Annotated in this window: 40 protein-coding genes; 30 read left to right on the top strand and 10 right to left on the bottom strand. The window is 69.8% G+C overall.

Annotated features, from left to right (window positions below):
- Positions 1–63 precede the first annotated feature (63 nt).
- Positions 64–1,110 carry a class I SAM-dependent methyltransferase gene (locus tag ABZ796_RS24240; RefSeq protein WP_357340418.1) on the bottom strand — a complete coding sequence of 349 codons (1,047 nt, stop codon included), beginning with the start codon at positions 1,108–1,110 and terminating at the stop codon, positions 64–66.
- A gap of 195 nt (positions 1,111–1,305) precedes the next feature.
- Here ABZ796_RS24240 and ABZ796_RS24235 point away from each other — a divergent pair, with 195 nt between their 5' ends.
- The 13 genes from ABZ796_RS24235 to ABZ796_RS24175 all read left to right on the top strand — a co-directional run bounded on the left by ABZ796_RS24235 (position 1,306) and on the right by ABZ796_RS24175 (position 15,676).
- Positions 1,306–1,644: a P-II family nitrogen regulator gene (locus ABZ796_RS24235; protein ID WP_141803747.1), complete on the top strand. Its 339-nt coding sequence runs from the start codon at positions 1,306–1,308 to the stop codon at positions 1,642–1,644.
- Between the two features lie 178 nt (positions 1,645–1,822).
- Positions 1,823–2,161, top strand: a complete 339-nt coding sequence (locus tag ABZ796_RS24230) for a P-II family nitrogen regulator (RefSeq protein ID WP_357340416.1) — start codon at positions 1,823–1,825, stop codon at positions 2,159–2,161.
- A 103-nt stretch (positions 2,162–2,264) separates the two neighbouring features.
- A complete protein-coding gene (locus ABZ796_RS24225; RefSeq protein WP_357340414.1) occupies positions 2,265–4,478 on the top strand; it encodes a [protein-PII] uridylyltransferase in 2,214 nt (737 codons plus the stop codon).
- Between the two features lie 109 nt (positions 4,479–4,587).
- A complete protein-coding gene (ffh, locus tag ABZ796_RS24220) occupies positions 4,588–6,150 on the top strand; it encodes a signal recognition particle protein (RefSeq protein WP_357340412.1) in 1,563 nt (520 codons plus the stop codon).
- A gap of 6 nt (positions 6,151–6,156) precedes the next feature.
- On the top strand, positions 6,157–6,519 hold the full coding sequence (locus tag ABZ796_RS24215; RefSeq protein ID WP_141803750.1) for an NYN domain-containing protein: 363 nt from the start codon (positions 6,157–6,159) through the stop codon (positions 6,517–6,519).
- Between the two features lie 130 nt (positions 6,520–6,649).
- On the top strand, positions 6,650–8,650 hold the full coding sequence (locus ABZ796_RS24210; RefSeq protein WP_357340410.1) for a glycoside hydrolase family 3 N-terminal domain-containing protein: 2,001 nt from the start codon (positions 6,650–6,652) through the stop codon (positions 8,648–8,650).
- A gap of 78 nt (positions 8,651–8,728) precedes the next feature.
- The gene (locus tag ABZ796_RS24205) at positions 8,729–10,435 is read left to right on the top strand and encodes an FHA domain-containing protein (RefSeq protein WP_357340408.1); all 1,707 of its coding nucleotides are present in this window, start codon (positions 8,729–8,731) and stop codon (positions 10,433–10,435) included.
- Positions 10,436–10,449: 14 nt separating this feature from the next.
- Complete coding sequence (locus ABZ796_RS24200; RefSeq protein ID WP_357340406.1) at positions 10,450–11,523, top strand: amidohydrolase family protein; 1,074 nt, start codon at positions 10,450–10,452, stop codon at positions 11,521–11,523.
- Between the two features lie 174 nt (positions 11,524–11,697).
- Positions 11,698–12,165 carry a 30S ribosomal protein S16 gene (gene rpsP, locus ABZ796_RS24195; protein ID WP_357340404.1) on the top strand — a complete coding sequence of 156 codons (468 nt, stop codon included), beginning with the start codon at positions 11,698–11,700 and terminating at the stop codon, positions 12,163–12,165.
- A 5-nt stretch (positions 12,166–12,170) separates the two neighbouring features.
- Positions 12,171–12,413: an RNA-binding protein gene (locus ABZ796_RS24190; protein ID WP_357340403.1), complete on the top strand. Its 243-nt coding sequence runs from the start codon at positions 12,171–12,173 to the stop codon at positions 12,411–12,413.
- A gap of 135 nt (positions 12,414–12,548) precedes the next feature.
- The gene (gene rimM / locus ABZ796_RS24185; protein WP_357340402.1) at positions 12,549–13,109 is read left to right on the top strand and encodes a ribosome maturation factor RimM; all 561 of its coding nucleotides are present in this window, start codon (positions 12,549–12,551) and stop codon (positions 13,107–13,109) included.
- Positions 13,106–14,263: a tRNA (guanosine(37)-N1)-methyltransferase TrmD gene (gene trmD, locus ABZ796_RS24180; protein ID WP_357340400.1), complete on the top strand. Its 1,158-nt coding sequence runs from the start codon at positions 13,106–13,108 to the stop codon at positions 14,261–14,263. Before rimM ends, trmD begins: the two co-directional genes overlap by 4 nt.
- 156 nt (positions 14,264–14,419) lie before the next feature.
- The gene (locus ABZ796_RS24175) at positions 14,420–15,676 is read left to right on the top strand and encodes an ammonium transporter (RefSeq protein WP_357340398.1); all 1,257 of its coding nucleotides are present in this window, start codon (positions 14,420–14,422) and stop codon (positions 15,674–15,676) included.
- A gap of 73 nt (positions 15,677–15,749) precedes the next feature.
- Here ABZ796_RS24175 and ABZ796_RS24170 read toward each other — a convergent pair whose 3' ends face one another.
- The gene (locus ABZ796_RS24170; protein WP_357340396.1) at positions 15,750–16,961 is read right to left on the bottom strand and encodes a Fic family protein; all 1,212 of its coding nucleotides are present in this window, start codon (positions 16,959–16,961) and stop codon (positions 15,750–15,752) included.
- Positions 16,962–17,217: 256 nt separating this feature from the next.
- Here ABZ796_RS24170 and rplS point away from each other — a divergent pair, with 256 nt between their 5' ends.
- From rplS to ABZ796_RS24130, 8 genes are all read left to right on the top strand, one after another.
- Positions 17,218–17,568, top strand: coding sequence for a 50S ribosomal protein L19 (gene rplS / locus ABZ796_RS24165; RefSeq protein ID WP_091050100.1), 351 nt, complete (start codon positions 17,218–17,220; stop codon positions 17,566–17,568).
- Between the two features lie 63 nt (positions 17,569–17,631).
- The gene (gene lepB / locus ABZ796_RS24160; RefSeq protein ID WP_357340395.1) at positions 17,632–18,534 is read left to right on the top strand and encodes a signal peptidase I; all 903 of its coding nucleotides are present in this window, start codon (positions 17,632–17,634) and stop codon (positions 18,532–18,534) included.
- A complete protein-coding gene (locus ABZ796_RS24155; protein ID WP_357340394.1) occupies positions 18,531–19,223 on the top strand; it encodes a ribonuclease HII in 693 nt (230 codons plus the stop codon). Before lepB ends, ABZ796_RS24155 begins: the two co-directional genes overlap by 4 nt.
- Positions 19,224–19,306: 83 nt before the next feature.
- Positions 19,307–19,615 carry a DUF2469 domain-containing protein gene (locus ABZ796_RS24150; protein ID WP_045550889.1) on the top strand — a complete coding sequence of 103 codons (309 nt, stop codon included), beginning with the start codon at positions 19,307–19,309 and terminating at the stop codon, positions 19,613–19,615.
- 139 nt (positions 19,616–19,754) lie between these two features.
- The gene (locus ABZ796_RS24145) at positions 19,755–20,120 is read left to right on the top strand and encodes a YraN family protein (RefSeq protein WP_357340393.1); all 366 of its coding nucleotides are present in this window, start codon (positions 19,755–19,757) and stop codon (positions 20,118–20,120) included.
- Positions 20,120–21,703, top strand: a complete 1,584-nt coding sequence (locus tag ABZ796_RS24140) for a YifB family Mg chelatase-like AAA ATPase (protein ID WP_357340392.1) — start codon at positions 20,120–20,122, stop codon at positions 21,701–21,703. Before ABZ796_RS24145 ends, ABZ796_RS24140 begins: the two co-directional genes overlap by 1 nt.
- Positions 21,700–22,872 carry a DNA-processing protein DprA gene (dprA, locus tag ABZ796_RS24135; RefSeq protein ID WP_357340391.1) on the top strand — a complete coding sequence of 391 codons (1,173 nt, stop codon included), beginning with the start codon at positions 21,700–21,702 and terminating at the stop codon, positions 22,870–22,872. Before ABZ796_RS24140 ends, dprA begins: the two co-directional genes overlap by 4 nt.
- A 29-nt stretch (positions 22,873–22,901) precedes the next feature.
- A complete protein-coding gene (locus tag ABZ796_RS24130) occupies positions 22,902–23,864 on the top strand; it encodes a tyrosine recombinase XerC (protein ID WP_357340389.1) in 963 nt (320 codons plus the stop codon).
- 125 nt (positions 23,865–23,989) lie between these two features.
- Here ABZ796_RS24130 and ABZ796_RS24125 read toward each other — a convergent pair whose 3' ends face one another.
- Positions 23,990–24,613: a peptidoglycan DD-metalloendopeptidase family protein gene (locus ABZ796_RS24125; protein WP_357340387.1), complete on the bottom strand. Its 624-nt coding sequence runs from the start codon at positions 24,611–24,613 to the stop codon at positions 23,990–23,992.
- A 422-nt stretch (positions 24,614–25,035) separates the two neighbouring features.
- Here ABZ796_RS24125 and rpsB point away from each other — a divergent pair, with 422 nt between their 5' ends.
- The 7 genes from rpsB (at position 25,036) to rlmN (ending at position 31,184) form a co-directional block, all read left to right on the top strand.
- On the top strand, positions 25,036–25,971 hold the full coding sequence (rpsB, locus tag ABZ796_RS24120; protein WP_357340385.1) for a 30S ribosomal protein S2: 936 nt from the start codon (positions 25,036–25,038) through the stop codon (positions 25,969–25,971).
- A 45-nt stretch (positions 25,972–26,016) separates the two neighbouring features.
- Positions 26,017–26,826, top strand: coding sequence for a translation elongation factor Ts (tsf, locus tag ABZ796_RS24115; protein ID WP_357340383.1), 810 nt, complete (start codon positions 26,017–26,019; stop codon positions 26,824–26,826).
- Positions 26,827–26,993: 167 nt separating this feature from the next.
- A complete protein-coding gene (gene pyrH / locus ABZ796_RS24110; RefSeq protein WP_045549304.1) occupies positions 26,994–27,707 on the top strand; it encodes a UMP kinase in 714 nt (237 codons plus the stop codon).
- A 62-nt stretch (positions 27,708–27,769) separates the two neighbouring features.
- Entirely contained in the window at positions 27,770–28,324 is a 555-nt protein-coding gene (gene frr / locus ABZ796_RS24105) for a ribosome recycling factor (protein ID WP_357340422.1), read from the top strand.
- Between the two features lie 157 nt (positions 28,325–28,481).
- Positions 28,482–29,390, top strand: coding sequence for a phosphatidate cytidylyltransferase (locus ABZ796_RS24100; protein WP_357340381.1), 909 nt, complete (start codon positions 28,482–28,484; stop codon positions 29,388–29,390).
- A 155-nt stretch (positions 29,391–29,545) separates the two neighbouring features.
- Positions 29,546–29,944 carry a hypothetical protein gene (locus ABZ796_RS24095; RefSeq protein ID WP_357340379.1) on the top strand — a complete coding sequence of 133 codons (399 nt, stop codon included), beginning with the start codon at positions 29,546–29,548 and terminating at the stop codon, positions 29,942–29,944.
- A gap of 121 nt (positions 29,945–30,065) precedes the next feature.
- Positions 30,066–31,184: a 23S rRNA (adenine(2503)-C(2))-methyltransferase RlmN gene (gene rlmN / locus ABZ796_RS24090; protein ID WP_357340420.1), complete on the top strand. Its 1,119-nt coding sequence runs from the start codon at positions 30,066–30,068 to the stop codon at positions 31,182–31,184.
- Between the two features lie 23 nt (positions 31,185–31,207).
- Here the strand turns inward: rlmN and ABZ796_RS24085 are convergent, their stop codons facing one another.
- Positions 31,208–31,642 (bottom strand): hypothetical protein, encoded by a 435-nt coding sequence (locus ABZ796_RS24085; RefSeq protein ID WP_357340377.1) that lies wholly within the window; start codon positions 31,640–31,642, stop codon positions 31,208–31,210.
- A gap of 197 nt (positions 31,643–31,839) precedes the next feature.
- On the opposite strand from ABZ796_RS24085, the gene ABZ796_RS24080 reads away from it, so the two are divergent.
- Positions 31,840–33,000, top strand: a complete 1,161-nt coding sequence (locus ABZ796_RS24080) for a glycosyltransferase family 1 protein (RefSeq protein WP_357340376.1) — start codon at positions 31,840–31,842, stop codon at positions 32,998–33,000.
- On the opposite strand, the gene ABZ796_RS24075 is transcribed toward ABZ796_RS24080, so the two are convergent.
- The 5 genes from ABZ796_RS24075 to ABZ796_RS24055 form a co-directional block, all read right to left on the bottom strand.
- Positions 32,975–34,087, bottom strand: coding sequence for a Rossmann fold nucleotide-binding protein (locus ABZ796_RS24075; RefSeq protein ID WP_357340375.1), 1,113 nt, complete (start codon positions 34,085–34,087; stop codon positions 32,975–32,977). The genes ABZ796_RS24080 and ABZ796_RS24075 overlap by 26 nt on opposite strands.
- Positions 34,088–34,208: 121 nt before the next feature.
- A complete protein-coding gene (locus ABZ796_RS24070) occupies positions 34,209–35,081 on the bottom strand; it encodes an RIO1 family regulatory kinase/ATPase (protein WP_357340373.1) in 873 nt (290 codons plus the stop codon).
- A 161-nt stretch (positions 35,082–35,242) separates the two neighbouring features.
- Positions 35,243–36,550, bottom strand: a complete 1,308-nt coding sequence (locus tag ABZ796_RS24065) for a hypothetical protein (protein WP_357340371.1) — start codon at positions 36,548–36,550, stop codon at positions 35,243–35,245.
- 76 nt (positions 36,551–36,626) lie between these two features.
- A complete protein-coding gene (locus tag ABZ796_RS24060) occupies positions 36,627–38,009 on the bottom strand; it encodes an FAD-dependent oxidoreductase (protein ID WP_357340369.1) in 1,383 nt (460 codons plus the stop codon).
- Positions 38,006–38,479, bottom strand: a complete 474-nt coding sequence (locus ABZ796_RS24055) for an Lrp/AsnC family transcriptional regulator (RefSeq protein ID WP_357340367.1) — start codon at positions 38,477–38,479, stop codon at positions 38,006–38,008. The genes ABZ796_RS24060 and ABZ796_RS24055 overlap by 4 nt, the downstream gene beginning before the upstream one ends.
- A gap of 123 nt (positions 38,480–38,602) precedes the next feature.
- On the opposite strand from ABZ796_RS24055, the gene ABZ796_RS24050 reads away from it, so the two are divergent.
- On the top strand, positions 38,603–39,991 hold the full coding sequence (locus ABZ796_RS24050) for an FAD-dependent oxidoreductase (protein ID WP_357340366.1): 1,389 nt from the start codon (positions 38,603–38,605) through the stop codon (positions 39,989–39,991).
- A gap of 831 nt (positions 39,992–40,822) precedes the next feature.
- On the opposite strand, the gene ABZ796_RS24045 is transcribed toward ABZ796_RS24050, so the two are convergent.
- A partial coding sequence (locus ABZ796_RS24045) for a DUF222 domain-containing protein (RefSeq protein WP_357340364.1) occupies positions 40,823–41,544 on the bottom strand: 722 nt, incomplete at its 5' end.

Here is a 41,544-nt window from a genome sequence, read left to right as displayed (position 1 = left end):
GTCGGCTCGTTATAACGAGCCGACTCGGCGGGTTTCTCGGTCAGGACGAGCCGACTCGGCGGGTCAGCCCTGGGCAGCGCGGCGGAGGCGGCGGACGACTCGGCGGCCGAAGTTCCGGACCGGGTGGCGGGTGGCGTAGGTCAGGTCGGCCTCGAGGCCGGCGACCTTGCCGCGCAGCCGCTCGATGCGTTCGCGGCGGCGGCGGTTGACCTCGCGGGCCTCGCGCAGCTGCTTGGACAGGGTGCCGACCCGGGCCTGGGCGGAGTTGGCGGAGGCCTGGATGCCGAGGATGTGGTCGCGGGTGGCCAGCCGGGAACGGGTGGCCTCCTCGTACCTCTGGGTGTGAACGTCGCGGAGCCGGACCTCGTCGGCCGGGGCGGCCTGGACGAGCTCGGGCGCGGCCGGTGCGACCTCGCCCTCGGCGAGCGGCCGAGCGGCCAGCTGGAACTGGTAGACCAACGCGTCGGGCTGCTGGCGCACCCACTCCACGGCCACCTCGGGAAGCAGGCCGGGCTCGACCGAGACCTCGACGTTGAGCGGGTCGGCGGTGGTGCCGCGCAGATCCTCGATCGCGTAGCCCGCCTCGGTGAAGAGCCCCACCAGCCCCTCGCGCGAGTAGAACTTGATGTGGGTGCGGTCTAGGAGACCGGTGTCGGTGGTCTGCCAGCGGCCCTGGAGCAGGGCGAGGCGGACCGAGCCGTGGGTGACGTTGGGGATCGAGATCACCACCCGGCCGCCGGGGGCGAGCAGGTCACGGGCCTGCTCGAGCGCCGCCCGCGGGTCGACGAGGTGTTCGAGGACGTCGGCGAAGATCACCACGTCGAAGGAGCCGGGCTCGACGATCTCGGTCAGCGGGGTCGCGTCGAGGTCGGCGACGACCACCTTCTCCAGGACCTTCTCGGCCAGGCTCGCCGCCTCCGGGTCGATCTCGATGCCGGTGACGGTGCAGCCGCGCTCGGTGAGGATCCGGCCGATCTCACCGGTCCAGCAGCCGACATCGAGGACGCGTTTCCCATCGCTCGCCGAGGTAGTCGATCCAGCCAGGTCGAGGACCTGCACATGGCTGGTGTTGCGGTGATCGAGGTCGATCTCGACGGCGTAGTGCGACATGCGACGAGGGTAGCGACCTTTGGTGGCGCCGCGGGGGTTCGGCACGGGTGATTTGCCGGGTGTTTCGATGCTTCGGCGACGTACGGTCAAAAGGTCTGTTACACAGTGGAAACAGGCGCTTCGGGGTGTCGAAACGTCTCCAGGTGAAGGTGGCGACGAAGATGACAGGATCAAGGACCTTGGAGGCGCCTTCTCGTGAAGCTCGTGACCGCAGTGATCAAGCCCCACAAGTGGGAGGACGTGCGCGAGGCTCTCGAAGCCTTCGGCGTGACCGGCATGACCGTCTCCGAGGTCTCCGGCTATGGCCGGCAGAAGGGCCACACCGAGGTCTACCGCGGTGCCGAGTACGACATCGCCCTGGTGCCGAAGATCCGCATCGAGATCGTGGTGGAGGACGAGGATGCCGCGGACGTCGTCGGGATCGTCGTGAAGACCGCGCAGACCGGCCGGATCGGCGACGGGAAGGTCTGGCTCAGCCCGATCGAGTCCGTCGTCCGTGTTCGGACCGGCGCGCGCGACGCCGAGGCACTCTGATCTGGTGGGCATCGCCTCGATCTCGGCGCCAGCCCGCCGTGGCACGCACTGGGCGCGCCTTGCCCGGGCCACTTCGTTCCGACCCGCACGCTGACGACGGACCGGCGCCGACTATCGGCTCACGCCTACTAGGCTTCGTCACGAGTGCCGGTCCATCGAATCCCACCGGAGGAGAGAAATGAAGCTCGTCACCGCAGTGATCAAACCCCACAAGTGGGAGGACGTCCGCGTCGCCCTGGAAGCTGTCGGTGTCACCGGCATGACCGTCTCTGAGGTCTCCGGCTACGGCCGGCAGAAGGGCCACACCGAGGTCTACCGCGGTGCCGAGTACGACGTCGCCCTGGTGCCGAAGATCCGCATCGAGATCGCCGTGCCCGACGAGGACGTCGAGTCGGTGGTCAGCGCCATCGAGACCTCTGCGAAGACCGAGCGCATCGGTGACGGCAAGGTCTGGGTCTCCCCGCTGGAGACCATCGTGCGGGTCCGCACCGGCGACCGCGACGACGCCGCGATCTGACATCGTGAAGGAGGCTGGCGCATGAGCGAGCGGCAGCGAGCGGCGATGAGGATTGTCGCGCCGCCGCGTTCGTATCCTGGCCTCTCCCTACGATCGCGGCGGCGTGACCGCTGAGGGCAGGGCGGCGCGCGCAGCCGAGGCCGACGAGCAGTGCGCGAAGGCGTACGCCGCGGCCGGCGGCCCCGAGGTCGGGGTCGCCCTGGTCGCGGTCGGAGGATACGGACGCGGCGAGCTAGCGCCCTTCTCCGACTGGGACGTGGTCCTGGTGCACGACGACAGCGTCTCGCCCGGGTCGGTGGCCGAGCAGGTCTGGTACCCGCTGTGGGACACCGCGCCCAGGCTCGACCACTCGGTGCGGTCGTTCTCCGAGTTGCTCTCGTCCTCGACCGGTGACCTCCGGGTCGCCCTGGGGCTGCTCGACATCCGGCACCTGGCGGGCGACCGCGGGCTCGTGCTGCGGCTGCGTACGACGATGCTGGCGCACTGGCGCAAGCACGCCCGTGCCCTGCTGCCCGAGCTGAGGACGATGAGCATGGAGCGACACCGGCGTGCCGGTGAGCTCGCGCACGCCTCGGTGCCGGACCTGAAGGAGATGTACGGCGGGCTGCGGGACGCGGTGGTGATCAAGGCGATCGTGGCGACCTGGCTGGTCGACGTGCCCGCGGTCGATCTGGAGAAGTCGCGCCGCGCCCTGCTCGACGTCCGTGATCTCGTCCAGGAGATCGGCGGCCGGGCCACCGACCGGGTCGTGCCGGAGATGTGGGACGAGCTGGCCGAGCGGCTCGAGCTGGCCGACGCCCGCACGGCACAGGCCCACGTACGCACGATCGGCCGTCGCCTCGCCCACCTATCCCGGCTGGCGTGGCGACGGGTGGACGGGGTCCTGGAACGCTCGCGCCCCGGAGCGCCGCGCCGCCCGCGGCTCGCACCGCTCGGCAACGGTCTGGCGCTCGCTTCGGGCGAGGTGGTGCTCGTGCCGGGCGCGCGCCCGTCGCGGGATCCGCTGATGCTGCTGCGCGCCTCGGCGCTGGCCGCCGAGCACGGGGTCGCGCTGGCGCCGCCGACCGCCGCGCGACTGGCCCGGGACACCCCGGCGCTGGCCGAGCCGTGGCCGGAGGAGGCCCGGCAGCTCTTCGTACGGCTGCTGGGGGCCGGGCGCGGGCTGCTCGCGGTCTGGGAGACCCTGGAGGAGACCGGCGCGGTCTCCCGGATCCTGCCCGAGTGGGAGCGGATCCGGCTGCTGCCGCACGCCTCGATCATCCACCGCTTCACCGTCGACCGGCACACCATCGAGACCTGCATCGAGGCGGTCGCGCTGCTGCCCCGCGTGGCCCGCCCGGATGTGCTGCTGGTCGCCGCGCTGCTCCACGACATCGGCAAGGGGTCGCTGACCGAGCACAGCGTCGCGGGGGAGCCGATCGCCCGCCGGGTCGCCTCCCGGATGGGGTTCCCGGAGGAGGAGGTCGACCTGATCTCGCTGCTGGTGCGCTGGCACCTGCTGCTGTCGGTGACCGCGACCACTCGCGACCCCGACGACCCCGCCACCGTCGACCTGGTGGTGGAGACGATGGGCGACGCCGAGGCGCTCGCCCTGCTCACCGCGCTCACCGAGGCCGACGCGCGGGCGACCAGCACCCAGGCCTGGACCAGCTGGCGGGCCCGGCTCATCCTCGACCTGGCCCGCCGCGCCGCGCGGGCCCTCGACACCGGCATCGCGGCGGGGGAGCGGCGGCAGGCCGCGGTGGAGATCCCCGAGAGCGTACGTTCGGGGTCGGTCTCCTTCCGTGCGGAGCCGCTCGCCGACGGCGCCCGGGTGTGGGTGATCGCCTCGGACCGGCTCGGCCTGCTCGCCGATCTGGCCGCCACCTTCGCGGTCGCGCGACTTCCGGTCAGGGCGTGTCGTGCCTGGCAGCAGGAGGGTTTCGGGGTCAGCGTGTGGGACCTCGACGACTCCTATGTCGACGCCGCGGTGCTGCGCATCCGCTTCTCCGCCATCACCGAGGGCCGCCTCGACCCGGCGACCCGGCTGGCGCCGAGCGCGGCGGCGCGCGGGAGCGAGCCCTCGGTGGTCGTACGTCCTGAGGCATCCAGCAAGGCCACCGTCCTCGAGGTGCGTACCATCGACCGCCCCGGGGTCGTCTACACCGTCGCCGCCGCCCTGGCGCGGATGGAGATCGCCGTCCGTTCCGCCCACATCTCCACCCTTGGCCCTCAGGCCGTCGACGTCTTCTACCTCCAAGAGGCCTCGGCCGGAGCCCTCGCCGAGCAGCGCTCGGCCGAGGCGGCCCACGCGGTCCGAGCAGCGCTCGAAAGCTGACCGAGTCAACTCGGTGAGCGGCGGGGCCCCGCGCGCACCTGCCGAATAGCACCCCACACACAACAGTTCGTTAGTCTTGGCAGGACAACCACTCTGCTGAAGGACCGCTTTGTTCGCCACGCTCTCCGACCGGCTCGCCACGACGTTCAAGAACATCCGGGGCAAGGGCCGCCTCACCGATGCCGACATCGATGCCACAGCTCGTGAGATCCGTATCGCGCTGCTCGAGGCCGACGTCGCGCTGCCGGTGGTGCGCGAGTTCGTCGCCCGGGTCAAGGAGCGGGCGCGTGGCGAAGAGGTCAGCCAGGCGCTGAACCCCGCCCAGCAGATCGTCAAGATCGTCAACGACGAGCTGGTCACGATCCTGGGCGGCGAGACCCGCCGGCTGCGCTACGCCAAGACCGGGCCGACGGTCATCATGCTCGCCGGTCTGCAGGGTGCTGGTAAGACCACCCTGGCCGCGAAGCTCGCGCTGTGGCTCAAGGAGCAGGGCAAGGCGCCGCTGCTGGTGGCCGCCGACCTGCAGCGGCCCAACGCGGTCAACCAGCTCCAGGTCAACGGTGAGCGCGTCGGGGTCCCGGTCTACGCCCCGCAGCCCGGCAATGGTGTCGGCAACCCGGTCGACGTCGCCCGTGACGCGGTCGAGGAGGCCAAGCGCAAGCTCCACGACGTGGTCATCGTCGACACCGCCGGCCGCCTCGGCATCGACGAGGAGCTGATGAAGCAGGCCGCCGACATCAAGGCGGCGGTCAACCCCGACGAGGTCCTCTTCGTCGTCGACGCGATGATCGGCCAGGACGCGGTCAACACCGCGCAGGCCTTCCTCGACGGCGTCGGCTACGACGGCGTGGTGCTCACCAAGCTCGACGGTGACGCCCGCGGTGGCGCGGCGCTCTCCATCGTCCAGATCACCGGCAAGCCGGTCATGTTCGCCTCCAACGGCGAGAAGATGACCGACTTCGACCTGTTCCACCCCGACCGGATGGCCGGCCGCATCCTCGACATGGGCGACATGCTCACCCTGATCGAGCAGGCCGAGAAGACCTTCGACCAGGGCCAGGCCGAGAAGGACGCGGCCAAGATCGCGACCGGCGAGTTCACGCTCGAGGACTTCCTCAAGCAGATGCAGCAGCTGCGCAAGCTCGGCTCGATGTCGAAGCTGATGGGCATGCTGCCGGGCATGGGCCAGTTCCGCGAGCAGCTGGACAACTTCGACGAGCGCGAGATCGACCGGATCCAGGCGATCATCCAGTCGATGACCCCGGCCGAGCGTGCCAACCCGAAGATCCTCGACGGCTCCCGTCGTGCCCGCATCGCGAAGGGTTCGGGCCGCCAGGTCTCCGACGTCAACCAGCTCATCCAGCGCTTCACCGAGGCGTCGAAGATGATGAAGCAGCTCGCCTCCGGCGGCGGCATGCCCGGGATGCCCGGCGCGCCCGGTGCCGGCTTCGGCAAGCGCGCCGGCGCCAAGCAGGTCGCGCAGAAGAAGAAGGGCAAGGGCGCGCGCAAGTCCGGCAACCCGGCCAAGGCCGCCCAGCAGGCGAAGGCGGATGCCGAGAAGAAGCCCGCCGCCGCCAACCCGTTCGGCACACCGGGCGGCGAGGAGATCGACTACGAGAAGGCCGCCGCCGAGCTCAACCTGCCCTCGGACTTCTCCAAGTTCCTCAAGTAGGCCGTGGTGTCGACGGTTCTGGTCGTCGACGGCGCCAACGTCGTCGGCGCCCGCCCGGACGGCTGGTGGAAGGACCGGGCCGGCGCGGCGCGCCGGCTGCACGAGGCGCTGCTGGTCGCCGACCTCCCGCAGGACCGGATCGTCCTGGTCCTGGAGGGACAGGCCAAGGGCGGCGTACGTCCTGGCAAGGACGCCCACGTGCACACGGTCCACGCGCCCAAGGACGGCGACGCGGCGATCGTCGGTGTCGTCCGTGAGGCGCTGGAGAAGGGTGACCGGGTGACGCTGGTGACCGCCGACCGGATGCTCCAGGCTCGTTGTGGCGGTGCCACGGCCCTGGGACCCTCCTGGTTGCTTGACCAGATCTGAGTAATTCGCGGGGTTACGCACGCGTAGCCATTGACCGGCATTGTGATCGCGGTCACGCTGGGAGCGCTCTCACGAGCCCTGGCGCCTCATCGCCGAGGTGCTGGTAGATCACTCTCAGGAGGTCTGTCCCGTGCGATCACTCAGACAGCGCGGTGCGATCGGCGGAGCCTCGGCTCTCGCCGGCCTGCTCTGCGCCACGCTTCTCATCACGCCCGTGTCCAACGCGGCGTCCGCCGCTCCCGCAGCAAGCACCGCCGCCACCCGCGCGGACCACGTGCTGCCCTACAAGAACCCCCGGCTCGCCACCAAGACCCGCGTCACCGACCTGCTGGCCCGGATGACCCTGGCCGAGAAGGTCGGTCAGATGGCCCAGGCCGAGCGCGCGGACGTCGCCGCGAACCCCGGCCAGATCGCCGAGCTCGGGCTCGGCAGCGTACTGTCCGGCGGCGGCTCGACCCCCGCCGAGAACACTCCCGAGGCCTGGGCCGACACGGTCGACGCCTTCCAGGAGCAGGCGCTCTCGACCCGGTTGGGGATCCCGCTCCTCTACGGCGTGGACTCGGTCCACGGACACGGCAACCTCAACGGCGCGACCGTGTTCCCGCACAACATCGGGCTCGGCGCGACCCGTGACCCCGCGCTCGCCGAGCGGATCGGGCACATCACCGCGGAGGAGACCCGTGCCTCCGGGCCGCAGTGGACCTTCGCCCCGTGCATCTGCGTGGCTCGCGACGACCGGTGGGGGAGGACGTACGAGTCCTTCGGCGAGGACCCGAAGCTGGCCGCCAAGATGTCCCAGATGATCGAGGGGTTCCAGGGCGACCGGGGTGAGCTCGACGACCCCGACCGCGTGCTCGCCACCGCCAAGCACTTCGCCGGCGACGGCTTCACCACGTTCGGCACCGGTGAGGGCGACTACACCATCGACCAGGGCATCACCCAGGCCTCGCACGCGGAGTTCGAGAAGCTGGCGCTCTCGCCGTACGTCACTGCCATCAAGAAGCACGACGTCGGCTCGGTGATGCCGTCCTTCTCCAGCGTCGACTGGACCGAGGACGGTCTCGGCAACCCGCTCAAGATGCACGCCCACAAAGAGCTCGTCACGGGCTGGCTGAAGGAGAAGCAGGGCTTCGACGGCCTGGTGATCTCCGACTGGCGAGCGATCCACCAGATCCCGGGGACGTACGCCGAGCAGGTGGCCATCTCGGTCAACGCCGGTGTCGACATGTTCATGGAGCCGTTCTCCGGTGACACCGTCGGCTATCCGCAGTTCATCGAGACGCTGACCGCGGCGGTCGAGAACGGCGCTGTCTCGAAGGCCCGCATCAATGATGCGGTCTCCCGGATCCTGACCGCGAAGTTCGACCTCGGCCTCTTCGAGAAGCCGTTCACCGACCGGCGCAACATCGACGAGATCGGCAGCGCCGCTCACCGTCGCGTCGCGCGGGAGGCGGTGGCGAAGTCGCAGGTCCTGCTCCGGAACAAGCACACGCTGCCGATCTCCGGCCGCGACGACGTCTACGTCGCGGGCAGCAAGGCCGACAGCATCGGTGACCAGGCAGGCGGCTGGACGATCACCTGGCAGGGCAACTCGACCCACCAGATCCCCGGCGACACGATCCTCGACGGCATCGAGTCCGCGGCACGAGGCGAGGTGACCCACTCACCCGACGCCTCCGCACCGGTCCCGGCCGGGGCACACGGCGTCGTGGTCGTCGGCGAGCACCCGTACGCCGAGGGCTTCGGTGACGTCGGCGGCCCGCGCTGGGGCTATGACCCGGGCGAGGGCGGCGTGCTCCGGCCGGCCCTGACGATGCAGCTCAGCGACGCCGACACCGCGGCGATCGAGACGGTCTGCGCGGCCGCGGCGACGTGCACGGTCCTCGTGGTCTCCGGGCGTCCGATGATCATCCCGCCCCAGCTGCTCGAGCAGATCGACGCGCTGGTGGCCTCCTGGCTGCCGGGCAGCGAGGGCAAGGGTGTCGCCGACGTGCTCTTCGGCAAGCGTCCGTTCACCGGGAAGCTCCCGGTGACCTGGCCGCGCTCGGTCGACCAGGAGCCGATCAACATCGGCGATTCCGACTATGACCCGCTGTTTGCGTACGGATACGGTCTGAAGACCCACCGCTAGGAGATCGGCCCGATCCGAGTTGTGCGAATCTTCGATTCGCGACGCTTGGATCGGGTCATTTCGGTGCATGATTCGTGCATGCAGACGCTTCGCGTAGACGTATCGGGACGTGCGCTCAGCTTCCCGCCCGACAAGATCGTCCGAATAGGGCGTTCGATTGATGCCGACGTGGTGCTCTCGTCCTCCTCGGTCTCCCGCGCCCACGCGGAGCTGCGGCCGGACCCGTCCGGGTGGAAACTGGTCGACGTCGGCTCCGCCGGAGGGACGTACGTCTCCGGAAGTCGGGTCACGGAGGCGCCGTTGACCGGGGCGACCGAGATCCAGCTCGGCCCGGCGGGGCCGGGCTCGACGATCACCGTCACCCTCGACGACGCGCCGGTGGCGGCGGGTGCTCCGCGCGCCCAGGCGCCGGCGCCGCCGCCACCGCCGGCGATGGCGGCCGCCACGGTGGCTCCGCCCTCCGGGCCGGCACCGGCGGCTCCGCCACCGCCCGGAAACCTGCCTCCCGCGCCGCCGGCGCCCTCGGCGACCCAGGACGTCTCCGAGATGACGATCGCTCCCGGGATGCCGCGGCCGTCCGCCCCCGGGCAGCCGCCGACCGCGCCGACCGGACCCGACCTGCTGCTGGTCGCCGAGGGCAAGGAGCACCGCTTCCGCCACCCGGTCACGGTGACCATCGGCCGCGCGGCCGACAACTCGGTCGTGCTGGAGGACCAGGGCGTCTCGCGCCAGCACGCCCGGCTGGTGGCCACGCCCGGCGGCTGGACCTTCGAGAACGGGTCCCAGGCCGGGTCGTTCCTCAAGGGGAAGCCGCTGGTCAGGGAGGAGATCGACGAGGAGACCGAGATCCGTCTCGGTCACCCGGTCGCAGGCGAGATCCTCAAGGTCATCCCGATCTACTCCGCCGAGGTCGAGGTCGCCCGCGCCGCCGCCAAGCGCCGCAACAAGCTGCTGCTGTGGGGCGGGATCGGCGCCGCGGCCGCAGTCGTGGTCATCGGACTGGTGGTCGCGATGTTCGTCGTGCCCGGCGGCGACCCGTCCGCCCAGGACGCCGGCCTGACCAAGGACGAGCTCAACAGCGCGCAGCGGGCCGCCGTCTGGATCACCTACGCGCCGACCGAGGACACCATCGCGATGGGGTCCGGGTCGATCGTCAGCAAGGACGGCAAGATCCTCACCAACGCCCACGTCGCCGACCCGGCGAAGATCCCGGAGTACGCCGCCAAGGGCGAGGTCTCGCCCGACGTCGTCAACATCCACCTGACCGACCCGGCCGCGGGCTACAAGGTCGGCGAGCCCGACTACATCGCCAAGGTCATCGAGTCCGACGGCGAGGTCGACAGCGCGGTCGTGCAGATCGTCGCCGACGGCGAGGGCAACCCGGTGAACCCATCCTCGCTGGACCTGCCGACGATCACGCTCGGTGATTCCAACGCGGTCGACCGCGGTGACTTCATCGCCACGATCGGCTTCCCGATGCTGCCGAAGGAGAGCTTCGCGGACAAGGAGGGCGTGCTCTTCCAGCCGCCGACCGTCGCCGAGGGCAACGTGGCGACGATCCTCTCCTTCGAGGGGGAGGAACGGGCCGTCTTCGACGTCACCGCCCGGATCTCCAGCGGCAACTCCGGGGGCGCCGCGGTCAACGACGATGGTGAGCTCGTCGGCGTACCGACCTCCATCGGGTGGGACGAGAACAACGTCGTCACCGGCCAGGTCATCCCGCTCGCCCAGCACTTCCCGATCCTCGAGGCGGCCGGCGTGAAGGTGCCCGCGTCGGGCAAGTAGGTAACCTGCGTCACATGACTGCTCTGCGCTTCTCCGGTCCGATTCTTCCCGATGGAGAGGTGCGGGACCTCTACGTCCTCGACGGCCGCATCACCTACGAGCGGCCGTCGGGGGCGGAGTCCGGTGCCTCGGGCTGGATCGTGCCCGGTCTCGTCGACGCCCACTGCCACGTGGGCCTCGGGCCCGACGGTGCCGTCGACCAGGAGACCGCCGAGGCCCAGGCGATCGCCGACCGTGACGCCGGCGCGCTGCTCCTGCGTGATGCCGGCTCCGCCGCCGACACCCGCTGGGTGCAGTCCCGCGAGGACCTGCCCCGGCTGATCCGCGCCGGCCGCCACATCGGACGTACGAAGCGCTACATGCGCAACTACGCCGACGAGGTCGAGCCCGAGGGCCTGGTCGAGGCCGTCGAGCGCCAGGCCCGTGCCGGTGACGGCTGGGTCAAGCTCGTCGGCGACTGGATCGACCGGGCCGAGGGCGACCTGAAGCCGTCCTTCCCGGCCGAGTCGTTCGCCGAGGCGATCAAGGTGGCCCACGACAACGACGCACGCGTCACCGCGCACTGCTTCGGTCAGGAGGTCCTGCCCGGCCTGATCGAGGCCGGGATCGACTGCATCGAGCACGGCACCGGGCTGACCCCCGATCTCGTCGAGGCGATGGCCGAGCAGGGCACCGCACTGGTCCCCACCGTCGCCCAGCTCGAGATCTTCCCGGATCTGGCCGCCGCGGCGGCACCCAAGTTCCCCACGTACGCCGCCACCATGGAGGACCTCTACGCCCGCCGCCGCGAGACGATCATGAGCGCCTACGAGGCGGGGGTCGCCCTCTACGCGGGCTCCGACGGTGCGGGGGACCAGCTGCACGGCGTACTCCCGACGGAGGTCCTCGCCATGCACCGCCTCGGCCTCCCGGTCGACGTCGTCCTCGGCGCCGCCTCCTGGCGGGCCCGGGAGTGGCTCGGCCACAACCCCGGCCTCGCCGAGGGCGACCCCGCCGACTTCGTCGTCTACGCCACCAACCCCCTCGACGACCTCACCGTCCTCGCCCGTCCGGCCGCGGTCGTACTCCGGGGGAAGGTCTACGCCTGAGCGCCGCTGAGATTTCGCCGCTTCCGGCCACCTCTGGCAAACTGAGCTGCGTGTCCTGTGCGCAGGGACCCTCTCACCCAGCGCGACAGTGCCCGCCGAAGTTGCCTGACGGGTGTCCCCACACCGACACGGGCCTCTTCACCCATATTCGATTCCAAAGGAATACCACCAACAGTGGCTGTCAAGATCCGCTTGAAGCGCCTGGGCAAGATCCGGGTTCCGCAGTACCGCATCGTCATCGTCGACTCGCGCAAGAAGCGCGACGGCGCTGTGATCGAGGAGATCGGTCTCTACCGTCCCAAGGAGGAGCCGAGCTTCATCCAGGTCGACTCCGAGCGCGCCCAGTACTGGCTCGGCGTCGGCGCCCAGCCGACCCCGGCTCTCGAGGCGATCCTCAAGGTGACCGGCGACTGGCAGAAGTTCAAGGGCCTCCCGGGCGCCGAGGGCACCCTCAAGGTCGCCCCGCCGAAGCCCGACAAGCTCGAGCTCTTCAACAAGGCTCTCGCCGAGGCGCACGCCTCGGCCGGTTCCGAGGCTGTGACGAAGAAGTCCGCCAAGAAGGCCGAGGAGCCGAAGGCTGAGGAGCCCAAGGCCGAGGCTGCGTCTACTGACGAGGCCAAGGCCGCCGAGGCCGAGGCCTGAGCAGCATGCTCTCCGAAGCTCTCGAGCACCTCGTCCGAGGAGTCGTCGACAACCCGGACGAGGTGAGCGTGCGCGACAAGCAGCTTCGTCGCGGCTCCGTCCTCGAGGTCCGGGTCCACCCCGACGATCTCGGCAAGGTGATCGGCCGCGGCGGCCGCACCGCCACCGCGTTCCGCACGGTCATCTCTGCGCTGGCCGGCAAGGGCGGCGCGCGGATCGACTTCGTCGACGTCGACGGCGGTCGCTGAGCACCGGCTGCGCCAGCAGCTGACGACGGGCGCCACTCCTTCGGGGGTGGCGCCCGTTGCGCATGTCGACGGCCCTGCCCGGTCGCCTGCGCTGAGGAGTTCGGCCCGACGTACGCCACCCTCTAGGCTCACCTCGTGGAGTTGATCGAGGTGCTGGTCGGACGGATCGGCAAGCCGCATGGCATCCGGGGGTTCGTGACCCTCGAGGTACGCACCGACGAGCCCGACCGGCGGTTCGCCGAGGGCACGGTGCTGCGGGCGCAGCCGCCGAAGGGATCGGCGTACGCCGCCAAGCAGCTGACCGTGGAGGGCGCCCGTTGGCACGGGCAGGTGCTCCAGATCGCCTTCGAGGAGATCACCGACCGCAACGAGGCCGAGGCCGCTCGCGGCACGCTGCTCTTCGCCGACGTCCCGGCCGAGGAGACCCCCGAGGACCCCGACGAGTACTACGACCATCAGCTCGTCGGCCTGACCGCCTTCGACGAGGAGGGCCGCGAGCTGGGCACGGTGAAGGCGCTGGTCCACGGGGGAGCGCAGGACCTGTTGACGATCCGTACCCCTGACCGGCGCGATGCGCTGGTGCCGTTCGTGAAGGCGCTGGTTCCGGTCGTCGACCTCGCCGAGAGGAAGGTCGTGATCGCAGACCGCCCCGGCCTGGTCACCCCGTTCGCCGAGGACGAGGGCGACGCCACGTGAGGCTGGACTACCTCACCATCTTCCCCGACTACCTCGCGCCGCTCCGGCTGAGCCTGCCGGGCAAGGCGATCGAGTCGGGGCTTCTCGAGATGCACGTCCACGACGTACGCGACTGGACCCACGACCGTCACCGCACCGTCGACGACACCCCCTATGGCGGTGGCGCCGGGATGGTGATGAAGCCGGAGCCGTTCGGCGAGGCCTTCGACGAGCTGGCGATCGACGGCGCGACCGTGATCGTGACGACGCCGAGCGGCGAGCCGTTCACCCAGGCCGTGGCCCGGGACCTGTCGACCCGGGAGAGACTGGTCTTCCTGCTCGGCCGCTACGAGGGCATCGACCAGCGCGTGCTCGACCACGCCGCCACCCGCGCCGAGGTCCGCGAGATCTCCCTGGGCGACTACGTCCTCAACGGGGGAGAGGTGGCCGCCATGGCGATCACCGAGGCGGTCGTACGTCTGCTCCCGGGGTTCATGGGCAATGCCGAGTCGCTCGTGGAGGAGTCCCACGAGGACGGCCTGCTGGAGTACCCGGTCTACACCAAGCCCGCCACCTGGCGTGACCTCGAGGTCCCGAAGGTGCTGCTCAGCGGCGACCACAAGCGTATCGCGCAGTGGCGCCACGAGCAGGCGGTGGCCCGGACCTCCGTACGCCGCCCCGACCTGCTCCACGCCTCCCAGGCAGCCACGGAGTGGGAGATCGTGCCCGCCGTACGTGCCGATGTCCCCGAGCTGCACACGCTGCAGCTCGCCTGCTGGGTGCAGGAGATGCACGACAACCCCGGCGTCGCGATCCCGCCGCTGCACGAGTCGCTGGAGGACACCGTGCGCGCGCTGGAGACGCACGACGTCTACGTGGTCCGCTCCGCCGGCCGGCTGGTCGGCTCGGTCCGTGCCCGGCTCGAGGGCGACGTGTGGGAGATCGGACGGCTGATGACCGCCCCGGACCTGCAGGGACGGGGGCTGGGTCGTCAGCTGCTCGACCACATCCAGGCGGTGGCGCCGGAGGGCGCCAGGACCCACCAGCTCTTCACCGGAGCGAAGAGCGAGCGGAACCAGAAGATCTACAAGAAGGCCGGTTTCCGGCTGCGCCGTGACCTCGAGGCTCCCTCAGGCGCCGTCATCATGACGAAGACCCATGCAACTCGGCGGTAACGGATCAGCAACCGAAAACTCTGTTACTTTTCTGTAACACAAGGCATCCGTCTCTGAAACTTTGCGTCGCAACGATGCCGGGCAATGCGTACGACGAGCGACGTGGCTCGCGTGACGTCACAGCCACATCCCGAGACTCGATCAATGAGGCACTGAATGTCTGTCGAACTTGCATGGCAACTCCTGTGCGCGGCCCTGGTCATCTTCATGACCCCCGGTCTCGCGTTCTTCTACGGCGGCCTGGTGAAGGCCAAGTCCGTCGTCTCGATGATGATGCTGAGCTTCGGCTCGATCGCCGTCGTGACGATCCTCTACGTCCTCTACGGCGGCACCGGCATCGCTGGCAACGGCACCAGCGGCGGAAGCAAGCTCTTCGGTAACCCGTTCGAGGACTTCGGTATGACCGACCTCGTCACCTCCGCGGGCAGCGGCGACGCCGGCAACCTCTTCGGTGGACACGCCTTCCTGGTCGCCTTCTGCATCATCACCGTCGCCCTGGTCTCGGGCGCAGTCGCCGACCGTGCGCGCTTCTGGCCGTGGATGATCTTCGCGGTCTTCTTCGCGACCTTCGTGGTCTTCCCGACCTTCCGCTGGATCTGGGGCGTGGACTCCGAGGGCAACTTCTACGGCTGGCTCGCCAACAACGTCTACGGCCTCGGTGGCGCGCTCGACTGGGCCGGCGGCACCGTGATCCACCAGTCGGCCGGCGCCGCGGCGCTCGCCCTGGCGCTCGTGCTCGGCCGTCGCAAGGTCGGCTTCTCCAAGGAGGAGACGGTCGCTCACAACGTCCCGCTCGTGCTGATCGGCACCGCGATCCTCTGGTTCGGCTGGTTCGGCTTCAACACCGGTGTCTTCGGCGCCGACGAGGGCCAGACCTCGCTGATCTTCCTCAACACCCTGCTGACCCCGGCCGCGGGTCTGATCGGCTGGATCGTGGTCGAGCAGTTCAAGGACGGCAAGCCGACCGCCGTCGGCGCCGCCTCCGGCATCGTCACCGGTCTGGTGGCCATCACGCCTGCTTGTGCGTTCGTGACCCCGGTCTGGGCCCTCGTGCTCGGTCTGATCGCCGGTGCCGTCTGCGCCCTGGCGGTGGAGATCAAGTTCAAGCTCGGCTTCGACGACACGCTCGACGTGGTCGGTATCCACCTGGTCGCCGGATTCATCGGGTGCGTGTGGGTCGGCATCTTCGGCGCCGAGGCGCTCACCGGCGGCAGCCTGGTCTTCGGCGGTAGCTTCAAGCTGCTCGGCGCCCAGGTCCTCTCCTCGCTCACCGTGATCGCCTTCTCGTTCGTGGTCGCCTACGCCATCGGCTTCGCGATCGAGAAGACCATCGGCTTCCGCGCCAAGGAGGAGGACGAGGTCGCTGGTATCGACACCGTCCTCCACGAGCCGGGCTACTCCGAGCTCGGCTGATCTGATCGCATCCTCCACGAGGCCCGTCCCGGTTCGGGGCGGGCCTCGCGGCGTACGGGGGAGGAGCAGGCCCTCAGCGCGGCCCGTAGGGAAGCTGTCGGGCCTGGTGCTGGATGCGGGCGCTGAGGTCCTCGACCTCGGCCAGCACCGCCGTCGCGACCCAGACGGGGGAGCGGCGGGTGCGTTTGGGGCGGGTGAGGACTCCGGCACCCTCCAGGCCCTCGATCGTCCCCTCGGGGTCGGCGATCCCGAGGCGCTCGGAGACCAGCTCGGCGTTGAGGATGGGCTCCTCGGTGAGCAGGTCGAGGAGACGGTACGCAGCAGACCCGGGCCGTGGGTCGCCGGCCGCCTCGCCCCAGCCGCGCCGGATGCTCTCCAGCGTCTCGGCCGTCTTCCACGACTCGGTCGTCGCGATGGTCGTCGAGGCGGCGAGCATCGCGATGATCGTGGACGCGGTGCCGGCCCGGTAGTCGTTGAGGGCGGCGAAGTAGCGGTCGCGGTGGGCGACGAGCGCCGAGGCGATCGGGACGGCCAGATGGCGGGAGGCGCGTCGTCGTCGGAGCACGGCGTGGATGAGCGCCCGCCCGATGCGGCCGTTGCCGTCGATGAAGGGATGGATCGACTCGAACTGGGCGTGCACGATCGCCGCCTGGGCGATGGGGGAGAGGTCGTCGCGGTTCGCGAAGGCGACCAGGTCCTCGATGTAGTCGACGACCGTCTCCGGTGGCGGTGGCACGTGGAGGGTGTCGCGGGGCGCGTAGTCGGAGCCGCCGACCCAGTTCTGCACGACGCGGAACCGGCCTGCGTTGGCCGCCTCGTCGGGGTGTCGCTCGAACAGGTCCCGGTGTGCGCGCAGGATCGCGTCGGAGGTGATCTTGCGGGTCGTGTCGGCCTCGGTGATCAGCCGCTGCATGGCCTGGGTCGCGGAGGCCATCGAGGTCGCCGAGGAGTTGGCGCCGATGCCGAGCAGGGCTCGGCCGTAGTCGGCCAGGCTGGCCTCCACGTGCTCGATCTTGGAGGAGTCGATCGCCTCGGTGCGCAGCTGCAGGTGGTTGAGCCCGTCCATCGCCCGGCCGTGGACCAGGTCGAGATGGCGGAGCGCGCCCGCGCTGGCGGTCGTCATCGCCGCCACCGGCCGCTCCAGCGCCAGGTCGAGGTCGGCGATGTGGGGCGGCAGGGCCACCGTGACCTCACGGAGCAGCCGGTCCACGCGCGGACCGCGCGGGATCCGTTGCCGGTAGGGGCGCGTCACGTAGGTGTGCGGTGGCCAGTCGGTGTCGGTCACGGGGGCATCCTCGCACGGCCGCGGATGTGTCGCGTACGTCTCGATTCCCGGCGGTACACGGCGCTGTGGCAGACTTGTGAGCCGGTCCAGTCGGCCGAAGCACGCTCCGAAGAAGACACCCGGAGGTGTCGCGACGAGCTCCTGCCACAGGGGGAACCGTACGCCGCCGGCCAGCGTGGCTGGACCACCGCCAAAGATCGCCCTGACCAGGGCATGGATGACCGCGATCGGCCTGTGGCGAGCGTGAGGAGAAATGATGAGCAACGTACTCGCTGAGGTCGGCAACGCCTCCAAGCGCGACGACCTGCCGGAGTTCCGCGCCGGTGACACCGTCAAGGTGCACGTCAAGGTCGTCGAGGGCAACCGGTCCCGCGTCCAGGTCTTCCAGGGCGTCGTGATCCGCGTCCACGGTTCCGGCATCGGCCGCACCTTCACGGTCCGCAAGGTCTCCTTCGGCGTGGGTGTCGAGCGTACCTTCCCCCTGCACTCCCCGATCTTCGAGCAGATCGAGGTCGTCACCCGCGGTGACGTCCGTCGCGCGAAGCTCTACTACCTGCGCAACCTGCGCGGCAAGAAGGCGAAGATCAAGGAGCGCCGCGAAGCCTGAGAGGCCCCTGAACCGCAGCGAGTCGATGAGGCTCGTTGTGGGGGGAGTCTCTAGACTCACCGCGTGACTTCGAACGACCGCGATCCCTCCGTCGGTGTCGGGCCTCAGGCCCGCTGGGACGGGCCCGAGATGGGGGGATCGCGGTCGTTCTCGTCTTCTCCGCAGGCCCCGCGCTGGGCCTCGCCGCCGCCGGGCCCGACCAACGGCCCGCGCCGCGAGGAGGAGCACAAGCCCCGCCTGTCGGCCTGGCAGGAGGGCATCGTCCTGGTCGTGCTGGCCGTGCTGGTCGCGGTCGTGGTGAAGGCCCTGTTCGTGCAGGCCTTCTACATCCCCTCCGAGTCCATGGAGCCTGGCCTGCAGGGCGGCCCCTCGGTGGCGACCGATGACCGGGTGCTGGTGGAGAAGCCCTCCTACTGGCTCGCAGGCACCCCGCAGCGTGGCGATGTCGTGGTCTTCTCCGACCCGGGCTCGTGGCTCGGTGTCGACGACTCGGCCGGCCCCAGCAACCTGTTCGGCAAGGCGCTCGCGGTCATCGGGCTCTACCCCGAGGGCGGCCACCTGGTGAAGCGCGTCATCGGGGTCCCCGGCGACGTCATCGAGTGCTGTGACAAGCAGGGTCGGCTGATCGTCAACGGCGTCCCGATCGACGAGCCCTACGCCCGGCCCTCGCAGACCAAGTGCGGCCGCCCCAACAAGGAGGGCGAGTGCTTCGGGCCGATGCCCGGCAACCGTCACTGGGAGGCTGGCCCCGTGCCCGAGGGGTCGCTGTTCGTGATGGGCGACAACCGGGCCAACTCGGCCGACTCGACCGTGCACATGTGCACGGCCAACGAGACCGACTGCGCGCTGGTGCCGTGGGTGCCGGAGGACAACGTCGTCGGCAAGGTCGTGGCGCTGGGCTGGCCGCTGGACCGGGCGAAGTGGATCCACCGGCCCGAGAGCTTCGAGGACGTGCCGTCACCGTGAGCAGTGCGCCCACCCTGCGAGTCGAGCGGTCCCTGCTGCGCGAGGGCGTCACCCATCTCGGTGCCGTCGACGAGGTGGGGCGTGGCGCGCTCTGCGGGCCGGTCTCGATCGGGATCGTGGTGATCTCCGCGGCGACGCGGACGGCACCCCAGGGCGTACGCGACTCCAAGCTGCTCACCCCCGAGGCTCGCGAGATGCTCGCGCCGAAGGTGCGCCGCTGGGCCGTCGACTCCGCCGTCGGGCACGCCCTGGCCTCCGAGATCGACGAGGTCGGGATCATGGCCGCGATGCGGCTGGCCGGTCAGCGAGCGTTGAGCGCCCTGGACGTACGTCCTGACGCGCTGCTGCTCGACGGCAACCACAACTATCTGACCCCGCCGGTGCAGGAGGGGCTCTTCGGCGAGGTCTCCGCGATGGTGGAGGAGGTCGAGGTGCCGCCGGTGACGACGATGATCAAGGCCGACATGAAGTGTGCCGCCGTCGCCGCTGCCTCGATCCTGGCGAAGACCTCGCGCGACGCGCTGATGGTCGCGCTCCATGAGGAGTACCCCGACTACGCGTGGGCCGACAACAAGGGCTACTCCGCCCCTGCCCACATCGCCGCGCTCGAGCGCCTGGGGCCCTCGGCATATCACCGCCGCTCGTGGAGTCTTCCCGGGACTTCGCCTCTCTTGGCTCTAGAGTCATAAAACATGAGCGAGCGTCAGCGAGCGACCGATGACCTCAGGCCGCCGCGTCCGTATTCTTCGCTTTCCTCTACGGGGGCGGCGGCATGAGCGCGGAGGATCTCGAGAAGTACGAGACCGAGATGGAGCTGACCCTCTACCGCGAGTATCGCGACGTGGTCGGCATCTTCAAGTACGTCGTCGAGACCGATCGCCGCTTCTATCTGTGCAACCAGGTCGACGTGCGAGCGCGTACGGACTCGGGGGACGTCTACTTCGAGGTGTCGATGAACGACGTCTGGGTGTGGGACATGTATCGGCCGGCGCGGTTCGCGAAGGCGGTCAAGGTGCTCACCTTCAAGGACGTCAACGTCGAGACGCTCAACCCGACCGACATCGACCAGCCGCTGGACTGACGGCCGGCTGATCTCGGGCCAGTTTCTGTCCACAGGGCGATCTCGATCCGGGGTTATCCCCAGGCACCCCGAATCCAGCTCGGATTGTCGGTGCCCACGATGAGTCTGGACCTCGAAGCCGAAGGGCAGGAGGTCCATGATGAGTTCAACGGCGCCGGCGCGGATCGCGCTGGGAAACTACGGCGAATCGGTCGCCGAGAGGCATCTGGTCGAGGCGGGCATGACCGTTCTCGACCGCAACTGGCGGTGCGCGGACGGGGAGATCGACCTGGTCCTGCGCGAGGGCAACACCCTCGTCGTCTGCGAGGTGAAGACCCGCAGTCATGACGGGTGTGGCACCCCGCACGAGGCGGTCGACAAGACCAAGCTCGACCGGCTGAAGCGGTTGGCGATCGCCTGGTCGGAGAAGCACGACGTGCGCGCCCCGGGGATCCGGATCGACCTCGTCGCGGTGATGCACGCACCCCGTGGCTCGGCGCTGGTCGAGCACGTCAGGGGCCTGTGATGGGGTACGCCCGAGCTCATGGCGTCGCGCTACGGGGCGCGGTCGGCCATCTGGTCGACGTGCAGGCCGATGTCTCGCCCGGTCTGGTGGGAGTGACCCTGGTCGGCCGTGCCGACAGTGTGCTGGCCGAGGGCCGCGACCGGGTCCGGATGGCGATCATCAACTCAGACCTCGAGTGGCCCGCGACCAAGAGGATCACGGTGCTGCTCTCGCCCGCCGACCTACCGAAGGGTGGGTCGCACTACGACCTCGCGATGGCGTTGGCGATCCTCGCGGCCAGCGGCGAGCTCGAGACGACCGGGTTGGAACGCACGGTCTTCATCGGCGAGCTGGCGCTCGACGGTGGGCTGCGGCCGACCTCCGGTGTGCTCCCGATGGTGCTCGCCGCGTCCCACGCCGGGATCGCCCGGGTGGTGGTGCCGGAGCCGCAGGTCGCCGAGGCGCGGATGGTGCCGGGGATGGAGATCCTGGGGTTCCGCTCGCTGGGTCAGGTGGTCGCCGAGCTGCGTGGCGAGCCGGTGCCCGACGCGCCACCGGTCGCGACCGGCACCGGCGGCAGCCTGCTCGGCTGGCGGGGTGACCGCAGGCTCGACGACATGGACATGTCTGACCTTCGGGGCATGCCCGAGACCCGCTACGCGGTCGAGGTCGCGGCGGCCGGTGGCCACCACCTGCTGCTCAAGGGACCGAAGGGCTGCGGCAAGACCTCGATCGCCGAGCGGATCCCGACGATCCTGCCCGATCTCTCCCGCGAGGAGTCGCTGGAGGTGATGGCGGTGCAGTCGCTGGCCGGGGTGCTCGACGTCGACCGAGGCCTCCTGACCCGGCCGCCGTTCGCAGCGCCACACCACGACGCCTCCAAGCCCGGCATCGTCGGCGGTGGCACCGGCCGGGTCCGTCCGGGCCAGGTCTCGCTGTCCCATGCCGGTGTTCTCTTCCTCGATGAGTTCCCGTTGTTCAAGAGCGATGTCATCGAGTGCCTGCGCGAGCCGCTGGAGAGCGGCGACATCACGGTGTCGCGAGGCGAGGAGTCGGTGACACTCCCGGCGCGTGCCCTGGTCGTGCTCGCCGCCAACCCGTGTCCCTGCGGCAACTTCGACGCCTCGATCACCAAGGACGGCTGCATCTGCCGGTCCAACGAGCGCCAGTCCTATGAGCGCAAGGTCTCCGGACCGATCACCGACCGCATCGACATCATCCGCACACTGCGGCCGATGTCGGAGCAGAACCATGATCCGTGGGGCTCGGAGACCAGCGCCGACATCCGTGAACGGGTAACGGCTGCCAGGCGCCGCCAACGCGAGCGCTACGCCGACTTCGGGTGGCGGCTCAACGGGCAGGCGAGCGGGATCGCGCTGCGCGACAACTGGCCGCTGCCACCAGCGGCGGAGGCGCTCATCGACTCACGCATCTTCTCCGGGGCCTTGACCCGTCGCGGTGCGGTGCGCGTGCATCGCCTCGCGTGGACGGTTGCCGATCTCGCCGGGGTCGACTGGCCGGGCGTCACCGAGACCGAGACGGCGCTCGCGCTGCGCAACGGCGGCTCGCTCACGGTGTCGGCCTTCGAGGGGAGGTCGGCATGACCGCGGCGCCCGTCGCGCCGACGTTCACCGACCTCGAGCGCGAGCGGCTGGCCCGGATCGCGCTGACCCAGCTGATCGAGCCTGGCACGCCCCTCCTCGACACCTGCATGGTGGGATCCACCGCGACCGAGGTCTACCGGCGCTTCGCCGAGGAGGATCCCGAGCTCGGCGACGACGGGCTCGAAGCGAGGTCGCGGCTGGCTCAGATCCACCCCGACCGCGACCTGGAGCGGGCGGCCAACGCCGGGTTCCGCTACGTCATCCCCGGCGACGAGGAGTGGCCCACCCAGGTCGAGCGGCTCGCCGGACAGGAACCACTTCAATACCGCACCGGCACGCCGCTCGGCCTGTGGGTGCGAGGCCCGCTCCTGCTCAGCGACCTCGACCGCTCGGTCGCCGTCGTCGGGTCCCGGGACGCGACAGCCTATGGTGCCGACGCCGCGGCGCGGATCGCGGCGGACCTCGCGGTCAACGACTTCGTCACCGTCTCCGGGGCGGCGGTAGGGATCGACGCCGCCGCACACCGGGGCGCGCTCACCGGCCCGCCGGGGAGCACCGTCGCCGTGCTCGCTGGGGGTGTCGATGTTCCTTACCCGCTGCGCAACCAGCGCCTGCTCGAGGCGATCGCCGAGAGCGGGGCGGTGATCTCGGAGATCGCGCCCGGGTCCCCCGTCACCCGCTATCGATTCCTCTCGCGCAACCGGATCATCGCCGCTCTCGCCCGGGGCACCGTGGTCGTCGAGGCGGCGGCGCGCAGCGGCTCCCTCAACACCTCCCACTGGGCCTACAGCATCAACACGCCCGTGATGGCGGTGCCGGGTCAGGTGGGCGCGATGACCTCGGTCGGCACGCACGAGCTCGTACGCAGCGGCAAAGGCGTCCTGGTGACCGACGGTCTCGACGTCCGCGAGCTCGTCGGCGACATGGGGGAGGCGGTTCCCGCCGAACCCCGAGGCCCCGTACGCCGCCGCGACTCCCTCACCTCCATCGAGAAGCAGGTCCTCGATGCGGTCCCGGTGAGCAGTCCCTCGTCACAGCTCGCGATCGCGAGGTCGGCGTGCCTGCACCCGAAGACGGCCGGCACGGCACTGTCGCGACTCGAGGCATTCGGTCTCGCCGAGCGGTTCCCCGACGGGTGGCAGCTGGCCCCGGGCGCGGCTCGCACCTGAGCCCCGAGCCACCGCCTATCCTGGTTCGGGTGAGCGCTGATCCGGAGGCAGACGCGGAGGGCGGGTCCGCCGAGGCGGAGCTCCCCGAGGTCTACGCCGCGCTGCTCGGGGACTACGAGCGACACCTCAGCGCCGAGCGCGGCCTCTCCGATCACACGGTCCGGGCCTACCTCGGTGACGTCCGCAGCCTCCTCGACCACGCCGGCCGCATGGGCCGCACCGAGCCGGAGGCGATCGATCTGCGCACCCTCCGCAGCTGGCTGGCCAAGCAGCAGACGACCGGCCACTCACGTACGACCCTGGCCCGGAGGGCCACCGCGGCCCGGGTCTTCTGCGGCTGGTTGGTCCGGACCGGCCGGGCGCAGGTCGATGCCGGTGCCGCGCTCGGCTCGCCCAAGGCCCACCGGACGCTTCCGCCCGTACTGCGCCCCGACGAGGTCGAGTCCCTCATCGCGGCCGCCATCAGCGCGGCCGAGGACGGCACGCCGGTCGGCATGCGCGACATCGCCGTGCTGGAGATGCTCTACGCGACCGGGGCCCGGGTCGGCGAGCTCGTGGGCCTCGACCTGGACGACGTCGACTACGAGCGCCGGGTCATCCGGGTGCTCGGCAAGGGACGCAAGGAGCGGATGGTGCCTTTCGGTGGCCCCGCGGTGCGGGCGCTCGATCGTTGGGTGGTCCGCGGCCGGCCTCAGCTGGTCACCGAGTCCTCCGGCCCGGCGCTGTTCCTTGGGGCCCGCGGTGGCCGGCTCGACCAGCGTGCCGTACGCACCCTCGTCCATCGTCGCCTCGCCGACGTCCCCGGCGCCCCCGACCTCGGCCCCCACGGTCTGCGCCACAGCACCGCCACCCACCTCCTCGAGGGCGGCGCCGACCTCCGCTCGGTCCAAGAGCTCCTGGGTCACGCCAGCCTGGCGACCACCCAGATCTACACCCACGTCAGCAGCGACCGGCTCCGCAAGGCGTACCGCCAGGCTCACCCGCGCGCCTGACCCGACGAGCCGTCACCCCCGTCGGCCGAGAGGTCATCGGCGTCGGCCGAGGCGTCACTCGCGTCGGCCGAAGTCGATCCTGGTCGCCGACAACGGCAGTTTCGGCCGCCACAACTAGATTCGGCCTACCGGACCGGGTCGCCGCGCCAGAGGGGGAGGAGCCGGACCGGCCGCGGCGCGTCGACGAGCAGCAGCGGGTCGAGGTAGGCGTCGTCGGCGTTGCGGATCCAGCCCCAGTGCAGACAGGCGGCCGGGAAGCAGTGGGAGCCGGCGATACCGAGCCGGCCCAACGGCGCTCCCGCCGCCACCGGATCGCCGACGGCCACGGTGGCCACGACCGGTTCATAGGTGGTCCGCGTGGCTCCGTGGTCGACGCTCACGACCGCCTTGCCGGCGATCGATCCGACGAACGCGACCGTCCCGGCCATCGCGGCGCGAACGACCGCGCCGGGCGGCCCGGCCAGATCGACACCGCGATGACCCGCGCCCCACGGAGCATCTGGCGGGTCGAAGCGGCGCACGACTTCAGGCCGGGGCGTCAGCGGCCACTCGCCCTGGGGGACCTCGTCGGCCCCTCCGACCGGGCTCGGACCCTCGTCGTGACCCACAGCCCCACCCAGTGCGGCGCCGGACGGCGCCACCTCGGCACGTGGCGTTCCGAGGGCTGGGCTTGCCGGGGCGATGAGGACGACGAGGAACAGGGCCGCGACGAGGGCGCGGGCCCGGTCGGAGGGGCGGTACGAGGTCATGACGAGCAGACAACCCCGGATCGAGGCCCCGCACAACGAGCCCCGTACGTCCTGTGGATAACCCCGTCCCGAGACACCCCTGTGGACACTGATCGGCCCGTGCCGGAGCCGGTCACAGCGGATTGGCCCGAGACCCCGGTCGGCGGCTAGTCTTGGACCGGCAGCCCCTTGTGGGCTGACTTCGCACGCCAGCAGACCGCGACGGTGCCTCGCTCCGAGACACCGGTCGCCCGCGGGCGCGGCCCTCAGTCCCGAGCAGCACGCTCAGGTCGGACCGCGTGCAGGCGTCAGGGCCCATCACCACCGATGGGCGCGAAACTGAAAACCGACCGGCTCGCGCCAACACCCGCCCGACCTCGAGAAACGCAAGGTCGAGCCACCAGCGGTGCACACGCGGGCCACCACCTAGGAGAAAAAACATCATGGCAGTCGTGACCATGCGCCAGCTCCTCGAGAGCGGCGTCCACTTCGGACACCAGACCCGTCGCTGGAACCCGAAGATGAAGCGGTTCATCCTCACCGACCGCAACGGCATCTACATCATCGACCTGCAGCAGTCGCTGGCCTACATCGACCGCAGCTACGCCTTCATCAAGGAGACCGTGGCCAAGGGCGGCACGATCATGTTCGTGGGCACCAAGAAGCAGGCCCAGGAGGCCATCGCCGAGCAGGCGACGCGCGTCGGGATGCCCTACGTCAACCAGCGCTGGCTGGGCGGCATGCTCACCAACTTCCAGACCGTGCACCAGCGGATCAACCGCCTCAAGGAGCTCGACGAGGTCAACTTCGACGACGTCGCCGGCTCGGGTCGCACGAAGAAGGAGCTCCTGCAGATGAAGCGGGAGCGCGACAAGCTCGAGAAGACCCTGGGCGGCATCCGCGAGATGGGCCGCACCCCGTCCGCCGTCTGGATCGTCGACACCAAGAAGGAGCACCTCGCTGTCGAGGAGGCTCGCAAGCTCCGGATCCCGATCGTCGGCATCCTGGACACCAACTGCGACCCCGACGAGGTCGACTTCCCGATCCCGGGCAACGACGACGCCATCCGTGCGGTCGGCCTGCTGACCCGCGTGGTCGCCGACGCCGTCGCCGAGGGCCTCATCGCCCGCTCCGGTGGCAAGACCGAGGGCACCGAGGGCGCCACCGCCGAGGAGCCCCTGGCCGAGTGGGAGCGCGAGCTCCTGGCGACCCCGGCCGCCGAGGAGGCCAAGGCCGAGGAGACCAAGGCCGAGGAGACCCCGGCCGCCGAGGCTGCTGAGACCTCCGACGCTGCTGAGACGACCGAGGTTGCCGAGTCCACCGAGGCCAAGGCCGAGGAGATCCCCGCCGAGACCCCCGAGGCCCCGGCCGAGGCCTGAGCCTCATCGTCCCAAGCCACTTATACAAGTCAGAGGAAGACACACATGGCTTACACCGCTGCCGACGTCAAGAAGCTCCGTGAGCTGACTCAGGCCGGCATGATGGACTGCAAGAAGGCGCTCGACGAGGCTGACGGCAACTTCGACAAGGCTGTCGAGATCCTTCGCGTCAAGGGCACGGCCAAGGCCGCCGCCCGCGCCGCGGAGCGCACCACCTCGGCCGGCCTCGTCGCCGCCTCCGGCAACGCCCTGGTCAGCCTCCTCTCGGAGACCGACTTCGTCGCCAAGAACGAGAGCTTCGTCGCTGCTGCCCAGCAGATCGCCGAGGCTGCCGACGCCAACAAGATCAACGACGTCGAGGCCCTCAAGGCCGTCTCGCTCGGTGACAAGACCGTCGGCGAGACCGTCGAGGAACTCGCCCGCACCATCGGCGAGAAGATCGAGCTCGGCCAGGTGGCCTACTTCGAGGGTGAGACCACGGTCTACCTGCACAAGAAGGCCTCCGACCTGCCGCCGAGCCTCGGCGTCCTGGTCGCCTACGAGGGCGACGAGGCGGCCGCGAAGCAGGCCGCCCAGCAGGCTGCCGCGCTCAAGGCGCAGTACCTCACCTCCGACGAGGTGCCGGCCGACGTGGTCGACGCCGAGAAGGACGTCCTCACCAAGAAGACGCTCGAGGAGGGCAAGCCCGAGGCTGCCGTCGCCAAGATCGTCGAGGGTCGGATCAAGGCGTTCTTCAAGGAGATCGTCCTGCTCGACCAGGAGTCGGTCTTCGAGTCGAAGAAGTCCGTCAAGCAGGTCCTGGACGCCGCCAACACGCAGGTGAAGCAGTTCGCCCGCTTCGACGTCGGCGCCTGAACGAGCCTGACTCCGCGCAAACAGCGCGTGATCAGTTAGGTTGAGCAGCAACGTACGACGAAAGGGGCCGGTCCGATGAACCGAATGGTGATCATCGGACCGGCCCTTTCGTACGTCACCCCCACACGCATCACCCCGCACGACGTCGCCCCAGGAAAGGCCACGGCATGACCCGCTACCAGCGCATCCTGATCAAGCTGTCCGGAGAGAACTTCGGCGGCGGGGAGGTCGGCGTCGACCCCATCGTGGTCGCCTCGATCGCCAAGGAGATCGCCGCTGTCGCCGCTTCCGGTGTTCAGGTCGCGATCGTCGTCGGCGGCGGCAACTTCTTCCGCGGCTCCGAGCTGCAGCAGGCCGGCATGGACCGGTCCCGCGCCGACTACATGGGCATGCTCGGCACCGTCATGAACTGCCTCGCGCTGCAGGACTTCCTCGAGAAGGAGGGTGTCGACACCCGGGTGCAGACCGCGATCACGATGGGCCAGGTCGCCGAGCCCTACATCCCGCGCAAGGCCATGCGCCACCTGGAGAAGGGCCGGGTCGTGATCTTCGGCGCCGGCTCCGGCATGCCCTACTTCTCCACCGACACCGTCGCCGCTCAGCGCGCTCTGGAGGTCCACGCCGAGGTTGTCCTGATGGCCAAGAACGGCGTCGACGGCGTCTACACCGCCGACCCGAAGAAGGACCCGACGGCGACGAAGTACGATGAGCTCACGTTCGGTGAGGCGCTGCAGAAGCAGCTCAAGATCGCCGACGCCACCGCGTTCGCCCTCTGCATGGAGAACAAGATGCCGATCGTCGTCTACGGCGCGGAGGACGAGGGGGCGGTCTACCGGATCGTCCAGGGTGAGAAGATCGGTACGCTCGTCACCGCTGGCTGAGCGGCACGAGCCCCCACGCCACCCACACCACAACACTTACGAGCGCACAGGAGCATCCGGTGATCAACGACATCCTCAACGAGGCCGACAGCAAGATGGTGAAGTCGGTGGACTCCACGCGTGAGGACTTCGCCACGATTCGTGCCGGCCGGGCCACCCCGCAGATGTTCAGCAAGATCCTGGTCGACTACTACGGCACCCCGACGCCGATCCAGCAGCTCGCCTCGTTCACCAGCCCCGAGCCGCGGATCATCAACATCGCCCCGTTCGACATCGGCGCGATGGCCAACGTCGAGAAGGCGATCCGCGACTCCGACCTCGGTGTCAACCCGTCCAACGACGGCAAGATCCTGCGTGCGGTCTTCCCCGAGCTGACCGAGGAGCGCCGCAAGGAGTACATCAAGCTCGCCAAGGAGAAGGCCGAGCAGGGCCGCATCTCCGTGCGCCAGGTGCGTCAGAAGGCCAAGCAGGGTCTGGAGAAGCTCGAGAAGGACGGCGAGGCCAGCAAGGACGACGTCACCGGTGCCGAGAAGCGCCTCGACAGCCTCACCAAGAAGCACACCGACGCGATCGACGAGCTGCTCAAGTCCAAGGAAGCCGAGCTGCTCGAGGTTTGAGCCTGTGACCTGCGACGAAGTCGCAGGTCACAACGCGAAAAGATCGAGCGAGCGCACGCCTGAGCTTGCGAAGGCGTGACCGCGGGTCGAGATCCAGCGAGCAACACACTGGCTCCAGCCAGCCACGCGGGGTCAAGACCCAGAAAAGGACCTGAGCATGAAGGAATCCCTTGTGAGCCAGACGCCGCCGTCGCCCTCGCCGTCAGCTTCCGAGCCGCCGAAGAAGGACTACGGCCGCGCCGGCCGCAACCTGCCCGCGGCGATCGGCTCTGCCGTGGTCCTCCTGGTGGCCATCGCACTGAGCCTGATGTTCGTGAAGACGGTCTTCATGCTGATCGTCGTCGGCTGTGTCGTCGCTGCGGTCTGGGAGCTGCACCGGGGCCTGATGGCCAAGGACATGGACGTCCCCGAGCAGCCGCTGATGATCGGCGGCACGGTGATGGTCCTGGCGGCCTACTTCCTGGGCTCCGACGCGCTGGTGACGGCGACCGCGGTCACCGCTCTGGTGATCATGCTGTGGGTGCTGCGGCGTGGGGTCGAGGGCTACGTACGAACGTCGGCGGCCTCCGTCCTCACTCTGTTCTACCTGCCGTTCCTGGGCTCGTTCGTCGCGCTCATGCTCGGCGAGGGCGACGGCTGGACCTCGGGCGGCCTCTCGGACGACGGCGTACGCGGCATCATCGTCTGGGTCCTGCTCACGATCATGTCCGACATCGGCGGCTACGTGGCCGGGGTCCTCTTCGGCAAGCACCCGATGGCGCCGGTGATCTCGCCGAAGAAGTCCTGGGAGGGCTTTGCCGGCTCGGTCCTCTTCACCGTCGCCACCGGCGTCGGCCTGGTCGTCTGGCTGCTCGACGGATCCTGGTGGGTCGGTGTCGCGCTCGGCGTGGTCGCCTGCGTGATGGCCGTCCTCGGCGACCTGGTCGAGTCGGTCATCAAGCGCGACCTCGGCATCAAGGACATGAGCCAGATCATTCCCGGTCACGGCGGCCTCATGGACCGCCTCGACTCGCTCCTGGCGACTGTCGCCCCGGTCTGGCTGATCCTCCACTACGCCGTCTTCTGATGCTCCACCTCGTACGCCACGGCCGGATCGAGGTCTGAGATACGACGGGACGTTCTTGCCGGTTACCGGCTAGTGAAGCGACAGGAATGTCCCGTCGTATCGCTCGCCCGCGATTCTTTACCAAGGATGACGTGGTTCGGCGTTACGGTTGAAGGGTGACCCAGCGTCCCGCGGACCTCGACGTGGACTCCGATCCAGACGTCGAGGCAGATCACGGCCCGGAGGGGGAGTCCTCGGGGTCGGGTGGGGTGTGGGCCTGGATGCACGACTCGCACCCGACCGTGGCAGCCCTGGTCGGGTTCTACATCGGTCTGGCGTACGCGATCCTGGTGCCCGGCACGTGGGGTGCGCTGCTGGCGTGGATCCTCGGGCAGGAGCGGGCCGAGGAGCTGTTCCCGTGGGTGGCGCTGACCCTGTTGGTGCCCCTGGCCCTGCTCATCCCGCGCAAGACCCGCCGCCTGGCCCAGTTCGTCTGGCTGGGGATCGTCCTGACCGTGCTGGTGGTGGTCAGTGTCGGAGCGCTGGTGTTCTGGATCCTGCTCAAGACGGGCTGATCAGGCAGGTCGGATCGAGGTTTCGCCGTACGCCGCACCCCGGTGGGACACTGGAGGGGTGACCGAGCCCGACCCCGCGACCGACGTAGCCCCGCACAGCCCCGAGGCCGAGGCCGCCGCGATGGAGGGGCGCCGCCTGCCTCTGGTGATGGCGCCGCCGAAGGGTCGCGGGAAGCCGCCGCGTCACCTGGCCGACCTCGACCTGGCCGGCCGCCAGGAGGCGGCCAAGGAGGCAGGGCTCCCGGGGTTCCGGGCCAAACAGCTCTCGGTCCACTACTTCGAGCGGCTGGTCGACGACCCCGAGAAGATGACCGACCTTCCCGCGGGCCAGCGCCAGGAGCTGGTCAACACGTTCCTGCCCGACCTGATGACGCCGATCCGGCAGCAGGAGGCCGACAAGGGCACCACCCGCAAGACGCTGTGGAAGCTCTTCGACGGCGCTCTCGTGGAGTCGGTGCTGATGCGCTACACCGACCGCGCCACGGTCTGCATCTCCTCCCAGGCCGGCTGCGGCATGGCCTGCCCGTTCTGCGCCACCGGCCAGGGCGGTCTCGAGCGCAACATGTCGACCGCCGAGATCGTCCACCAGGTCGTCGTCGCGGCCCGGCAGATGGCCAGCGGCGAGATCCCGGGCGGTCCCGGCCGACTCTCCAACGTGGTCTTCATGGGGATGGGGGAGCCGATGGCCAACTACAAGGCGCTGATGGGCGCCGTCCGCCGCCTCACCTCCCCGGCGCCGGAGGGTCTCGGCCTCTCCGCCCGCCACGTGACCGTCTCCACGGTCGGCCTGGTCCCGAGGATCAAGCAGCTCACCGAGGAGGGCATCCCGGTCACCCTCGCCCTCTCGCTGCACGCACCCGACGACGAGCTGCGCAACGAGCTCGTCCCGATCAACACCCGCTTCTCGGTCGCCGAGACCGTCGATGCCGCCTGGAACTACGCGCGCGTGACGAAGCGACGAGTATCCATCGAGTACGCGATGATGCGCGGCATCAACGACCAGGCCTGGCGCGCCGACCTGCTCGCCGACGTGCTCAACTCCTACGGCGACTGGGGCTGGGTCCACGTCAACCTGATCCCGCTCAACCCCACCCCCGGCTCGAAGTGGACCGCGTCCGACCCGGCCGACGAGCGTGAGTTCGTACGCCGCCTCGAGGCCAAGGGCATCTCCACGACCGTCCGCGACACCCGCGGGCGCGAGATCGACGGCGCCTGCGGCCAGCTCGCCGCCGCCGAGTAGCCGCTCGGGCGGTGTCGGCGGGCTCAAGCCCCTGGCGCGGGCCGGCGCTCGTGACCGGGTTGACCTCGGCTGCGGCGGGCCTCCTTCAGCTCCGACTCGTAGAGGTGCCGCTTGCCCTCGGCGAGAGCGTCGCGAGCCTCCTTCTCCAGCCGCTTGAACGTGCTGTAGTAGCCGTCGTCGTACTCCTCGACGATCTGGAACGTCCACCTGCCGTTGAGCACGTTGCGTCCGACGAGCTCACGCTCGAACGTGTCCGCCAGCTCGGCGTGGCCGGCCTCGCGCAGCTGCTGGACGCCCTTGCCGAGGGTGAGGTCGGCCGTGCCGGTGATGCGATGCAGTGCGTACAGGTGACCGCGGGCGATCTCGATCGCTTCGAGTGCCTCGCTGATGGTGCCGAGAGCCTCCATGGTGAGGTCGTCGACGCCTTCGGGCCGGATGTGCTCCTCATCGGTGGTCATGTCGCGATCGTGGCAAAGTCAGCGGGCGGGCGGCAACGCCCGGGCGGCGAGAGATCTCCGCGAGTCACGCGACGTTTCCGCTGATGACACCGCCCGGACTACCTGTCGCCCAGCACGGAGTTCTGGCCACGGGAGGTTCACCGACCTGTCAACCAAGTCGGGGGTCACGTTGCCGGATGGCGCTCACGATCAGAAACATGAGCATCAGCCTCGATCGGGTCCCGCTGGTCGCCGCCAACTCAGAGCCGCTCCGCGTCCTCATCGTCACGGAGTCGTTCCTGCCCCAGGTCAACGGCGTGACGAACTCCGTACGCCGCGTGCTGGAGCATCTCGCGGTCGACGGCCACACCGTCGAGGTCGTGGCCCCCACCGGGCCCACCGAGTACGCCGGTTTCCCGGTGACCCGCACCCGGGGCGCGACGTTCTGGGTCTACAAGGACTTCCGCGTCGGCCTGGAGACGCGGCGCAAGCTGCGCGCGGTGATGCGGCGGTTCGGCCCCGACGTCATCCACGTCGCCTCGCCCGCGCTGCTGGGCCGGCAGGCCGTGCTGGTGGCCAAGGAGCTCGGGATCCCGAGCGTGGCGATCTACCAGACCGACCTGGTCGGCTTCTGGGACAGGTACAAGGCGGTCGGTGGCCCGCAGGCGGCCGCGATGCTCACCCGGCAGGCGCACTCGGCTGCCGACCGCACCCTGGCACCGAGCTCGTCGGCCCTCACCCAGCTGGAGGGTCTCGGTGTCCAGCGCACCGGCCTGTGGCCGCGTGGCGTCGACGTCGAGCTGTTCCACCCCAGCCGCATCGACCACGACCTGCGCGCCCAGCTCGCGCCCAACGGGGAGACCATCGTCGGCTACGTCGGCCGCCTCGCCCAGGAGAAGGAGCTGCACCTGCTGGCGGCGCTGGCGCACAACCCGGCGTACAAGGTCGTGCTCGTCGGAGGTGGCCCGCAGGAGCGTGAGCTGCGCCAGCTGCTCCCGAACGCGACCTTTCTGGGCGTGCTGCAGGGGGAGGAGCTGGGGGCTGCGTACGCCTCCCTCGACGTGTTCGCGCACACCGGCTCCCACGAGACGTTCTGCCAGGCGGTCCAGGAGGCGCTCGCCTCCGGGGTCCCGGTCGTCGCGCCGCGCTCGGGCGGGCCGCTGGACCTGGTCGCCGACGGCGTCACCGGGTTCTTCTACGAGCCCGGCAGCCGCGACGACCTCGGCTCCCACGTCGCCCTGCTCCACAACGACCCGCAGCTGCGGCTGCGGATGGGACGCGAGGCCCGCAAGAGTGTCGCGCACAAGTCCTGGGGCGCGGTGAACGCCGCCCTGGTCGACCACTACCGCGACGTCATCCGGGCACGCCGGCCGCGATGACGTCGAGGACCTCCTCGGCGGTGTCGACGAGGTGGATGTGGCCCTCCATCGCGCGACCGCGGGCGAGGGCCTGCAGGAGCGGCCAGACCGGCAGCTCCTCGGTCCAGTAGCTGCGCCCGACCAGCACCATCGGCGCGACCGCGCTCGCGTCGGCGTAGTAGTTCTCGCAGGCGTCCTGGAAGACCTCCTGGACGGTGCCGCCGGCACCGGGCAGGAAGACGATCCCGCCGTCGCAGACCTCCAGCAGCACCGCCTCGCGGGTGGCGTTGCGGAAGTACTTCGCGATCGCGCCGGCGAACACGTTGGGCGGCTCATGCCCGTAGTGCCAGGTCGGGATGCCCAGCGACCTCCCGGGCGTGCCCGCGACTCGGTCGCGGACAGCGAGGGCCACCTGCGCCCACGCGCGGATCGAGGGCCGGAACGACGGCACCGCGGCGAGCGACTCGAGCGCGTCCTCCAGCACCTCCTTGGACGCCCCTGCGAGGAAGGCGCCCAAGTTCGCGGCCTCCATCGCACCCGGGCCGCCGCCGGTGGCGATCACATGATGGCTCGCCAGATGCTGGGCGAGGCGGGCGGCGTCGGCGTAGGCGTCCTCGCCCCGCTTCAGCGCGTGTCCACCCATCACGCCGACGATCCGCGTGCCCTCGTCACGTCGTGCCCGCACCCACGCCTCCAGCGCGGTGTCGATCGCGTGGTCGTGCAGGGTGATCGCGAGCTCGTCGTCGGCGTCGAGCGACTGCTGCAGCCAGGCGTACGCCTTCGCGTCCAGGCTCCGGGCATAGACCGGGTCGTCGTAGAGCTCCTCGGCGGTGTAGAGCCGGGAGCGGTAGACGTCGACCGGTGTCTCCGGGATCACCGGCATCACCAGCGCGCCCTCGTCCTCGGCGTAGTCGACGTCCCCGGGTGCGAACTCGCACCCGAGGAACGTCGCTCCGGCGAGCTCGGTCTCCCGCAGCGTGGTGGAACGCGAGGTCAGGTCCAGCGACCGCAGCCGCCACCCCCGCAGGCTCCCCGCCCCCGCCGCCAGATGCCCGTCGAGCTCCTCGACCGACTCGATGTCGACGTGCCGTCCGCGGTGATGCTTCATGGGAGCAAACCTAGCCTCTGGCGAGTCGGCACAACCTGACGGGATTCAGCGCCGAGTCGGCTCGTCATGACGAGCCGACTCGGCGAGGGAATTGGTCAGGACGCGCCGACTCGGCGGGTGCTCAGAAGGCGTGGGCCATCAGGTCGGCGTAGATCTCCTGCTCGTCGACCTCCAGGCCGCGGGCCTGGAACCACTTCGCGACGTTGGTGATGTCGCGCAGCAGGAAGTCGAAACCCAGTGGGTTGCCGACCAGGTCGATGATCTGGGGGAGGTCGATGATCACCAGCCGGTCCTGCTGGGCCAGGATGTTGTAGGGCGAGAGGTCACCGTGGACCAGGCCCGCCTGCACCATCGTGGCCAGCGCGTCGACGAGCCCGTCCCACCACATCTCCAGGACGTGGTGCTCCGGCCGGGTCTGGGCGAGCCGCGGCGCCGTCTCGAGCTCCCCGTTGCCACCGTCGACGGCGATCCACTCCATCAGGATCTCGGTGCCGTCGATCTGGACGGGATAGGGGACCGGGAGGCCGAGGTTCCAGCAGCGTACGAGCGCGTTCCACTCGGCGTTGGCCCACTCGGCCTTGGCGACCTCGCGGCCGAAGGTCGAGTTCTTCTTCAGCGCGCGCTCGTCACGGGAGCGCTTGACCGAACGGCCCTCGGTGTAGCTCGCCGCCCGGTGGAAGGTGCGGTGGTCGGTGTCGCGGTAGCGCTTGGCGACCATCACCGCCTCCTGCTCCGGGTAGAGCGGGTCGGCCCGGACGATGAGGAAGGCGTCGGCCTCCTTGCCGGTCTTGAGGATGCCGAGCTCGGTGTCGATGGCGCCCTGAGAGGTCACCACCCAGTCCGGGCGTGGCTCCGGTCCACGGGAGAGCGGCTCCACGGAGAGCCAGGTGGACCAGCGTTGTCCGTCCTCGAGGTCGTCGTAGGCCTGGAAGTCGAAGACGAAATTCGGGTCGATCCTCTGGAGAGGATCAGCGGAGATGTTCTCCTGAGTCACTTCGGGTGCTCCTGATGCGAGAGGTGTGGTCTGTGGGCAGGCACAGGACAACGACAGTCATGGTCTGCTCCTCTCGCTCAGGTGCGCCTCGTGGACGAAGACGCCGGTCGCGGTCCATGGTGGAGGACCGCGACCGGCGTACGCAACAGGTTTATTCGGCCTTACCCGGCGACCAGCCAGATGTCGTCGTCCCCGAGGACCAGAACACGTCCGTCCTCCAGCCCGAGGGAGGAGACTCCGTACGGCGCCGCGAGCGCGGCCGACTCCTCACCGGAGAGGGCATCGATATAGGTGTGCGTGTATTCCGGGATGTCGCGCCCGATGGCGAGCGCGGCCAACGACTGCGGGCCGTTCCCGTAACGGTCGACGATCGGCCCAGTCACCTCGACGCCGGGGTAGATCCTCTTCACCTCGTCCAGCGCGTCATGGGAGGTTCGCGACAGCTTCTGGTTCCACAGCTCTTTCCCGGTGGTGGGGGAGTACGCCGCGATCCGGTCGGTCAGGGTGAGCACGACGGCATCCGGGGTGAGCGAGAGCTGGATCCTGTCCTTCTCCGAGATCGGCCCGGTCTCGATCCGGAAGCTCGTGGCCCGTCGGCCTTCGAGGTCCGTGGTGACCACGTCGTAGGCGTCGCCCGACGGGTTGGTGGCGTAGACCCGGTCGGCGAAGACGTCGACCTTGGGGGAGCCGAGGTCGGGGCACGGAGTGGAGGTGGTCCATGCTCGTTCGCCGGCGCGGACGGCGCCGAAGGTGCAGGTCCCGTCCGCGCGTGCCATGCCGACGAGCAGGTCGCCGACCTGGGCGGCGACGTCGTCCGTGACGTCGACAGCGGGACCGAACGGTTCGCCGTCGCGTACCTGGAAGACCGCACGCTTCTTCGGGTCGATGTCGGTCGCGATCGTCGGGACCCGCCGGACGGACGGGTGGTCCTCGAAGGTGTCGACGCCGATCACCGTCGGCGTCCAGAGGTCCGTCGATCCCCGCGAGGAACGTGATGTCACTCGACCGGAGACGTCGAACCGAGCGGTGACGCAGGCGCTCTTCTCCGAGCACGCGATCGCGTCCAGCGTGCCGTTGCCGCTGATGGCGATGGGTTGGTAGAGATCGCCCGTGGTCCGGTGCCAGGCTTCTTCGCCGTCCCGGTCGTACATCGCGATGCTGTCGATATCGACGACTGCGACGTGGCCGCCGTCGCCGACGAACGCCCACGTGCCGTCCTGGTACTCCTCCGCGACCGTCTTCCCGGACTCGAGGTCCCGGATCGTCAGCCGGTCGCTGTCGTAGGTGTAGATCCGGTCGTGTACGACGACCGCTTCATCGCCGTTGTCCTCGGCTGCCATATGCCATAAGACGTCGCCGGAGATCAGGTCATGGGCCCGCCAGTGCCCGATCCCCAGGACCAGCGCGCCGACGCAGACCAGCACGCCGACAGAGACGAGCGCCTTCTTGGCGCCGGACGAGACAGCCATGACTTCCCCCGAGATCTTCGTGCGACAGCGGCAGCGTAATGCCCGATCACGGGGGGACCGGCGAAGGCGCGGGATGTCAGTGACCGCCGACGAGCGGAGCGACCGCCCGGGCGACCAGGGAGCCCTTGCCGGTGGCGGTCTCCTCCGCGTCGGCGACGGTCATCGCGCGCAGCCCGGCGTTCACGCCGAGCCAGCGCAGCGGCTCGGGTTCCCAGCGCGGGGAGACGTGCCCGACCCAGGGGAGGGCGGTGAGGTCGGAGTCGGTGCCGAGGACCAGGTCTCGCAGCGTACGGCCGGCGAGGTTGGTGGTCGCCACACCGTCGCCGACGTAGCCGCCGGCGTGGGCGAGTCCGCTGGCGGGGTCGTAGCCGACCGAGGCGTGCCAGTCGCGTGGGATGCCGAGCACACCGCCCCACCGGTGGGTGACCTTGTGGCTGCGTACGGCCGGGAACATCTCGACCAGGGTCTCCTGCAGGCGGCGGTGGGTGCGCAGGTCGGAGGCGTCTGCGTGGGTGATCCGCGAGCCGAAGGAGTACGGCGCGCCCCGCCCGCCGAAGACGAGCCGGTCGTCTGCGGTGCGCTGCCCGTAGATCAGCAGGTGCCGGCCGTCGGAGAACGTCTCGCGCTCCTCCAGGCCGATGCTGGACCAGACCAGGTCGGAGAGCGGCTCGGTGGCGATGATCAGAGAACGCACCGGGATGACCTCGCGCTCGAGGCCGGCCAGCGTCGGGGTGTAGCCCTCGGTGGCGCGTACGACGACGTCGGCGGTGACCATGTCGCGCGCGGTCCGCACCTGGTGCGGACCGATGGCGGTGACCCTGGTCTGCTCGTAGATCGTGACCCCGCGGGCCTCGACGGCGCGTGCCAGGCCACGGACGAGCTTGGCGGGATGGAGCGCGGCGCAGTCGGGCGTGTAGGTCGCGCCCAGGGTGCCGGTCGCGGCGAGCCGCTTCTCGGCAGCGGTCTGGTCCAGCAGCGAGATCTCGGCGTCGCCGAGCCCCCAGGAGCGGGCGTGCTCGACCTCGTCGCGGGCGCGCTCGAGCTGAGCGGGCGTACGCGCCACGACGACCGTGCCGCCCTTGGCGATGTCCGCCTCGATGCCCTCCGCGCCGGCGACCCGGATCACCTCGTCGACGGTCGCCCGCATCGCCCGGTCCTGGGCGAGCGCGGCCTCCCGGCTCGAGCCCGCCGCCACCTTGTCGAGCGAGGCGGGGAAGAGGGCCGAGCACCAGCCACCGTTGCGGCCGGAGGCGCCGAACCCGGCGACCTCGGCCTCGAGGATCGCGATCTTCAGCTCGGGCCTGGCCTCGGCCAGGTAGTAGGCCGTCCACAGGCCGGTGTAGCCGGCGCCCACGATCGCGACGTCGACCTCGAGGTCACCCATCAGCGCCGGACGCGGCTCCCAGTCATCGTCCGCGGTCTCGTGCCACAGGCTGATGCCGGGGTAGCCGTTGCTCACCGGACGCCCCAGGCGTAGGTCTGCTTGTGCAGGTGGAGGTACATGAACGTCTCGGTGCTCACCACGCCCTCGATCGCGCGGATCTTGCTGGAGACGAGGTTGAGGAGCGCCTCGTCGCTCTCGGCCACGACCTCCACGAGCAGGTCGTAGGAGCCGGCGGTGATGACGATGTAGTCGACCTCGTCGAGCTTGCCGAGCTCGTCGGCGATCCCCTCGATCGGCCCGGTGGTGCGTACGCCGATCATGGCCTGCCGCGCGAAGCCGAGCTCGAGCGGGTCGGTGACGGCGACGACCTGCATGACGCCGCTGTCGACGAGGCGCTGCACGCGCTGCCGCACCGCGGCCTCGCTCAGGCCGACCTCCTTGCCGATCGCGGCATAGCTGCGCCGACCGTCCTGCTGGAGCTGTTCGATGATCAGCTTGTTGACCTCGTCGAGGTGAGCGCCCCCGTTGCGCTTGCGAGTGGTCATGGCGCCCAGTCAACCTTTTCGCTGTCACCGGATGCAACGAAATCCGTCGTGTGTAACGAACAATTTCCATGATTCCGTACATTCTGTGTGGCTGACAGCCTCTGAAGTTGTCATAGTGGCGTCGTGAACCACGTCTCGCTGACCGATGCGAAGCCCGCCGTCTACTGGCTCGACGACCCGGCGAAGCCCGCGCCGCTGCCGCCCCTGCTCGGGGTGGCGTCCGCGGATCTGGTGGTCGTCGGGGGCGGCTACTCGGGGCTGTGGACGGCACTGCTGGCCCGCATGCGGTTTCCGTCGTGGTCGGTGGTCCTGCTGGAGGCGGGGCAGTGCGGCGACCAGGCCTCGGGTCGCAACGGCGGCTTCGCCGAGGCGTCGCTGACCCATGGCTTCTGGAACGGCCTGGAGCGCTGGCCCGAGGAGCTTGCGACGCTGGACCGGCTCGGCCAGGACAACCTCACCGAGATGGCCGCGACCATCGAGGAGCACGGCATCGACTGCGACTGGCAGCTCACCGGGGCGTTGAACGTCGCGACCCGGCCGCACGAGGTCGAGGACCTGGCCGAGTGGTCGGCGGCACTGAGCGAGCACGGCATCAAGCACCGGCTGCTGGATGAGACCGGGGTGCGGGACGAGCTCCGCTCGCCGACCTATCTCGGTGGCCTGGAGGTCGTTGGCGACACGGCCATCGTCGAGCCGGCACGGCTGGCCTGGGGTCTTCGGCAGGCCTGTCTGGACGCGGGCGTGGTGATCCACGAGGGATCCGCGGTCACCGGGCTCGCTCGTGAGGGGGCAGGGATGCGGGTCTCGACTCTCGCCGGCTCGGTGCGGGCCGGACGGGTGGCTCTGGCCACCAACGCCTTCCCGCCGCTGCTGCGGCGGCTGAAGATGATGACCGTGCCGGTCTACGACTACGTACTCATGACCGAGCCGCTCTCCGCCGCGCAGATGAACGCCATCGGCTGGGCGAACCGGCAGGGCGTCAGCGACTCCGCCAACCACTTCCACTACTACCGCCTGACCAGGGACAACCGGATCCTGTGGGGCGGCTACGACGCGATCTACCACTTCGGTTCGAAGATCTCCCCGGCGCTCGAGACCGGCGCCACCCACGACAAGCTCGCCAGCCACTTCTTCGAGACCTTCCCGCAGCTCGAGGGCCTGCGCTTCACCCACCGCTGGGCCGGCGTCATCGACACCTGCACCCGTTTCTCGGCATTCTTCGGCAAGGCCTACGCCGGCCGCGTCGCCTACGCCCTCGGCTACACCGGTCTCGGCGTCGGCGCCACCCGCTTCGGCGCCCAGGTGATGCTCGACCTCCTCAGCGGTGAGCAGACCGAGCGTACGTCGCTGGAGATGGTGCGCTCCAAGCCCTTGCCGTTCCCGCCCGAACCGGCGCGCTACGCGGGCATCTCGATGATGGTCCGCTCGCTCGGCAAGGCCGACGCCAACGGCGGCCGCCGCGACCTCTTCCTGCGGACGATGGACCGGCTGGGGCTGGGGTTCGACTCTTAGACGGGCTTGGCCCTTAGGCCGGCTTGGCGGGGGCGCTGGGGCCGGTGGTCTTCTCGTGGGTTGGTGGGTCGCTGGGTTGCCGAGAAGCGAGTTCCGCGGGGTTGGAATATCTCGTTGGGCTGGTGGCCGCCGACCCGTTGTGGAGGGTGTTCTCGACGGTTCCCGGAGTCAAGGACGGCCTGCGGCCGCCGGCTTCGCCGGTCGCCTTCGGCGATCCTGGACACCGGGCTCCGCCGAGAATTTTGGCTGGTTATCGGGTCGGCGGCGGGGTTTGGTGCGGAGTTCCTTGGGTTGGGCACGGGCTTGGGATCCCGGGTCGAGGTTGCCTGTCCGCGGTGCTTTTACAAGACGATGACACCTTGTGAACGGTTCACAAGCACGGCGGTCAGCCCGGGCACCGATGACGACCTCGGCAGGCTGGAAGGTGCTGCCTCAACCGGCTGCGGACCGTGCTGGTCAGGCGTCCACCCGGGCGGACGGGCCGGGCGGACGGGCCGAGCGGACAGGCCGAGCGGACAGGCCGAGCGGACAGGCCGAGCAGACGAGCCAGGTGGGTGGGCCGGGCAGGCGGTTGGTGCGATGCGCCGTGCCCCAGTGGCACCGCCAGATCCAGCGCTAGCTCGATCAGCTCTGTCCACCGGATGACGACTAGGCCGCGTCGGCTGCTGGGCGGGAGTGGGCGCAAGCACGGCGGGGTGCGAGGACACCGATCAGCCAGCAGCCCGGCGGGACTCGCAGGGTTATCGACACGGCGACCCGAACTGGCCGCGGACCAGTGGGTCCGAGCGTGCCGTGTCAGCCCGGTCAGCCGGTTCAGCCGGGTCAGCCGTGTCAGCCGGTCCGGGCGCCCCGAGTGAACCGGATCTGCCCATCCGGGAGCCGCTCATGCGTGTAGTTGGGGTCGTGGATGCGGCGATGGTCGCTGGGACACAGCAACACCATGTTCGCGAGGTTGGTGCGGCCGCCTTCGGACCACGGTTTGAGGTGGTGGGCCTCGGTCCAGGCAGCCGGGGCATCGCAGTCCTCGGCTTGGCAGCACTTGTCGCGGAGCCGCAGGGCGCGGTGTTGGACCGGGTAGGCCAACCGGGCGGTGCGGCCGAGGTCGAGGATCTCAGAGTCGGTGCCGAGGACGACGGGGATGAGGTCGGCGTTGCAGGCCATCTTGCGGGCTTCGGCGGCGGTGATCTGGTCCCCGTCGAACCCCAATGCGGCGGTGCCGAGGTCGGCACGGAGCTGGTCGATGCTCATCGTGATGAACACCGTGGTCGCATGCCCGCCATGCCTGGGGAGCGGGTCCACGTCGTAGGTCTCGACGACCCGCGCGAACGCCTGGCCCAGGAGCCGGTCGTAGGGTGCTTTGCGGCCCCGGTTCTCCACGGTCAACTTCCGCGGCTGGGCCAGGGAATCCAAGATCGTGCGCAGCCGCATCCCGACCGCGCGGGAGACCCTTGCGTGAACGTCGATGGTGCCGTCGCCGTTGTCGCGGGTGGAGAAGAAGGTGCGCCGTTGGGCGTGTTCTTCCTCGCGCTGCAGGGCTTTGGCTTCGGCGGCGT

The sequence above is a fragment of the Nocardioides sp. NPDC047086 genome, from assembly GCF_040643685.1.
In the GTDB taxonomy this organism is placed as follows: Bacteria; Actinomycetota; Actinomycetes; order Propionibacteriales; family Nocardioidaceae; genus Nocardioides.
This window is presented reverse-complemented; position numbering and strand designations above follow the sequence as displayed.

Bases quoted from the DNA above. Each gene is read 5' to 3' on its own strand.
- ABZ796_RS24140 (WP_357340392.1), top strand. From the start codon at position 20,120: ATGGGGTACGCCCGAGCTCATGGCGTCGCGCTACGGGGCGCGGTCGGC.
- ABZ796_RS24240 (WP_357340418.1), bottom strand. From the start codon at position 1,110: ATGTCGCACTACGCCGTCGAGATCGACCTCGATCACCGCAACACCAGC.
- pyrH (WP_045549304.1), top strand. From the start codon at position 26,994: ATGACCCGCTACCAGCGCATCCTGATCAAGCTGTCCGGAGAGAACTTC.
- ABZ796_RS24150 (WP_045550889.1), top strand. From the start codon at position 19,307: ATGAGCGCGGAGGATCTCGAGAAGTACGAGACCGAGATGGAGCTGACC.
- ABZ796_RS24080 (WP_357340376.1), top strand. From the start codon at position 31,840: ATGAGCATCAGCCTCGATCGGGTCCCGCTGGTCGCCGCCAACTCAGAG.
- ABZ796_RS24055 (WP_357340367.1), bottom strand. From the start codon at position 38,479: ATGACCACTCGCAAGCGCAACGGGGGCGCTCACCTCGACGAGGTCAAC.
- ABZ796_RS24075 (WP_357340375.1), bottom strand. From the start codon at position 34,087: ATGAAGCATCACCGCGGACGGCACGTCGACATCGAGTCGGTCGAGGAG.
- dprA (WP_357340391.1), top strand. From the start codon at position 21,700: ATGACCGCGGCGCCCGTCGCGCCGACGTTCACCGACCTCGAGCGCGAG.
- ABZ796_RS24230 (WP_357340416.1), top strand. From the start codon at position 1,823: ATGAAGCTCGTCACCGCAGTGATCAAACCCCACAAGTGGGAGGACGTC.
- ABZ796_RS24100 (WP_357340381.1), top strand. From the start codon at position 28,482: ATGAAGGAATCCCTTGTGAGCCAGACGCCGCCGTCGCCCTCGCCGTCA.
- rlmN (WP_357340420.1), top strand. From the start codon at position 30,066: ATGGAGGGGCGCCGCCTGCCTCTGGTGATGGCGCCGCCGAAGGGTCGC.
- ABZ796_RS24175 (WP_357340398.1), top strand. From the start codon at position 14,420: ATGTCTGTCGAACTTGCATGGCAACTCCTGTGCGCGGCCCTGGTCATC.
- ABZ796_RS24205 (WP_357340408.1), top strand. From the start codon at position 8,729: ATGCAGACGCTTCGCGTAGACGTATCGGGACGTGCGCTCAGCTTCCCG.
- ABZ796_RS24085 (WP_357340377.1), bottom strand. From the start codon at position 31,642: ATGACCACCGATGAGGAGCACATCCGGCCCGAAGGCGTCGACGACCTC.
- ABZ796_RS24200 (WP_357340406.1), top strand. From the start codon at position 10,450: ATGACTGCTCTGCGCTTCTCCGGTCCGATTCTTCCCGATGGAGAGGTG.
- rpsB (WP_357340385.1), top strand. From the start codon at position 25,036: ATGGCAGTCGTGACCATGCGCCAGCTCCTCGAGAGCGGCGTCCACTTC.
- rplS (WP_091050100.1), top strand. From the start codon at position 17,218: ATGAGCAACGTACTCGCTGAGGTCGGCAACGCCTCCAAGCGCGACGAC.
- ABZ796_RS24145 (WP_357340393.1), top strand. From the start codon at position 19,755: ATGAGTTCAACGGCGCCGGCGCGGATCGCGCTGGGAAACTACGGCGAA.
- ABZ796_RS24125 (WP_357340387.1), bottom strand. From the start codon at position 24,613: ATGACCTCGTACCGCCCCTCCGACCGGGCCCGCGCCCTCGTCGCGGCC.
- ABZ796_RS24065 (WP_357340371.1), bottom strand. From the start codon at position 36,550: ATGGCTGTCTCGTCCGGCGCCAAGAAGGCGCTCGTCTCTGTCGGCGTG.
- tsf (WP_357340383.1), top strand. From the start codon at position 26,017: ATGGCTTACACCGCTGCCGACGTCAAGAAGCTCCGTGAGCTGACTCAG.
- ABZ796_RS24190 (WP_357340403.1), top strand. From the start codon at position 12,171: ATGCTCTCCGAAGCTCTCGAGCACCTCGTCCGAGGAGTCGTCGACAAC.